The organism is Streptomyces sp. CC224B (genome assembly GCF_030010595.1).
Classification (GTDB): domain Bacteria; phylum Actinomycetota; class Actinomycetes; order Streptomycetales; family Streptomycetaceae; genus Streptomyces; species Streptomyces longispororuber.
In genome coordinates, this window is record NZ_JASCXL010000055.1 from 1 (window position 1) to 57671 (window position 57671).

At 72.1% G+C, this 57671-nt stretch carries 49 protein-coding genes and 1 pseudogene (1 of these 50 running past the window's edge); 14 read left to right on the forward strand and 36 right to left on the reverse strand.

Going from position 1 to position 57671, the window contains the following annotated elements:
• Positions 1-23 precede the first annotated feature (23 nt).
• Complete coding sequence (locus QK440_RS21960; RefSeq protein ID WP_349239307.1) at positions 24-1844, forward strand: SpoIIE family protein phosphatase; 1821 nt, start codon at positions 24-26, stop codon at positions 1842-1844.
• A gap of 172 nt (positions 1845-2016) precedes the next feature.
• On the opposite strand, the gene QK440_RS21965 is transcribed toward QK440_RS21960, so the two are convergent.
• On the reverse strand, positions 2017-4539 hold the full coding sequence (locus QK440_RS21965) for a transglycosylase domain-containing protein (RefSeq protein ID WP_282794879.1): 2523 nt from the start codon (positions 4537-4539) through the stop codon (positions 2017-2019).
• A 374-nt stretch (positions 4540-4913) separates the two neighbouring features.
• On the opposite strand from QK440_RS21965, the gene QK440_RS21970 reads away from it, so the two are divergent.
• From QK440_RS21970 to QK440_RS21980, 3 genes are read left to right on the forward strand one after another with little or no spacing between them, the layout of a single operon-like run.
• Positions 4914-5441 (forward strand): PadR family transcriptional regulator, encoded by a 528-nt coding sequence (locus tag QK440_RS21970; protein WP_190137214.1) that lies wholly within the window; start codon positions 4914-4916, stop codon positions 5439-5441.
• Positions 5438-6124, forward strand: coding sequence for an ABC transporter ATP-binding protein (locus tag QK440_RS21975; RefSeq protein WP_282794880.1), 687 nt, complete (start codon positions 5438-5440; stop codon positions 6122-6124). The genes QK440_RS21970 and QK440_RS21975 overlap by 4 nt, the downstream gene beginning before the upstream one ends.
• Positions 6121-8571, forward strand: a complete 2451-nt coding sequence (locus QK440_RS21980; RefSeq protein WP_282794881.1) for an FtsX-like permease family protein — start codon at positions 6121-6123, stop codon at positions 8569-8571. Before QK440_RS21975 ends, QK440_RS21980 begins: the two co-directional genes overlap by 4 nt.
• Positions 8572-8786: 215 nt before the next feature.
• Here the strand turns inward: QK440_RS21980 and QK440_RS21985 are convergent, their stop codons facing one another.
• Positions 8787-9725, reverse strand: a complete 939-nt coding sequence (locus QK440_RS21985) for a LysR substrate-binding domain-containing protein (protein WP_282794882.1) — start codon at positions 9723-9725, stop codon at positions 8787-8789.
• Positions 9726-9854: 129 nt separating this feature from the next.
• On the opposite strand from QK440_RS21985, the gene QK440_RS21990 reads away from it, so the two are divergent.
• Positions 9855-10409 (forward strand): peroxiredoxin, encoded by a 555-nt coding sequence (locus tag QK440_RS21990; RefSeq protein ID WP_190137218.1) that lies wholly within the window; start codon positions 9855-9857, stop codon positions 10407-10409.
• A gap of 2 nt (positions 10410-10411) precedes the next feature.
• Positions 10412-10942: an alkyl hydroperoxide reductase gene (locus QK440_RS21995; RefSeq protein WP_190137219.1), complete on the forward strand. Its 531-nt coding sequence runs from the start codon at positions 10412-10414 to the stop codon at positions 10940-10942.
• Positions 10943-12295: 1353 nt separating this feature from the next.
• Here the strand turns inward: QK440_RS21995 and QK440_RS22000 are convergent.
• The 4 genes from QK440_RS22000 to QK440_RS22015 form a co-directional block, all read right to left on the reverse strand.
• Positions 12296-13549, reverse strand: coding sequence for an AI-2E family transporter (locus QK440_RS22000; RefSeq protein ID WP_282794919.1), 1254 nt, complete (start codon positions 13547-13549; stop codon positions 12296-12298).
• Positions 13550-14299: 750 nt separating this feature from the next.
• Positions 14300-15058, reverse strand: a complete 759-nt coding sequence (locus QK440_RS22005; RefSeq protein WP_282794920.1) for a transglycosylase SLT domain-containing protein — start codon at positions 15056-15058, stop codon at positions 14300-14302.
• Positions 15059-15547: 489 nt separating this feature from the next.
• On the reverse strand, positions 15548-16870 hold the full coding sequence (locus QK440_RS22010) for a PhoH family protein (RefSeq protein ID WP_282794883.1): 1323 nt from the start codon (positions 16868-16870) through the stop codon (positions 15548-15550).
• A gap of 297 nt (positions 16871-17167) precedes the next feature.
• Entirely contained in the window at positions 17168-17929 is a 762-nt protein-coding gene (locus QK440_RS22015; protein WP_282794884.1) for an isoprenyl transferase, read from the reverse strand.
• A gap of 491 nt (positions 17930-18420) precedes the next feature.
• Here QK440_RS22015 and mgrA point away from each other — a divergent pair, with 491 nt between their 5' ends.
• On the forward strand, positions 18421-19458 hold the full coding sequence (gene mgrA / locus QK440_RS22020; RefSeq protein WP_282794885.1) for an L-glyceraldehyde 3-phosphate reductase: 1038 nt from the start codon (positions 18421-18423) through the stop codon (positions 19456-19458).
• Between the two features lie 1021 nt (positions 19459-20479).
• Here mgrA and QK440_RS22025 read toward each other — a convergent pair.
• The 12 genes from QK440_RS22025 to QK440_RS22080 all read right to left on the reverse strand — a co-directional run bounded on the left by QK440_RS22025 (position 20480) and on the right by QK440_RS22080 (position 35507).
• Positions 20480-20854 carry a helix-turn-helix domain-containing protein gene (locus tag QK440_RS22025; protein ID WP_282794886.1) on the reverse strand — a complete coding sequence of 125 codons (375 nt, stop codon included), beginning with the start codon at positions 20852-20854 and terminating at the stop codon, positions 20480-20482.
• A 122-nt stretch (positions 20855-20976) separates the two neighbouring features.
• On the reverse strand, positions 20977-21765 hold the full coding sequence (locus QK440_RS22030; RefSeq protein ID WP_282794887.1) for a methyltransferase domain-containing protein: 789 nt from the start codon (positions 21763-21765) through the stop codon (positions 20977-20979).
• A gap of 12 nt (positions 21766-21777) precedes the next feature.
• The gene (locus QK440_RS22035) at positions 21778-23364 is read right to left on the reverse strand and encodes a DUF6177 family protein (RefSeq protein ID WP_282794888.1); all 1587 of its coding nucleotides are present in this window, start codon (positions 23362-23364) and stop codon (positions 21778-21780) included.
• The gene (eccCa, locus tag QK440_RS22040; protein WP_282794889.1) at positions 23361-27377 is read right to left on the reverse strand and encodes a type VII secretion protein EccCa; all 4017 of its coding nucleotides are present in this window, start codon (positions 27375-27377) and stop codon (positions 23361-23363) included. The genes QK440_RS22035 and eccCa overlap by 4 nt, the downstream gene beginning before the upstream one ends.
• 27 nt (positions 27378-27404) lie before the next feature.
• On the reverse strand, positions 27405-28577 hold the full coding sequence (locus QK440_RS22045; protein ID WP_282794890.1) for a type VII secretion protein: 1173 nt from the start codon (positions 28575-28577) through the stop codon (positions 27405-27407).
• 502 nt (positions 28578-29079) lie between these two features.
• Complete coding sequence (eccD, locus tag QK440_RS22050; RefSeq protein WP_282794891.1) at positions 29080-30402, reverse strand: type VII secretion integral membrane protein EccD; 1323 nt, start codon at positions 30400-30402, stop codon at positions 29080-29082.
• Between the two features lie 52 nt (positions 30403-30454).
• Positions 30455-30748 (reverse strand): hypothetical protein, encoded by a 294-nt coding sequence (locus tag QK440_RS22055; RefSeq protein WP_282794892.1) that lies wholly within the window; start codon positions 30746-30748, stop codon positions 30455-30457.
• Between the two features lie 29 nt (positions 30749-30777).
• Positions 30778-31794, reverse strand: coding sequence for a hypothetical protein (locus tag QK440_RS22060; protein ID WP_282794893.1), 1017 nt, complete (start codon positions 31792-31794; stop codon positions 30778-30780).
• Positions 31791-34262, reverse strand: coding sequence for a hypothetical protein (locus QK440_RS22065; RefSeq protein WP_282794894.1), 2472 nt, complete (start codon positions 34260-34262; stop codon positions 31791-31793). Before QK440_RS22065 ends, QK440_RS22060 begins: the two co-directional genes overlap by 4 nt.
• On the reverse strand, positions 34259-34690 hold the full coding sequence (locus tag QK440_RS22070) for a DUF6507 family protein (protein ID WP_282794895.1): 432 nt from the start codon (positions 34688-34690) through the stop codon (positions 34259-34261). Before QK440_RS22070 ends, QK440_RS22065 begins: the two co-directional genes overlap by 4 nt.
• 78 nt (positions 34691-34768) lie before the next feature.
• Positions 34769-35080 carry a pore-forming ESAT-6 family protein gene (locus QK440_RS22075; RefSeq protein ID WP_282794896.1) on the reverse strand — a complete coding sequence of 104 codons (312 nt, stop codon included), beginning with the start codon at positions 35078-35080 and terminating at the stop codon, positions 34769-34771.
• 97 nt (positions 35081-35177) lie between these two features.
• Positions 35178-35507, reverse strand: a complete 330-nt coding sequence (locus QK440_RS22080; protein WP_282794897.1) for a hypothetical protein — start codon at positions 35505-35507, stop codon at positions 35178-35180.
• A gap of 677 nt (positions 35508-36184) precedes the next feature.
• Here QK440_RS22080 and QK440_RS22085 point away from each other — a divergent pair.
• Positions 36185-36646, forward strand: a complete 462-nt coding sequence (locus tag QK440_RS22085) for an N-acetyltransferase (RefSeq protein WP_282794898.1) — start codon at positions 36185-36187, stop codon at positions 36644-36646.
• Here the strand turns inward: QK440_RS22085 and QK440_RS22090 are convergent.
• From QK440_RS22090 to QK440_RS22100, 3 genes are all read right to left on the reverse strand, one after another.
• The gene (locus QK440_RS22090; protein WP_282794899.1) at positions 36643-36948 is read right to left on the reverse strand and encodes a pentapeptide repeat-containing protein; all 306 of its coding nucleotides are present in this window, start codon (positions 36946-36948) and stop codon (positions 36643-36645) included. The two genes, QK440_RS22085 and QK440_RS22090, sit on opposite strands and share 4 nt — an antisense overlap.
• Before the next feature lie 53 nt (positions 36949-37001).
• Positions 37002-37604 carry a GNAT family N-acetyltransferase gene (locus QK440_RS22095; RefSeq protein ID WP_282794921.1) on the reverse strand — a complete coding sequence of 201 codons (603 nt, stop codon included), beginning with the start codon at positions 37602-37604 and terminating at the stop codon, positions 37002-37004.
• Between the two features lie 169 nt (positions 37605-37773).
• The gene (locus tag QK440_RS22100; RefSeq protein WP_282794900.1) at positions 37774-38304 is read right to left on the reverse strand and encodes an ATP-binding protein; all 531 of its coding nucleotides are present in this window, start codon (positions 38302-38304) and stop codon (positions 37774-37776) included.
• 275 nt (positions 38305-38579) lie between these two features.
• Here QK440_RS22100 and QK440_RS22105 point away from each other — a divergent pair, with 275 nt between their 5' ends.
• Positions 38580-39431 (forward strand): helix-turn-helix transcriptional regulator, encoded by an 852-nt coding sequence (locus QK440_RS22105; RefSeq protein WP_282794901.1) that lies wholly within the window; start codon positions 38580-38582, stop codon positions 39429-39431.
• Between the two features lie 13 nt (positions 39432-39444).
• A complete protein-coding gene (locus QK440_RS22110; RefSeq protein ID WP_190137247.1) occupies positions 39445-39636 on the forward strand; it encodes a hypothetical protein in 192 nt (63 codons plus the stop codon).
• A gap of 20 nt (positions 39637-39656) precedes the next feature.
• Here the strand turns inward: QK440_RS22110 and QK440_RS22115 are convergent, their stop codons facing one another.
• The 5 genes and pseudogenes from QK440_RS22115 to QK440_RS22130 all read right to left on the reverse strand — a co-directional run bounded on the left by QK440_RS22115 (position 39657) and on the right by QK440_RS22130 (position 41821).
• On the reverse strand, positions 39657-40301 hold the full coding sequence (locus QK440_RS22115; RefSeq protein ID WP_282794902.1) for an OmpA family protein: 645 nt from the start codon (positions 40299-40301) through the stop codon (positions 39657-39659).
• Between the two features lies 1 nt (position 40302).
• Positions 40303-40923 (reverse strand): hypothetical protein, encoded by a 621-nt coding sequence (locus QK440_RS22120; RefSeq protein ID WP_282794903.1) that lies wholly within the window; start codon positions 40921-40923, stop codon positions 40303-40305.
• Positions 40924-40958: 35 nt separating this feature from the next.
• Complete coding sequence (locus QK440_RS41425) at positions 40959-41318, reverse strand: hypothetical protein (RefSeq protein WP_349239308.1); 360 nt, start codon at positions 41316-41318, stop codon at positions 40959-40961.
• A gap of 96 nt (positions 41319-41414) precedes the next feature.
• A pseudogene (locus QK440_RS41430) lies at positions 41415-41597 on the reverse strand (pilus assembly protein TadG-related protein); the annotation flags it as partial.
• Entirely contained in the window at positions 41594-41821 is a 228-nt protein-coding gene (locus tag QK440_RS22130; protein ID WP_282794925.1) for a hypothetical protein, read from the reverse strand. The pseudogene QK440_RS41430 and the gene QK440_RS22130, both read right to left, overlap by 4 nt.
• Before the next feature lie 498 nt (positions 41822-42319).
• On the opposite strand from QK440_RS22130, the gene QK440_RS22135 reads away from it, so the two are divergent.
• Positions 42320-42892 (forward strand): GNAT family N-acetyltransferase, encoded by a 573-nt coding sequence (locus tag QK440_RS22135; protein ID WP_282794904.1) that lies wholly within the window; start codon positions 42320-42322, stop codon positions 42890-42892.
• Positions 42893-42896: 4 nt separating this feature from the next.
• Here QK440_RS22135 and QK440_RS22140 read toward each other — a convergent pair whose 3' ends face one another.
• The 8 genes from QK440_RS22140 to QK440_RS22175 form a co-directional block, all read right to left on the reverse strand.
• Positions 42897-43787 carry a DUF5936 domain-containing protein gene (locus QK440_RS22140; RefSeq protein WP_282794905.1) on the reverse strand — a complete coding sequence of 297 codons (891 nt, stop codon included), beginning with the start codon at positions 43785-43787 and terminating at the stop codon, positions 42897-42899.
• Between the two features lie 47 nt (positions 43788-43834).
• The gene (locus tag QK440_RS22145; protein WP_282794906.1) at positions 43835-44782 is read right to left on the reverse strand and encodes a type II secretion system F family protein; all 948 of its coding nucleotides are present in this window, start codon (positions 44780-44782) and stop codon (positions 43835-43837) included.
• A 232-nt stretch (positions 44783-45014) separates the two neighbouring features.
• Complete coding sequence (locus tag QK440_RS22150) at positions 45015-46355, reverse strand: CpaF family protein (RefSeq protein WP_282794907.1); 1341 nt, start codon at positions 46353-46355, stop codon at positions 45015-45017.
• Positions 46356-46505: 150 nt separating this feature from the next.
• Positions 46506-46838: a TadE/TadG family type IV pilus assembly protein gene (locus tag QK440_RS22155; RefSeq protein ID WP_282794923.1), complete on the reverse strand. Its 333-nt coding sequence runs from the start codon at positions 46836-46838 to the stop codon at positions 46506-46508.
• Positions 46839-47209: 371 nt separating this feature from the next.
• Complete coding sequence (locus tag QK440_RS22160) at positions 47210-48832, reverse strand: P-loop NTPase (RefSeq protein WP_282794908.1); 1623 nt, start codon at positions 48830-48832, stop codon at positions 47210-47212.
• Positions 48833-49290: 458 nt separating this feature from the next.
• Entirely contained in the window at positions 49291-50004 is a 714-nt protein-coding gene (gene cpaB / locus QK440_RS22165; protein WP_282794909.1) for a Flp pilus assembly protein CpaB, read from the reverse strand.
• 101 nt (positions 50005-50105) lie between these two features.
• Positions 50106-51008 (reverse strand): hypothetical protein, encoded by a 903-nt coding sequence (locus QK440_RS22170; RefSeq protein ID WP_282794910.1) that lies wholly within the window; start codon positions 51006-51008, stop codon positions 50106-50108.
• 365 nt (positions 51009-51373) lie between these two features.
• Positions 51374-51853 (reverse strand): hypothetical protein, encoded by a 480-nt coding sequence (locus QK440_RS22175; RefSeq protein WP_282794911.1) that lies wholly within the window; start codon positions 51851-51853, stop codon positions 51374-51376.
• 345 nt (positions 51854-52198) lie between these two features.
• Between QK440_RS22175 and QK440_RS22180 the strand changes: the two genes are divergently transcribed.
• Positions 52199-53260 (forward strand): chitinase, encoded by a 1062-nt coding sequence (locus QK440_RS22180; RefSeq protein WP_349239306.1) that lies wholly within the window; start codon positions 52199-52201, stop codon positions 53258-53260.
• A gap of 139 nt (positions 53261-53399) precedes the next feature.
• Here QK440_RS22180 and QK440_RS22185 read toward each other — a convergent pair whose 3' ends face one another.
• A complete protein-coding gene (locus tag QK440_RS22185) occupies positions 53400-54860 on the reverse strand; it encodes an Nramp family divalent metal transporter (protein WP_282794912.1) in 1461 nt (486 codons plus the stop codon).
• 292 nt (positions 54861-55152) lie between these two features.
• On the opposite strand from QK440_RS22185, the gene QK440_RS22190 reads away from it, so the two are divergent.
• A complete protein-coding gene (locus QK440_RS22190) occupies positions 55153-56508 on the forward strand; it encodes a M14 family metallopeptidase (RefSeq protein WP_282794913.1) in 1356 nt (451 codons plus the stop codon).
• Between the two features lie 345 nt (positions 56509-56853).
• Positions 56854-57165 carry a hypothetical protein gene (locus QK440_RS22195; RefSeq protein ID WP_282794914.1) on the forward strand — a complete coding sequence of 104 codons (312 nt, stop codon included), beginning with the start codon at positions 56854-56856 and terminating at the stop codon, positions 57163-57165.
• Positions 57166-57334: 169 nt separating this feature from the next.
• On the opposite strand, the gene QK440_RS22200 is transcribed toward QK440_RS22195, so the two are convergent.
• On the reverse strand, positions 57335-57671 hold the 3' end of the coding sequence (locus tag QK440_RS22200) for a gluconate:H+ symporter (RefSeq protein ID WP_282794915.1). 1169 nt of this gene lie beyond the right edge of the window; only the last 337 of its 1506 coding nucleotides appear in the window; its start codon lies off the right edge, out of view — the gene reads right to left on this strand; its stop codon occupies positions 57335-57337.

Sequence of the window (57671 nt, forward strand, 5' to 3'; positions counted from 1 at the left end):
CTGCTCGGCCCGTCGTCGGCGTCATCCGCGCCTGGCGGTGGCGCCGCCGTCCGGCCCCGGCCGGGGCCGGTGGGGGGGCGCCGGCGCGCGCGGGGGGCGCGGGGCGGGGCCGGGGGCCGGGCCGGCCGCGGCCGCCGGGCCCGGCCGCGATGCGGCGCGACGGCGACCGGCTGCGGTTCGTGGGCGCCGCGACGCGGCGCATCGCCCGCGGCATCGACCTCGACGAGATCGTGATGGGGCTGTGCCGGGCCACGGTCCCGACGTTCTCGGACGCGATCCTGGTCTATCTGCGCGACCCGCTGCCGGTGGGCGACGAGCGCCCGGTCGGGCCGCTGCTGCTGCGCCTGCGGCGGACCGACCGCATCCCCGAGGACCACGACACCGACGGCGGCACGCTGCCCGCGCTCCAGGTGCAGTCCGACCTGGCGACGGCCTCCGAGCTGTGCGAGGTCCGCGTCAACAGCGCCCTCGACCACGTGCTGCGCGGCGTCCGGCCGGTGTTCGCGGACTCCGCGGTGGCGCTCGGCGCGCTGCCGGAGCTGCTCGGCTCGGGCCGCACGGTCCCGGGCGGGCAGCGGGCGATCCTGGCGCCGCTGCGGGGGCGGCGCCGGGTGATCGGCGCGGCGGTCTTCCTGCGCCGCCCGGACCGGCACCCCTTCGAGGCCGACGACCTGCTTGTGGCGGCCCAGCTCGCCACGCACAGCGCGCTCGGCATCGACAAGGCCGTCCTGTACGGCCGCGAGGCGTACATCGCCGACGAGTTGCAGCGCACGATGCTCCCCGAGACCCTGCCGCGCGCCACCGGCGTGCGGCTCGCCTCGCGCTACCTCCCGGCCGCCGAGACCGCCCGCGTCGGCGGCGACTGGTACGACGCGATCCCGCTGCCCGGCAGCCGGGTCGCCCTCGTCGTCGGCGACGTCATGGGCCACTCGATGACGTCCGCGGCGATCATGGGCCAGCTCCGCACGACCGCGCAGACCCTCGCCGGGCTCGACCTGCCGCCGCAGGAGGTCCTGCACCACCTCGACGAGCAGGCCCAGCGGCTCGGCTCGGACCGCATGGCGACCTGCCTGTACGCGGTCTACGACCCGGTCTCGCACCGCATCACCATCGCCAACGCGGGCCACCCGCCGCCCGTCCTGCTGCACCTAGGCGGGCGCGCGGAGGTGCTGCGCGTGCCCCCGGGCGCGCCCATCGGCGTGGGCGGCGTGGACTTCGAGGCCGTCGAGCTGGACGCCCCGGCGGGCGCGACGCTGCTGCTGTACACCGACGGGCTCGTGGAGTCCCGGCTGCGGGACGTGTGGACCGGCATAGAGCAGCTCCGCGAGCGGCTCGCCGCCACCGCCCAGCTCACCGGGCCCGACCACCCGCCGCCCCTGGAGGCGCTCTGCGACGAGGTGCTCGACATGCTCGGGCCCGGCGACCGCGACGACGACATCGCCCTGCTCGCCGCCCGCTTCGACGGCATCGCGCCCAGCGACGTGGCGTACTGGTTCCTGGAACCGGAGGACGCCACGCCGTCGCGCGCCCGCCGCCTGGCCCGCTCCGCCCTGGAGCGGTGGGGCCTGACGGACCTGAACGACGCCGTGGAGCTGCTGGTCAGCGAGGTCGTCACGAACGCGGTGCGGTACGCCACGCGCCCGATCACGCTGCGGCTGCTCCGCACCGACGTGCTGCGCTGCGAGGTCGGCGACGACGTGCCGCAGCTGCCGCGGCTGCGGCAGGCGCGGGCCACGGACGAGGGTGGCCGCGGCCTCTACCTGGTCAACAGGCTGGCGCGGCGCTGGGGCGCCACCCGGCTGAGCACGGGCAAGGTGGTCTGGTTCGAGCTGAACCAGAGCTGAGCCGGGGCTGGACCGGAGCTGAGCCGGGCGGGCCCCGCACAGTCTCGTACGCTCCGGTCCCGTACGGCTTGGCCCGTTCCCGCCCGGTCCCATCCGCTTCCGTACGCGACAAACGCCCGGAACCAGTGGTTCCGGGCGTTGCCGCGTGTCCGTCCGGTGCCTCGGGCGGGCCCTATTCGTCGGACCTGCCCGACCGGTCCGCCCGCCGGTCCTCGGGGTCGTCGGGCGTGCCCCCGGTGGACGGCGGGGTCGTCGTCGGGGTCGTCGGCGGCTGCGTCGTCGGGGTGGTGGGCGTCGTGGGCGGCCGCGTCGTCGGGGTCGTCGGCGGCTTCGTCGAGGGCGGCCGGGTCGTCGGCGGCTTGCTGCTCGGCTTGTCCTCGTCCTCCTCCGGCTCGGTCGGCCGCAGGGTCGGCGTCGGCGGGGCCTGGGTGGTCGGCTCCGGCGGCGGCGCGACGGCCGCGCCCATGTCGGTGTCGAGGTCGAACCTGGTGCGCGAGCCGGTCGCGTCGAAGGTGTACGCCGCCCAGACCTCGGCCGGGAAGCTGCCGCCGTCGACGCGCGGCTTGCCGCCCGCGCCCCGCATGGAGACCTGGGTGCCGCGCTTGACCTTGCCCTCGTCCTTGGGCTGCTCGCCGAACAGGCCGACCGCGGTGACCAGCTTCGGCGTGTAGCCGACGAACCAGGCCGACTTGTTGTCGTCGGACGTACCGGTCTTGCCCGCCACCTGCTGGCCGTCGCGGGTGGGCGCGTCGCGCACGGACTTCCGGGCGGTGCCGTCGTCGACCACGCCGGTGAGCACGGAGGTCACGGAGTCCGCGGCGCCCCGCTTGATCACCTGGTCGCCGATCGCCCCGGGCAGCTCGACGGTGCGGTCCTTGTGCTCGACGGACTTCACGAGCCGCGGGGTGACCAGCTTGCCGTGGTTGTCGAGCGTCGCGTACACCCCGGCCATCTCCAGGGGGCTCGCGCCCATCGTGCCGAGGGTCTGCGCGGGCACAGCGGGCAGGCCCTTGGTGCTCATGCCCAGCTTGCCCGCGGTCTCCAGGACCTTGTCCATCTTCACGTCCACGCCCATCTGCGCGAACACGGAGTTGATGGACTTGTTCATCGCGGTCTGCACGGTGACCGGCCCGTAGGAGCGGTCGTCCTCGTTCGGCGGCGCGAAGGCGATGTCGCTGCCCTTGACGGGGCGCTCGCTGCGGCCGCTGTAGACGGTGTTCGCCGTGATCGGCGTGCCGTCCTGGGTGGTGGCGCCCTCCTCCAGGGCGGCGGCGAGTATCAGCGGCTTGAAGGTGGAGGCGGGCTGGTAGTCGGTGCGGGTCGCGTTGTTCCGGTAGTGCTTGAGGTAGTCGCTGCCGCCGTACATCGCGACGACCGCGCCGGTCTTCGGGTCCACGGACACCGCGCCCGCCTGCACGCGCGCGTCGGCCTTGCTCTTCTTCGGGTCGAGGCGGTCGTTGAGCTTCCGGTCGACGGCCTTCTCGAGCTGGCGCTGCTTCTTGCGGTCGATGTTCAGCGTGATGGTGTACCCGCCGAGCTTGAGCTGCGCCTCGGCCTCGGACTTGGTGTAGCCCTGCCGCATGAGCTGCCGCTGGACGATCTCGTTGCCGAACTGGACGAGGTAGCCCGTCTGCCCCTTCATGCCGGGCGCGGCCTTCGGCGGGTCCGGGTAGGGGAACTTCAGGCCGTCGCGCTCGCCCTTGTCCAGCCAGTCCTCCTCGACCATGTTGTCCAGGACGTAGTTCCAGCGCTCCTTGACCAGCTTCTTGCCGGTGTCGGAGGCGGTGGCCCAGTCGTAGGAGCTCGGCGCCTGGAGGAGCGCGGCGAGGTAGGCGCCCTGCGCGACGTTCAGCTTCGCGGCGTCGACGCCGTAGTACGCCTGGGCGGCGGCCTGGATGCCGTAGGCGCCGCGGCCGTAGTAGCTGGTGTTGATGTAGCCCGCGAGGATGTCGTCCTTGCTCTTCTCGCGGTCCACCTTCAGCGAGATGACCAGTTCCTTGAGCTTGCGCGAGACGGTCTGTTCCTGCGACAGGTAGTAGTTCTTGACGTACTGCTGGGTGATCGTCGAGCCGCCCTGCTTGCCCTTGCCGGACAGGGTGTTGAGCACGCCGCGCGCGGTGCCCTTGAAGTCGATGCCGGTGTCCTTGTAGAAGGACTTGTTCTCGGCGGCGACGAACGTGCGCTGCACACCCTTGGGGATCTCGTCCAGGTCGACGATCTCGCGGTTGACGTCGCCGTCGCGGTAGAAGACCGTGCCGTCGCTGTACTTGAAGATGTTGCTCTGCTTCTTCGCCAGGGCGTTGCCCTTGGGGATGTCCACCACCAGGTAGAGGACGACGAAGCCGAGCACGGCGAGCAGGATGACGCCGAAGAAGTAGCCGAGGAGCTTCTTCCAGGTGAAGAAGCGGCGGATGCCGGTGGGCTTGGGTTTGCCGCCGCGGGTGCGCTTGCCCGGACGGCCACCGGAGCCGGAGCCACCCGCCCCGCCGGAGCCGGAGCCGGACCCGGACTCGCCGGGGCCGGTGCCCGCCGGGCCGTCCGCCGCGGGGCCCGTACCGGCGCCGGTGCGCGTGCCGGTGTCCGGAGTGCCGGCGTCGACGGGGGTGCCGGCGGCCGGAGTGCCGCCGGACGGGCGGCCGCGCGCTGCCCGGCGCGCACCGCGCTGCCGCGCTTTTCGCTCTTCCGCTCGGCCCATGACTGTGGTCGCTCCGCTCTTCTCGTCGTCGCTTCTCGTCGTCGCTTCTCGTCGCTCCGCGTCGTCCGCCCGGCGAGGGCTCGGCACCGGTTCGCCGGCTCCTCGCCCCCGTGCGGCCCACGCGTCCCGCACGTCCCATACAGGACAGGTCAGCTCATGAAGCTAACACCGCACCGAATGACAGAAGACGCCCGATACGGTCTTTTCCGGACGTGACAATGAGCACCCACCGCGAGGGAACCCTTACCACTCCACCGGAATCGACTCCCCCGAAGCGCGGACGGTTGCCTCCCGTTTCCGCCGGAGTGCTCCCTTCCACACCTACACACTCGACGTATACACCGCACGTATACGTGGTGTGTATAGTGCTCCGCATGTCCATCGGTCACACGCTCCTCGGGCTGCTCGAGTCCGGACCGCGCCACGGTTACGACCTCAAGCGCGCCTTCGACGAGAAGTTCGGGCACGACAAGCCACTGCACTACGGGCAGGTCTACTCGACCATGTCCCGCCTGCTGAAGAACGGCCTCGTGGAGGTCGACGGGATCGAGGCGGGCGAGGGTCCCGAGCGCAAGCGGTACGCCATCACCGAGGCGGGCATCACCGATGTCCAGCGGTGGCTCGCGACGCCGGAGAAGCCCGAGCCGTACCTCCAGTCCACCCTCTACACCAAGGTGGTCCTCGCGCTGCTCACGCACCGCGACGCCGCCGACATCCTCGACACGCAGCGCTCGGAGCACCTGCGCATGATGCGCATCCTGACCGACCGCAAGCGCAAGGGCGACCTCGCCGACCAGTTGATCTGCGACCACGCCCTGTTCCACCTGGAGGCGGACCTGCGCTGGCTGGAGCTGACCTCCGCCCGGCTCGGCCGGCTCGCCAAGGAGGTACTGCCCGCATGACCCCCGCCGGCTCCCTGCTCTCCGCCCACGGGCTGCGCAAGGCCTACGGGCCCACGACCGCGCTCGACGGCGCCGAGTTCTCCATCCACCCGGGCGAGGTCGTCGCCGTGATGGGCCCCTCCGGCTCCGGCAAGTCCACGCTCCTGCACTGCCTGGCCGGGATCGTGCGCCCTGACGCGGGCGAAATCTCGTACAACGGACAGGAATTGACGGGTATGACGGACACCGCGCTCAGCGCGCTGCGGCGCAGCGAGTTCGGCTTCGTCTTCCAGTTCGGCCAGCTCGTGCCGGAGCTCACCTGCGTCGAGAACGTGGCCCTGCCGCTGCGGCTGAACGGCGCCCGGCGCAAGGACGCCGAGCGCACCGCCCTGACCTGGCTGGAGCGCCTGGAGGTCGACGACGTGCGCGGCAAGCGCCCCGGCGAGGTCTCCGGCGGCCAGGGGCAGCGCGTCGCCGTGGCCCGCGCGCTGGCCACGAGCCCGCGCGTGGTCTTCGCCGACGAGCCGACCGGCGCGCTCGACTCGCTCAACGGCGAGCGCGTCATGGAGCTGCTCACCGACGCCGCCCGCAGCGCCAACGCCGCCGTCGTCCTCGTGACGCACGAGACCCGCGTGGCGGCGTACTCCGACCGCGAGATCGTCGTCCGCGACGGCAGGTCGCGGGACATGGAGCGCGTCGTATGAGCCTGACCCCGACGCGCTCGACTCCCCCGGGGACGGGGCGGTCGAGCCCCGCCTCCCCGGGCCGCTCCGCGGGCCCGACCGGTGCCCGCGCCTGGGCGCGCGACCTGGCCATGGGGCTGCGCTTCGCGGTCGGCGGCGGCCGCGAGGGGTGGATCCGCACGCTTCTCACCGCGGTCGGCGTGGGCCTCGGCGTGGCGCTGCTGCTCGGCGCCGCGTCGGTGCCGGAGCTGATGCATCACCGCGACGCCCGCTCCACCGCGCGGACGCCGCTCGGCGAGATGAGCGGCGAGAAGGTCGAGCGCTCCGACTCGACGGTCCTGATCGTCAACGCGGGCACCGACTTCCGCGACTCGGAGATCAGCGGCCGCGTGGTCCGCGCCGACGGCGGCCACCCGGTCCTGCCGCCCGGCCTCGACGCGCTGCCGCGCCCCGGCGAGCTGGTCGTCTCCCCCGCGCTGCGGGAGCTGATGGACAGCTCCGACGGCAAGCTCCTCAAGGAGCGCTTCAGCCAGTACCGCCTCACGGGCACCATCGGTGACGCGGGCCTGATGCGCCCCAACGAGCTCTTCTACTACCTCGGCTCCGACACCCTCACCAAGAGCGACGGCGCCTTCCGCACCGGCGCCTTCGGCTACAAGGTCAGCGAGGATCCCCTCGACCCGCTCCTGGTCGTCCTCGTCGTCCTGATCTGCGTCGTCCTGCTGACGCCGGTACTGATCTTCATCGGTACGGCGGTCCGCTTCGGCGGGGAGCGGCGCGACCAGCGGCTCGCCGCGCTGCGCCTGGTGGGCGCGGACCGGCGGGCGGTGCGCCGCATCGCGGCGGGCGAGGCGCTGTGCGGGGCACTGCTCGGGCTCCTCGCGGGCGCCGGTTTCTTCCTCGCCGCGCGCCAGCTGCTGGGCGTCGTCGACCTCTGGCAGATCAACGCCTTCCCCTCGGACATGGTGCCGCTGCCGGGGCTCGCCGCGCTGATCCTGCTCGCCGTGCCGGTCTCGTCGGTGCTGGTCACCCTGGTGTCGCTGCGCGCGGTCGCCATCGAGCCGCTGGGCGTGGTGCGCAGCTCCTCCCCGCGCGGGCGCCGCCTGTGGTGGCGGCTGCTGCTCCCGGTCACCGGCCTGCTCATCCTGCTCGGCCAGAACCGCCTGACCTCGTCGGCCACCTCCGACGACGTACACGTCTACACCATCGCGGTCGGCGCGACCCTCGCCCTGGTGGGCCTCGCGACGCTGCTCCCCTGGCTGGTGGAGGCGGCCGTGCGGCGGCTGCGCGGCGGCCCGGTGCCCTGGCAGCTCGCCACCCGCCGCCTGCAGATGAACAGCGGTACGGCGGCCCGCGCGGTCAGCGGCATCACGGTCGCGGTGGCGGGCGCGGTGGCCCTGCAGATGCTGTTCGCGTCCATGCACGACGACTTCAACACCACCACGGACCAGGACCCGCACCGCGCCCAGCTCAGCGTGTACGCGCAGAAGGGCAGCGGCCCGCTCGCCCAGCGCATGATCGACGACTTCCGCGCCACCAAGGGCGTCAAGGGCGTCATCGGCACGGTCTCGGCGTACGTCGTGAAGCCCGGGAAGCTGGGCAAGGGCGAGGAGCTGCGGCCGACCACCGAGCTGTCGGTCGGGACCTGCACCACGCTGCGCGAGCTGGCGCACGTCGGCCGGTGCGCGGACGGTGACACGTTCGTCGTGCACGCGGGCGACGCGGAGCAGGACGCGTGGGTCGACCGGACGGCGCGCCCCGGCAAGCGCATCGACCTCAACTACGACAGTTGGGGCGACTCCACGACCAAGGGGCACGGCGCGCACGTGCCGTGGACGCTGCCGAAGTCGACCCGCGTGGTGCAGGCCAGGCCCGACCCGGTCGGCGACAAGTACAACGGCATCCTCGCGACGCCGGGCGCCGTCGACGTGGAGCGCATGGCCGACGCGCAGACCCGCGCCATGGTCCAGATCGACCCCGGCGTGGCGGACGCGGAGGAGTACGTGCGCAACACCGCGGCCCGCATGGACCCGCTGGTCCGCGTGAACACCATCCGCATGATCGAGCGCGACAAGCAGTACGCCTCCGTGCAGCGGGGCCTCCAGGCCGGGGCCATGGCGACGATGACGCTGATCGCCGCGTCCATGCTGGTGTCGATGCTGGAGCAACTGCGTGAGCGCAAGCGCCTGCTGGCGGCCCTGACCGCCTTCGGCACCCGGCGTACGTCGATGGCCTGGTCGGTCCTGTGGCAGACGGCGATCCCGGTGGCCCTCGGCCTGGCCCTCGCGGTCGTGGGCGGCCTGGCCCTGGGCACGGTGATGTGCCGCATGGTGAACAAGTCGGTCACGGACTGGCTGGTCTTCCTCCCGCTCACCGCCGCGGGCGCGGCCCTGGTGGCGGTGGTGACCCTGCTGAGCCTGCCACCCCTGTGGCGCATGATGCGCCCGGACGGCTTGCGCACGGAGTAGCCCCCACCGAGAGCAGGGGCGGGAACCTCAGGTCTCCCGCCCCTGTCCTCTGCTGTCCTCCGCCCCCTCGCGGGGCGCCCCGAAGGGGCGCGGGGAACTGCGCGACGAGCCACGACAGCGCAGCAGACGGCGACGACACAACCCCCCCGCGGCGGGCAGCCGCGAAGCCCCGGCCCAGCCAGGCGCAGCCAGGCGCAGCCGGGCCGCGGCAGCGGCTAGAGAACCCGCACGGGCAGCGGCCGCAAGGCCTCCCGCAGGGCCCGGGCCAACTCCTCGTACTCCGCGGCCCGCGCAGCCCCCGCCCGCATGGCGAAGGCCACCCGCCGGCTCGGCGCGGGATCGGCGAAGTACCCGGTGAGCAACTGACTGCTGCGGCTCGTCTCCACCCGCACAGCGGTCCGCGGCAGCAGCGTCACCCCCAGCCCCCCGGCCACGAGCTGCACGAGCGTCGAGAGCCCCGCGGCGGTCGTGGTGACCGGCGCGTCGTCCCGGCCCGCCTCCCGGCAGACGTCGAGGGCCTGGTCCCGCAGGCAGTGCCCCTCGTCGAGCAGCAGCAGGTTCAGCTCGCGCAGGGCCTCGCGCGGAATGCCCTCGCGCCCGCCGAGCCAGTGGTCGAGCGGGGTGACGAGCACGAAGTCCTCGTCGAAGAGGGGCAGTTCCGTGATGCCCGGCACCCCGAGCGGTACGGCGAGCAGCAGCAGGTCGAGCCGCCCGGCGGCCAACCCCTCAAGGAGCGAGGAGGTCTGCTCCTCGTGCACCTGGAGGTCCAGGTCCGGGTACTTCTCGTGGACCAGGGTCAGCACCGCCGGCAGCAGGTACGGCGCCACGGTCGGGATCACGCCGAGCCGCAGCGCCCCGGTGAACGGCGCCTTCACCGCGTCGGCCTCCTCCAAAAGCGCCTCGACCTCGTCGAGGACCGCCTTGGCGCGCACGGCGAGCCGCTCCCCCGCCGGGGAGAGCAGCACCTTGCGCGTGGTGCGCTCCAGGAGCTGGACACCGAGTGCCTCCTCCAGCGCGGAGACGGCACCGGACAGCGCGGGCTGACTCATCCCGATTGCTGCCGCCGCGTCCCGGAAGTGCAGATGTTCGGCGACGGCGGCGAAGGCACGGAGCTGTGCGAGGCTGGGCTGCTTGCCCCTGTTTACGGCAGGCACTGATAACTACCTCCAATCAACACGACCGAGTGTAGCTATTTCCCTAATCAATGCACTCTGTGCCACGATCGTCAGTAGTCCAACCCCGTGGAACCCCTTACCGGGTTCCGATCGCTGCAAGGAGAGCGCGTGCTCACTGTCGGTGACAAGTTCCCCGAGTTCGACCTGACCGCCTGCGTCTCGCTGGAGAAGGGCAAGGAGTTCGAGCAGATCAACCACAAGACCTACGAGGGTAAGTGGAAGATCGTTTTCGCGTGGCCCAAGGACTTCACCTTCGTGTGCCCGACCGAGATCGCCGCCTTCGGCAAGCTGAACGACGAGTTCGCTGACCGCGACGCCCAGATCCTCGGCTTCTCCGGCGACTCCGAGTTCGTGCACCACGCCTGGCGCAAGGACCACCCGGACCTGACCGACCTGCCCTTCCCGATGCTGGCCGACTCCAAGCACGAGCTGATGCGTGCGCTCGGCATCGAGGGCGAGGACGGCTTCGCGCAGCGCGCCGTCTTCATCGTGGACCAGAACAACGAGATCCAGTTCACCATGGTGACCGCCGGCTCCGTCGGCCGTAACCCGAAGGAGGTCCTCCGGGTCCTCGACGCCCTCCAGACGGACGAGCTCTGCCCGTGCAACTGGAGCAAGGGCGAGGAGACCCTGGACCCGGTCGCGCTGCTGGCCGGTGAGTGAGCATGGCCCTCGATGAACTGAAGGCCGCCGTCCCGGACTACGCCAAGGACCTGAAGCTGAACCTCGGCTCGGTCATCGGCAACTCCGAGCTGCCCAAGCAGCAGCTCTGGGGCACGGTGCTCGCCTGCGCGATCGCCTCGCGCTCCGCGCAGGTGCTGCGTGAGCTGGAGCCCGAGGCGAAGGCGAACCTCTCGCCGGAGGCGTACACCGCGGCCAAGTCCGCGGCCGCCATCATGGCGATGAACAACGTCTTCTACCGCACGCGCCACCTGCTCTCCGACCCGGAGTACGGGACGATGCGCGCGGGCCTGCGGATGAACGTCATCGGCAACCCCGGTGTCGAGAAGGTCGACTTCGAGCTGTGGTCGCTCGCGGTCTCCGCGATCAACGGCTGCGGGATGTGCCTCGACTCGCACGAGCAGGTGCTCCGCAAGGCCGGTGTCGACCGCGACACCATCCAGGAGGCCTTCAAGATCGCTTCGGTGATCCAGGCCGTCGGCGTCACCCTGGAGACGGAGTCCCACCTGGCCTGACGGCCACGTACCTCCCCCCTCCCCCAGGGCCCTGCTCCCCGCGAGCGGGGCCCTGGGTTTTTCGGTACGGGGCGGGGCTGCGGCTCCGTTCACCCGTGCCCTCCCACCCACCCGTACCACCCCGGCGACCACGCCCGACCCCGACCTGGCGGCTCGCAGGTGAGCGGTCCCCCGCCCGCCGCTCCGCGGCGAATACCTCCCACCCGCCCACCCGTACAACCCCAGCGACCTGGGCAGCCCCGACCTGGCGGCTTGCGGGTGGGTCGTCGGCTGCTCCGCTTGTCCGTCCCGGTGAATAGCACAGGCGAAGGCTGCAAGCCCGCCCGGCGATCGAGGACAAGCCGCGCAGCGGCCGTGGAAGGACGGGCGGCGGGGAAGCGGGCTCCGGCGACCATGCAAGGACCGGCCGCAGGCAGGCGAGAACATCGAGCCCGTACCGGCGAGCCGCGCAGCGGTGAGTGAGGGGCAGGCGGGTGGCACCCATGAATGGCTGCGAACAGACGAGGACTTTGAGCCCGGCCGACGGGCGCGGAGCAGCCGTGGAAGGGCGGGTGGGGGTGGATCCGGCTTTGGTGACTGGCCCGGACCGGTCGTGGACAGGCGGAGGCATCGAGCCCGAGCTGCGTTGAGGGCGATGCGCGCAGCGGCGATGGAGAGGGGTGGACAGGGATCCACGCTTCGGTACTCGCCCAAGACCAGTCGCGGGCGAGCAAGAACTTTGAGCCCGTCCGGCGATTGAGGACAAGCCGCGAAGCGGCCGTGGAGGAACGGGTGACGGGGAGGCGAACTCCGACGACCGTCCAAGCACCGGCCGCGTGGGCAAGGCGAAGCATCGGGCCCGTCCGGCGAGCCGCGCAACGGTGAGTGAGGGGGCTCCGGCACCCGTCGCCCAGGAACGGGTTGCGCGCGGGCGGGGGTTTTGAGCCTGTCCGGCGATTGAGGACGAGGCGCGGAGCGGCCGTGAAAGGGCGGGTGGGTGGGAGGCACGCTGCGGCAGCCGCCCAGGAACGGTTGTGAGCAAGCAGGAGATTTGAGCCCGTCCGGCGATTCAGGACGAGGCGCGGAGCGGCCGTGAAAGGGCCGGTGGGTGGGAGGCACGCTCCGGCACCCGCCCAGGAACGGTTGCGGGCAAGCAGGGGATTTGAGCCCGTCCGGCGATTGAGGACGAGGCGCGGAGCGGCCGTGGGAGGGCGGGTGGGTGGGGATGGGGCTTCGGCGGGCGGCCTGGGCCGGGCGTGGGCAGGCGGTGGCACCCAGCCCGGCCGGAAGCCGAGGCGCGCAGCGGCCGTGCGGGGGCGGGTGGGTGAGGCGGACTCGGGGGGCGGGTGGGTGGGAGGCGGGCTTTGAGGGGGGTCAGGCGTCTTGGGGTGGGGGGTCCGCTACTGCTTCGGCCTGGCGCAGAGCCATCTCGCGGGAGTATGCCCGCAGATAGCCCACCACCGTGTTGGTCACCGCGACCAGCGGCACGGCCACCACGGCCCCGCCGATGCCCGCCACCATGCCGCCCGCGGCCACGGAGAGCACCACCGCCAGCGGGTGCACCTGCACCGCCCGGCCCAGGATGAAGGGCTGCAGGATGTGCCCCTCGATCTGCTGCACCGCGAGCACCACGATGAGCGCCATCACCGCCGTGAACACACCCTGCGTCACCAGCGCGACCACGACCGCGAGCGCCCCGGACACCACCGCGCCCACCAGCGGGATGAACGCGAACAGGAAGATGAAGACGGCCAGCGGCACGGCCATGGGCACGCCGAGGAAGTAGATCCCGAGCCCGATGAAGACCGCGTCGATGAGGGCCACTATCACCGTGCCCCGCACGTACGCGGTGAGCGTCTTCCACGCCCGCGGCCCCGCCCCCGCGACGCCCGGCCGCGCCGCGGCGGGCACGAGCTTGAGGCACCACTTCCAGATGCGCGGCCCGTCGTACAGCAGGAAGAGCGTGGAGAACATCGCCAGCAGGATGCCCGTCAGCGTCTCCATGATGACGGTGACGCCTTCGAGGCTCGCGGAGGTGATCTCCTCGGAGTTCGCGCCCACCGCCTCGCGCAGGCTCTTCGCGATGTCGTTGATCTGGGACTCGGTGACGTGGAAGGGGCTGTTGAGCAGCCACTTGCGCAGGTCCTCGATGCCGTCCTGGACCTGGTTGGAGAGCGTGTCGACGTTCTCCATGACCTGCCAGACCACGAACCAGCCCACCAGGCCCATGATCACGAAGCCGAGTACGGCGGTGACCATCGTGGCGAGCCCGCGCGGCAGGCCGAGCCGGGAGAGCCGGGCCACGGTCGGCTGGAGCAGGGCGGTGATGAGCAGCGCGGCCACGAACGCGAACACGACGAGCTGCACCGCGCTGATGACCCTCATCAGGACCCAGACGGTGCCCGCGAGCACGAGCAGTCGCCACCCGGCCTCGGCGGCGACCCGCATGCCCCACGGCACGGCGGCCACCGGGTCGGGGCGCGCCGCTATGGCGGGGGCGTAGGTGGGCGGCGCGGGCACCTGGCCCGCGGCGGCGCCGGCCTCCCCGTCCACGTCCTCCGTACCGGAGTCGTCGCCCGCGCGCGCGTCCGCGGCGTGCCGGACCAGGTCGGCGTACCGCTTGCGCAGCGACAGCTTGGGGCCGGCCGGCCGCCCCCTGACGGGACCGGCGTCCACCGCGGTGCCGGACACCCCGGACACATCGGGCACCCCGGACACACCGGACGCGCCGGATGCCGTTCCCGTACCGGGCACGGCGCCGCCGGCGGATGTGTCGGCAGCTCCGTCGGCGGACGCACCGGCGGACGCGCCGGTGGTTCCGTCCGTGTGCGCGCCCGCGTTCACGCCCGCGCGCCCGCCCGCGTCGGTGACTGCGGAGGCGGAGGAGGCGTCAGGGACGGTGGAGGCGTCGGCGGCGGCGTCCTCCGGAGCACCGGGAGCGGAGCCGGGCGTGGAGCCGGGCGCGGCGGTCGCGGTCGGCGGCGGCTCGTCGGACGGTACGTTTCTGCCGGTACTGGTGCCAGTGCCGGTACTGGTACTGGCACTGGTACCGGTGCTGCCGAGGCTCTCGGTGGTGCCGGGCCTCTCGGTGCCGTCGGGGCCGTCAGGGCCCGTCGGGGCGCCGGGCGCCGCCGGTTCCGGTGCGGGGGTGTCGGGGCCGTCCTGGGCGCGGCCCGCGCCGAGCCGCTCCCCCAGCCTGGTCAGGCCGGTGCCGACACGGCGGCGCCACCCTGGAACTCGCGACATGATCCCGTCCTCTTCCCCGTGTTTCCCCGCCGTGGCCCCGGCCGACCGCCCGGGGCGTCCGCACCGACCGTACACGGGCGAAGCCCCCCACCGTAGGACGGTGGGGGGCCGCAGGCGGTTGAGCGCGAACGCTCAGTACCAGTGGTTGGCCTGCCAGAAGTTCCATGCTCCGCACGGGCTGCCGTAGCGGTCGTTCATGTAGTTGAGGCCCCACTTGATCTGGGTGGCCGGGTTGGTGCGCCAGTCGGCACCGGCCGAGGCCATCTTGGAGCCGGGCAGCGCCTGGACGAGACCGTACGCGCCGGAGGAGGCGTTGGTGGCGCGGTAGTTCCAGGTGGACTCGTGGTTCACGATGTTGCTGAAGCACTGGAACTGGCCCGCGGGGACCATCTGCCGTGCCATCGCCTGGACCTGGGACACCGTGTAGGAGCCCTGCGGGGCGAAGTCGGAGGCGTCGCGGGTGGAAGAACGGCTCGCCTTGTTCTCGAGGCGCTCCTTCTTCTCCTTCTCCTTCTTCTCCGCGGCCTCCTTGGCGGCGGCCTTCCTGTCCGCCTCCGCCTGCTTCGCCGCCTTCTGCTTGGCGACGGCGTTCTTGGCGGCCTGGACGCGGGCGGCCTCGGCGGCGGACGTCTTCGCGGCCGAGTCGGCGGCCATCGCCTGGGCGTCGGCCTGCTGCGCCACGGAGGTGGTCTGCACCTGGGCCTGTTCGCCCGACGGGATGTCCGCGAGGAGGGTCGCGTCGCTCGCTGTCGCCTCGAGGTCGTTCGAGTTCGAGGACTCGGTGTTGCCCGAAGCGACACCCACGACGGCGCCGACAGTGGTGACCGCGGTGGCCGACGCCACTGCGAGTCCCCGGACCGAGATCCGGCTCACACGGTTTCCTTCCAGCATCGTCCGCATAGGTGACCTCGCGGACGCAATCGTGCCCCTGACGCTGGCCTCCGTTTGCTGCTCGGTCACGGGAGGCGCGGGCCCGGTGGACAACTCCCGTGTCGGGAGCGCCGCGTGGTGCTTCGGGCGGCATACGGCGACCACTATGAAGTTCTGTTGTTCCGTACCGCTGGGGGTACAGGAGTGCCGTATGCGGGGCCTGACAGGACCCAGACTCTGCCGTAGCGAGACGCCGCGAGGCAATTCCGCGTTGCGTGTGAAAGCTCACATCCCGTTTGTCCCAGGAGTTTTACGGAAACCCAGACGCGCGGGGCAGTAGCCCCACTAGGCTCGCTCGCTTCACCGGCCGCGGGCAACCGCCCCCGCCACAGCGGTGTTTGGGTACGGCCCTCCCCACCCACGGAAAAACCCCCCGACCCGGGCGGGATCGGGGGATTTCCTGCTGGTCCGGACGAGAGCGGGTGTTCCGGCCACTCCGGGCGGACGGGGTCAGATCTGGCTGTCCTCCAGCATCTCCGTCACCAGGGCCGCGATCTGCGACCGCTCCGAGCGGGTGAGCGTGACGTGGGCGAAGAGCGGATGCCCCTTCAGTTTCTCGATGACGGCGACCACACCGTCGTACCGGCCGACTCTGAGGTTGTCGCGCTGGGCGACGTCGTGGGTCAGGACCACGCGGGAGTTCGCGCCGACCCGGGACAGCACGGTCAGCAGGACGTTCCGCTCCAGGGACTGGGCCTCGTCCACGATGACGAACGCGTCGTGCAGGGAGCGGCCGCGGATGTGCGTGAGCGGCAGCACCTCCAGCATGCCGCGCGCCGACACCTCCTCGATGACCTCCTTGCTCGCGACCGAGCCGAGCGTGTCGAAGACGGCCTGCGCCCAGGGCCCCATCTTCTCGGCCTCGGTGCCGGGCAGGTAGCCGAGCTCCTGACCGCCCACCGCGTACAGCGGCCGGAAGACCATCACCTTCTGGTGCTGGCGCCGCTCCAAAACGGCCTCCAGGCCCGCGCACAGGGCGAGCGCCGACTTGCCGGTGCCGGCCCGGCCGCCCATGGAGACGATGCCGACGTCCGGGTCGAGGAGCAGGTCGAGGGCGACGCGCTGCTCGGCGCTGCGGCCCTTGAGCCCGAAGGCCTCGCGGTCGCCGCGGACCAGCCGGACGCTGCCCTCGGCCGTGACCCGGCCGAGGGCCTTGCCGCGCTCGGACTGGATGGTGAGGCCGGTGTGCACGGGCAGGTCGGCCACGTCGGGGACGTACAGCGTCTCCGTCTCGTAGAGGAGGTCCACCTGCTCGGCCGAGAGGGGCAGTTCGGCCATGCCCGTCCAGCCGGAGGAGTCCGTGATGGCGAGCTCCGCGCGGTACTCCTCGGCGAGGAGGCCCACGGAGGACGCCTTGATCCGCAGCGGCAGGTCCTTCGAGACGACGGTGACGTCGTAGCCCTCGGCCTGGAGGTTGCGGGCCACGGCGAGGATCCGCGAGTCGTTGTCGCCCAGGCGGTACCCCGCGGGGAGCACGCCGGGGTCGGAGTGGTTGAGCTCGACGCGCAGCGTTCCGCCGAGGCCGCCGATCGGGATGGGCGCGTCCAGGCGCCCGTGCCGGATCCGGCAGTCGTCCAGCAGGCGCAGGGCCTGCCGGGCGAAATAGCCGAGTTCGGGGTGGTGGCGCTTGGCCTCCAGCTCCGTCACGACGACGATCGGCAGCACCACTTCGTGCTCGTCGAAACGCGAGAGCGCGTTCGGGTCGGCGAGCAGGACGCTGGTGTCGAGTACATAGGTGCGCCGGCCTTGCTGGCGCTTCGTGCTGGTCACCACGGAAGGACGTACCCCCTCGGATGAGGTCGTCGGGGAGCGACGGAGGGAACTGGGCCGGTCTGCGGCCCCCGCGCGGGCCGGAGACCGGCCCTCCGTGTCGTCCGCGCTCACCGCGCGGTCGTCCTGGCGCAAAGGGCCTCCCGGGCGGACGGCCCCGTGCCGTCCGCTGAGATACGGCGCCCGTGACTCGGGCGCCGACCTGGAAGGTTCATTCCCTCGAAGAAGCACAGCCATGCCAGGGCATATGACGGCGCGTTCGTTAACTCCCGGTTACCGGAGCCCCGTTCCGTCCGTACGTCATCCGCCGTAACGGCGGTGGCGCGCCGCGTAATCGCGCAGCGCACGCAGGAAGTCCACCTTCCGGAAGGCGGGCCAGAAGACTTCGCAGAAGTAGTACTCGGAGTGAGCGGACTGCCAGAGCATGAAGCCCGAGAGGCGCTGTTCGCCGCTCGTGCGGATCACCAGGTCGGGGTCGGGCTGGCCGCTGGTGTAGAGGTGCTTGGAGATCTGCTCGACGTCGACGCTGTCGGCGATCTCCTCGATGGGCGTGCCACGCTCGGCGTGGTCGAGGAGCAGGGAGCGGACGGCGTCGGCGATCTCCTGCCTTCCGCCGTAGCCGACGGCCACGTTGACCAGTATTCCCTGGTTGGTGTCGGTGGCCTGCTCGGCCTCCTTCAGGACGCGCTGGGTGCTGGCCGGGAGCAGGTCGAGGGTGCCGACGTGGTGCACGCGCCAGCGGCCGTCGGCGGCGAGGCTGCGGACCGTCCCCTCGATGATGCCGACGAGCGGGACGAGTTCCTCGTCGGGCCGGTCGAGGTTGTCCGTGGAGAGCATCCACAGCGTGACGACCTCGACGTCGGTCTCGGCGCACCAGCCGAGGAACTCCTCGATCTTGTAGGCGCCGGCCTGGTGGCCCTGCGCGGTGGTGCCCCCGGAGGCCTTCGCCCAGCGACGGTTGCCGTCGAGGATGACGCCGATGTGCTTGGGCACCTGCGCGTGGTCGAGGCGGCCTTCCACCCGGTGTGCGTACAGCCGGTACACCAGGTCGCGCAAGCTCACGAGATTCCACCTCTCACGAAAGTTGGCCGCTGCCCCGATGGGCCGACCGGCCGGGGTGCGGGGGCGGACGGCAGCCCCTGAGGCGGAAAGGGTACCGCTGTGCGGACGGGCTTCCGGCCCGGGTGCCGCCCCGGCCGGAACAAAGCAGGACACGGGGCGCGCCCGGCACTTGGCGCCGACGCGGAGGACGAGCAGGTGGGGGCCTTGGCGGAGGGAGTTCCGGAGCGTGCGGCGCGTGCGGACGGCACGCGGGTTCCAGCCCGCCCGGCGCGTGCGGATGAGCACCCAGCCCGCCCCCGGCGTCCGAGGACGAGCCCGCGGCACGACGCTTTCAGCCCGTCCGGCGTTTGAGGACGAGCGCGCAGCGCGATGCTCTCAGCCCGTCCGGCGTTTGAGGACGAGGCCGAAGGCCGGTGAGGGGCAGGTGGGCGGGAGGGAGGGAAGGGCAACAGTGAGCCCCGCAGCCGCACACCGTGCCGTAGCGTCGTCCCATGAACGACATCTCCGCGTACCGCGCCGCGCCCGACCGCTACGACACGATGGAGTACCGCCGCTCCGGCAGGAGCGGCCTGCGGCTGCCGGCCGTCTCGCTCGGCCTGTGGCACAACTTCGGCGACGACCGCACCCTCGACTCCCAGCGGGCGATCCTGCGCCGCGCCTTCGACCTGGGCGTCACCCACTTCGACCTGGCGAACAACTACGGCCCGCCGCCCGGCAGCGCGGAGCTGAACTTCGGCAAGCTCTTCGCCCAGGACTTCGCCCCCTACCGCGACGAGCTGGTCGTCTCGACCAAGGCGGGCTACCTCATGCACCCCGGCCCGTACGGCGAGTGGGGCTCGCGCAAGTACCTGCTGTCCTCGCTGGACGCGTCCCTCACGCGCATGGGCCTGGACCACGTCGACATCTTCTACTCGCACCGCTTCGACCCGGAGACCCCGCTGGAGGAGACCATGGGCGCGCTCGCGTCCGCGGTCCAGCAGGGCAAGGCGCTGTACGTCGGCGTCTCCTCGTACAACAGCGAGCAGACCGCCGAGGCGGCCCGGCTGCTGCGCGAGATGGGCGTGCGTCCCCTCATCCACCAGCCGTCGTACTCGATGATCAACCGCTGGACCGAGGAGGACGGCCTCCTCGACACGCTGGAGGCGGAGGGCATGGGCTGCATCTCCTTCGTCCCGCTCGCCCAGGGCCTGCTCACGAACAAGTACCTCAAGGGCATCCCGGAGGGCTCGCGCGCGACCCAGGGCAAGTCGCTGGACCCCGACCTCCTGAACGACGAGGTCGTACGCCGTCTCAATGGCTTGAACGACATCGCGTCCCGGCGCGGGCAGTCGCTCGCGCAACTGGCGCTGAACTGGGTACTGCGTGACGAGCGCATGACGTCCGCCCTCATCGGCGCCTCCAGCGTGCGGCAGCTCGAGGAGAACGTGGCGGCCCTGTCCGGACCGAAGCTCACGGAGGTGGAGCTGGCGGAGATCGACACGTTCGCGGTGTCGACGCCGGGGACGAACATCTGGGCCGGCAGGAGCTGAGGCCACCGGCCCGGGTGGCTCGCACCGGGGCGCGGGGCCGTGCGGCGGGCGCGCGGAGGGCTCCGCGGCGGCGCGCGAGGGACTCCTCGCCGGGCGCGCGGGGCCCCTTCGGCCGGGCGCGCGGGGCCCCTTCGGCCGGGCGCGCGGGGGAAAAGAAAACGGGCCGGTCCGTGGGGGGGGGAGACGGACCGGCCCGAGGGGGGGTTTCCACCATAACCCTTCGTAAGTGCTTCGCGGTGCATCGGCGTGCCACAACTACTCTCCGAGACCATCCGGCGACCGCCCGGCCCCGGCGGATTGCCGGTTTCCGGCCCGGACGGCGGTTTCCGGTCCTCGGAAGCGATAGCTCCAAAGGGGTGACGCGGGGGCGTGGCGCGCGCTTGACGTACTGAGCGCAGCCGGGCGCCCTCGGGCACCGCCGGGCGCCGTCGGGGAGCGCGGCCGGACAGAGACCCCTCCGGGGCGAGGCGCCCTCTCCTGCGGACGTCCGCCGTCCACAGGCTGGGGATGGCGGGGTACGCCGTCGGCGTGGCGGAGCGGCTGGCAGGCCTGATGGCAGACGTGGAGCAGACCTGATGGCGGCCCTGGAGGGGATGCGGACGGGACGCGCACCGGCACGGCACCGGGCGCCGGGCCCCAGGCACCGGCACCGTCGGGAGCGCGCCGAGGCGTGCGCCTGGTGGTGGACCTGAGCGAACGCGACCGGGACCGCACGTAGGAGTACGGTGCGGCGCCGGCGCCCGGGCGGGGCGCGCACGAGGCCGCGCAGCCCCCTCCACTGCGCGGCGCCGCCCGCGCAGCTTTGCGCCCGCGAATTAGCGTTGGTCTGAACTTACCGCGCATCCCCTGGCGGAATCGAGCCACTGCCCGCACCGGTCGATAACAATGTTGAATCGACGCGGAGATGACGGGTGAAGTCGCCCCTGATTGCCCGAATTGCCCGCACGGGCACGGGGCTTCACCTCGGCGGGCCGTGCCGCCTCGGGGGCTCACCCGCGAGCGCCCGAGCCACCACGCCACCTCAGGCGATGCGCGCGGCCGCCGCGGCGGCCTTGGCCTCCTGGTTGGCCACGAGGCGGGCCATGTGCTCGTCGCCCCAGAGGCCGAGCGGTTCCAGGGCCTTGTTCAGGGACTGGCCGAGGTCGGTGAGGGAGTACTCGACCTTCGGCGGCACCTCGCGGTAGACCTCGCGGTGCACGATGCCGTCCGCCTCCATCTCGCGGAGCTGCTGGATCAGCATCTTCTCGCTGACGCCCGGCACGTGCCGCCGCAGCTCCCCGAAGCGCAGCGTGCCGCCCGCGTGCAGCGCCCACAGGATCATGGGCTTCCACTTGCCGCCGACGACGTCCACGGCCGCGTCCAGACCGCAGGCGTACGGTCCCTTGCCCTTCGCCATGTGCCAACTCCTCGTCTGCGTACGGCGTCCGCGCCGCCCGTTGGCGCCGCGGGTCCGCCTCACTCACCGGATCGACAGTACAGCCGTACGGCAGAGGGGAGCGCCGTGCGCGGGCGCGGGGGTCACCGCTTGCGGGCGTCGAAGAGGTGCCGGGTGCTGTGGGCCACGAACGGCCCGTCGTGCAGGATGCGTTCGTGCAGGGCGCGCAGCGGCTCGCGGTAGGCGTCCACGGTGAAGCCGGGCACGATCCAGACCACCTTGCGCAGGAAGTGGACGACGGCCCCGATGTCGAAGAACTCCATACGCAGCCGCTCGGCGCGCAGCGACACCACCTCCAGCCCGGCGTCCTCGGCCGCGGCCCGCTCCGCCTCGGGGTCGCGGGCGTTCCGGACGTCCTCGGGCTGCTCGCCCAGGAAGTACTCGGTCAGCTCGAACACGCTGGCGGGACCCACGTGCTGGGCGAAGTACGTCCCGCCGGGCCGCAGCACCCGGGCGATCTCGTCGAATTGCGGGGTCACGGGGTGCCTGCTCGTCACGAGGTCGAACGCGCCGTCCGCGAACGGCAGCGGCGCGTCCTCGGGCACGACCACGACGACGGCGCCGCGCGGGTGCAGCAGGGCCGTCGCCTTGGCGGCGTTCGGCGGCCACCCCTCCGTGGCGGCGGCGACCGGCGGCAGCGCGGGCGCCGACGCGAGCACCTCCCCGCCCCCGGTCTGCACGTCCAGCGACGCCGAGGCCCGCCCGAGCCGCTCCCCCATGGCCCGCGCGTACCCCCACGAGGGCCGCGCCTCGGTGGCCCGCCCCTCGAACCAGGAGAAGTCCCAGCCTTCGGTGGGGGCGGCTTCGGCTTCGGTGACGAGGTCGTCGAAGGTGCGGGGGCCGGTGGGGGCGCTGTTGTCAGAGGTGCTCATGACGTGATGCTCTCAAGGGCGCGCCCGGTCTGCCCGGAATGACGTACGCGCCGCTTCGAGGTGCCGGACGAGCCGGTCGACGTGGGTCCAGGCGGCGGGGTCCGTGCCGTCGCCGAAGCGGTAGTGGAGCGCGGGCGCGCTCACCGGCCCGAGCGCGGTGGGGCGGTGCGGCAGGGGCGGGTTCCCGGCGTGGGCGCGGCCGACCGCGCGTACGTCGGCGGCGCCCAGGGTGAAGGAGACGGGCACGGGCGGGTGCTCCAGATGGGCGGGGACCGTGAGGTCGGGGCGGGCCCGGTGCAGGGTGACGAGCATGGTGCTCAGTCCGTGCCCGGCCACGAGGGCCTCGGCGAGCGGCTCGACGGCGTCCAGGGGTACGGGCGTGCCGGCGGCGAGGCCGAGGTCGAAGGTGACCTCCTGGGCGACGCCGGTGCTGGTGCGCAGGACGCGCAGGGTGGCGAGCGCGGGCCGGTCCGGGTGCCCGACGGCGAGCAGATGGCTCGGGGCCGGGGCGCGGTCACGGGCCAGGGCGGTCAACTGGCGTGGCGACCAGGGCAGGTTGATGGGCTCGGCGGTGCCCCAGCCCGCGGGGGCGGCGCCGGTGAGGTGGTGCCAGGCGGCCTCCAGGCCGCGGCCGAGGACGAGGCCGGCGTCGGGGGCGTGCTGGGTGCGGAAGGCGAGGGTGAGCCGGTGCCCCGCGGGCGGCTCCGGCGGCGCGAAGGCGTCCGCCACGGCCGATCCGCCGTCCTCCGTGCGGGCGGGTGAGAAGGTGCCGTCCCGCCAGTGCAGCACGACACCGGTCAGACCGTCGTAGTAGCCGTGGTCCGGGTCCTGCACCACCCAGCGGTTGGGCGGACCGGTCAGGGCGGTGCGCAGGGGCAGGCTCAGGCGCGCGTGCGCCGGCGTGACGATGTGCAGGGCACGCCCGGAGGCGGCCGTGGCGCGCAGGACGTCGGAGAGCCACGCGGTGAGGGCGATGACGGGCCGGTCGGCGAGGACGACGGCGGTGGAGTCGGTGAGGACGTCGACGGCGGGCAGCGCGGCGTCGGACCCGCCGGCCGTGGGGGGTCCGGAGGCCGTGGCGGGTCCGGGAGCCGTGCCCGAGGCGCCGCGCGTCTCGGAGACCGCGGAGCCGCCGCCGTCCCCGCGGTCGCTGCCGACCGTGCCGTCGTTGCCGTCGCCGGAGTCGCCGGAATCGCCGCCGTCGCCGGAGTCGTCCGGCACCGGGACGACCCGGACCGTCGTACCGGCCCCCTGCGGCCATGTGGTGCCGCCGAGGAGCAGCGTGAGGCGGCCGCAGAACGATCCGGCGAGGGCCTCGGCCTCCGGCAGGGCGGTGGAGGCGCGGGCCTCCGTCCACCAGAACGGCACGTCGGGGGCGGGGAACCCCGGGCCGAGGAGGCGCTGGGCCTCGCCCGGGGTGTGGACGACGACGGGCGCCTCGACCGAGACGAGGGGCCGGCCCCCGGGGCTCCGCACCTGGATGACGGCGTCGTCGGCGGCGGTCGTCACGCCGAGGTCGGGGCCGCCCGCGTGCAGGCCCGCGACCAGGGCCGCCGAGTCGGGCATGGCGGGGGTGAGGGCGATGACGTCCTTGGTCACGGTGTCTGGGTCCCGTCGGGTTCGGGGGCGAGGGCGGTCTGGATGATCCGGTGGCGCCGGCCGCGGCGGGACAGGGTGCCCCGGCCGGGGGGCTGGGCGGACGGGTAGAGGCCGGGGAGGAGCTGGCCCTCACTGCGGTCGCCGGTCATGAGCAGGGTCGTGGTGCCGGTCTCGCGCAGGGCGGTCAGGAACGGCTCGTACAGGGCGCGCGAGGCACCCGCGACGCGGCGGGTGACGACGAAGTGCAGGCCGATGTCCTGGGCGGAGGAGACGTAGGGCAGGAAGGGGGCGAGGGGCTGCTGGCCCGCGGCGGTGAGGATGTCGTAGTCGTCCACGAGGATGACGATGCGGGGGCCGGTGAAGGCGGGCTCGCCCGGGTCGGCGGCGTCGGGGTCGGCGGACTCCGGCAGCCGCTTCTCCAGCTCGCCCGCGATGCCGGTGGCGAGCGCGGCAGCGAGCTTGGCGTTGTGGGCGTAGCCGCCGCGGTACGGCTCGGGGATGTGGCCGCGCAGCCCGCGGCGCGGGTCGAAGACGCCGAAGACCAGGTCCTCGTCGCCGTACCGGTCGATGAGCTGGGCGGCGACGAGCTTGAGCAGGTTGGTCTTGCCGCACTCGTTGTCGCCGAGGACGAGCAGGTGCTGGTCGCCCGCGAAGAGATCGAGGTGGACGGGGGCGAGAGCGTCCTGGTCGACGCCCAGCGCGATGCGGTGCGGCTCGGCGGCCGCGCCGGGCAGCCTGTCGGCGGGCAGCCGCACGGGCAGCACCCGGACGGGCGGGGCGACCTCTCCGTGCCAGGTGGCGGCGACCGTGCGGGCGGCCTCCTCCAGGGCCGCGCCCAGGTCGCCGGTCTCCGGGCGGCCGTCGGTGCGGGGCAGCGCGGTGTGGGCGAAGAGCTTGCCGTCGGTCAGCACCCGGCCGGGCGCGTCCGCGGTGAAGGTCTCGGCGAGCTTGCGGTCGACGGTGGAGTCGGAGGGGTCGTTCAGGCGCAACTCGACGCGGGTGCCGAAGAGGGACTGGGTGGCGATGCGCACGTCGTTCCAGCGCAGCATGCCCGCGACGACGTGGATGCCGTAGCCGCCGCCCCGCTTGAGCAGGTCGGCGATGGCGTCGTCGAGCTCCGTGAACTCCTCGCGCAGCGCGCCGAACCCGTCCACGAGCAGGACCAGGTCGGTGGCGCCGAGCTCCGGGAGCTCGCCCTGGGCGCGCAGGCTCCGCAGCCGGTCGAGGGAGTCGATGCCGTGCTCGCGGAACACCTCCTCGCGCAGGGCGAGCTGGGCCGTCAGCTCGGCCACGGTGCGGGCGAGGCGCTCGTGGTCGGCGCGGGAGGCGACGCCGCCCACGTGGGGCAGCCCGGCGAGGGCGGTGAGGCCGCCGCCGACGAGGTCGAGGCCGTACACGGCGACCTCTTCGGGGGTGTGGGTGAGCGCCAGCGCGAGGGTCAGCGTGCGCAGCAGCGTGGTCTTGCCGGACTGGGGCCCGCCGATGACGGCGGCGTGCCCGCCCGCCACGGTCAGGTCCAGGGTCCACAAACCCTGCCACTGCTTGGCCGGGTCGTCGAGGACGCCGAGCGGGACGCGCAGGTGGCCCTGGCCGCGGCTCAGGTGCAGGCCGCGCCCGGACACGCGCAGCGGCCCGGCCGCCGCGTCGAGGGTGAGGGCGTCGGGCAGCGGCGGCAGCCAGATGCGGCGCACGGGCGGGGCGGCGGTGGCGAGCCGCTCCACCATGGTGGACAGCACGGTGGGCCCGGTCTCGCGCTCGCGCGCGGGGCCCTGCTCGCCGGGTCCGGCGTCGTCCCGTACCGCGGTGTTGTAGGCCGGGTAGGGGTGGACGAGCGGCCGGGTGCCGGTGTCGTGGTCCGGTACGGCGGGGCCGGGGAGCGCCCCGGAGACGTATCCGGCCTTGAACCGCGTGTACGTGGACGTGTCCACCTTCAGGTAGCCGAAGCCGGGCAGCGGCGGGAGCTCGAAGGCGTCCGCCGTGTCCAGGACCGTACGGGACTCGTCGGCGGAGAACGTGCGCAGGCCGAGGCGGTACGACAGATAGGTCTCCAGGCCCCGCAGCTTGCCGCTCTCGATGCGCTGGCTGGACAGCAGCAGGTGCACGCCGATGGACCGGCCGATCCGTCCGATGGACAGGAACAGGTCGATGAAGTCGGGCTTGGCGGTGATGAGTTCGCCGAACTCGTCGATGACGACGAACAGGTGCGGCAGCGGTTCGAGGCCGCGGCCGGGCTCCTTGGCGCGCAGCGCGGCGTAGTGCCCGATGTCGGCGACGTCGCCCGCGTCCTTGAGCACCTGCTGGCGGCGGGTGATCTCGCCGGCGAGGCTGGTGTGGACGCGCTCGACGAGGTCGGCCTGGTTCTCCAGGTTGGTGATGACCCCGGCGACGTGCGGCAGCGCGGTGAAGGGCGCGAAGGTGGCGCCGCCCTTGTAGTCGACGAGGACGAGGGCCAGGTCTTCCGGCGGGTGCGTGGCGGTGAGCGCGAGGACGAGGGTGCGCAGGAGTTCGCTCTTGCCGGACCCGGTGGCGCCCACGCACAGGCCGTGCGGGCCCATGCCGAGCTCCGCGGACTCCTTCAGGTCGAGCAGGACGGGCTCGTGGCGGTCGTCGAGGCCGATGGGGACGCGCAGGAAGTCGCGTTCCCCCCGGGGCGCCCACAGGTCGGCCGGGTCCAGTGCGGCCGGGTCGCCGACGCCGAGGAGCTCGGGGAAGCCGACCGGGCCGGACACCGGTGTGCCCTCGGCGGCCGACTCCGCGGTGAGCCGCAGCGGCGCCAGCATGCGGGCCAGGCCCTCGGCGCCCTCGGCGCTCACCGTGTCGGCGAGGCCGTGGGCCGCGGGGGCTCCGGGGGTCCGCAGGTCCTCCACGGTGAGGTGCTCCCCGTCGACGGTGATGCGGACGCTCACCTCGTCGGGCTCGTGGATGCGCTCCTGGAGCAGGTGGACCACGGTGACGCCCATGTCCGCGAGCCCGACGGCGGCGTCCGGGCGGGGCAGTTCGGCGGCGTTCTCGCCGTAGGCGTCGCTGACGACCAGCATGCGGTCGGTCATGCGCAGGGCCCGCCGGTCGGACAGGCCGCGCCGCACCTCGGCGGCGTAGGCGGCACGGCGGCGCAGGTCGCCCGCGCACAGGCGGGCGAGGTGAGCGAGGTCGGGGGCGATGCGCCGGGCGGCGACCGGCTCGTCGTACGCGTCCGCGCCGGGGTCGTCGGTCAGGGTGTGCGGCAGCCACTTGACCCACTCCCAGCCGTCGAGCTGCTCACCGGGGACACCGAGGGCGAGTGCCACGTCGTCGGGCGCGTGCGCGACGGCCGTCTGCACGAGCAGCGCGCGGGCGACGCGCAGCACGCCCTCCCGGTCGCCGACGACGCTCACGTTGCCCGCCCTGTCCAGCGGCACGGTCAGCGGGAAGTCCGGCGCGACGGCGAAGCGGGCCTGGAGGGCGCGGGCCTCGTTGAGCATGAACGGGTCGGGCGGGGTGAGCACGCCGCCGACGCCGTGCTGCGCGATCTCGACCTCCTGGACGGGGACGTCGCCGGTGCCGACGCGCACGTGCAGGAAGTCGCTGTCCGCGCGCCGCCGCTCCCACAGCCGCGCCGGGTCGCGTACGAGGTCGTACAGGGCTCCTGGCGGCGGGTTGAGGACGCGGGCGCGGTCCCTGGTCTCCTTCTCCCGCGCGCCGAGTTCGTGGCGCTGCTCCTCCACGTACTCCAGGTAGCGCTCGCGCTGCGTGCGCCGGGTGCGCTGGGCCTTGCCGCGCTGCGACAGGAACAGGGCGACGGCGGCGAGCAGCGCGAAGACGAGGACGACCGCGCCGAGCGCGGCGAACTGGCTGGAGCGGATCACGGTCATCATCACGACCGAGCCCATGACGCCGGCCATCGGCAGCAGCGCGGTGGCGGCGTTGCCGAGCTTGCCCTCGGGCAGGTTCGGCGGCGGTTCGACGGTGTGCCGGCCGGCGGCCGGCAGGGGCCTGGTGGTGCGGGCCGGGCGGTGCACGAGGCGGTGGGTCATCGCGGGCTCTCCTGGGTCACCGGTGCCTCACCGCACCCGTACCGCGCGCCGCATCACCTCGGCGGCCAGGCGCGTGACGGAGGCGCGGGTGGCCTCGGCGAGCCGCTCGGTGCGGATCGGGCCGCCGGCCGCGAGGTGGCGGTCGTAGGCGAGGGGGACGACGGTGACGCCGGTCTCGCGCAGGTGCGCGGCGGCGGACTTCGTGTGCAGGGTCATGTCCGGGGAGTGGGCGGTGAGCGCGACGACGGTGGTGGCGAGCGCGGAGTGCGGCAGTCGGCCGAGCCAGTCCAGGACCAGGCGGGTGCCGTTGACGCCCTCGGCGGTCATCGGCGCGACCACGACCCGCGCGTGCGCGGTGTCCATCGCGGTACGGGCCACGTCGCCGGGGAGCGTCTCGCAGTCCACCACGGTCACCGCGAAGTAGCGGCGCAGCGCGAGGGTGACGGTCCGGTACGTCGGTACGTCGAGCGGCGCGCCGACCCGCCCCTGGCTCGCGGGCAGCAGCCAGCCGCCGCCGCTGACGGGCACCAGGTACCCGGTGACGTCGGTGAGCCGCATGGCCGGGTTCAGGATGCGGGCGAGGTCGCCGCAGGCCCAGCGCACGGTCTCGGCGCCCAGGCGCACCGGCAGCGTGCCGAGCGCGGCGTCGGCCTCCAGGGTGAGCACCGGGTCGTGCCGGTAGTGGGTGAAGGTACGGCCGAGCAGCGCGGACACGGTGGTCTTGCCGACGCCCCCGCGGATGGAGGTCACGGCGACGACCCGGCCGGTGGTGACGGGCTGCTGCACCTCCTGGGCGAGCCGGGCCCCGTCGTCGACGTCCCGGGAGGCGGACCCGGCCAGCTTGCGCAGCGTACGGCCGGTGCGGCGCAGGGCGGTGTCGCCGTGGGCGGGGGTGCCGAGGGCCAGGGCGAGGCGGGGGTCGAGGGTGGGGGTGGGAGGTGGGGGCGGGCTGGGGGGTTGGGCTGGAGCCCTGCCGGGGGCCTGGGCCGGGGTCCTGCCGGGAGGTGGGGTCGGGCCGTGGGCCTCGGTCAGGGACCTGCTGACGGCTGGGGCCTTGCCGGGGGCCGGGGTGGGTGCCGCCGGGAGGGGGGCCTGGGGGCCGGTTTGCGGAGGCGGGGGCGGGGATGCCGCGTGGTCACGGCGGCCCTCGGGAGCGGCGCCGTCCCGGCCGCCCCCGGGGGTTGCGGAGGCTTGCGGCACGGGAGTCGCCCGTATGGAGGTGCCCGCGGGCGACGGGGTCGCCGGGGCCGGGGTCGAGGAAGAGGGGCTCGTCGCAGAAGGACTCGCGGACAGCCGGCCCGCGGAGGCCGGATGGGCGGGCAGGGGATCGGTGGCGGCCGGGCTCACCCCGGCCGAACCGGCGGACGCCGAGCCCACCGAAGGCGAGCCGGCCGAAGCCGAGCCAGTGGCAGCGGCAGTCGCGCCGGCCGCAGTCGAAGCGGCCCCCGTCGTACCGGCCGCAGTCGAACCGGCCCCACTCGTACCGGCCACAGTCGAAGCGGTCCCGGTCGTACCGGCCACAGTCGAAGCGGTCCCGGTCGAACCGGCCGCAGTCGAACCGGCTGACGCCGGACCCGCCGCAGTCGTACCCGGCGACGCGGGGCCCTCCGCAGGCGGAGCGCCCGTAGTCAACTCCCGCAGCACGTCGCGCTGCCAGTCCCAGCCCTGTGTCCTGTCCGTTGCCATGCCGCGCACCCCCACCTCACGCGAAGGTGTCGAGCAGACGCCCGTACACACCGAACACACCGAGCAGCAGCGGTACGAGCGCGATCACGCCCACCGACTCCAGTACGTCGCCGAACCGCCGCAGCCGTACCCGCACGTGCTCGGCGGGACGGACGGCGAGGACGAGCAGAGGAGTGAGGGCCAGGACGACGAGCAGCGCGAGCGGCCCGGCCGCGCCCTCCCGCTCCAGCCATACCCACACCAGCCGCACCACCACGGCGGAGGCGCCGATGAGCAGCGCGACGACCTCGGCGATCAGGGGGAAGGCACGGGCCCGCAGGGCGAGTACCAGCGCGGTGGCCACGGCGAGCAGCACGGTCCACGCCGACACGTCGCGTACGACGAGCACGCCGGCCACGGCGGCGGACGCGGCGAGGACGAGGGTGGCGAGGGCGAGTCCGCGGTGGGTGGCGGCAAGCGCGGTACGGACCTGGTAGCGGCTCACCGACACCCCTCCCGACCGCCGGTCGTCGAGGCCCGCCAGGCCGGAGGCCGTCAACGCGAGCCGCGGCAGCACGCCGAGGGCCACCACGCACACCACGGCGAGCACCGCGCCGACACGCGCGAGGTCATCGCCCTGCGTCGCGAGGGCGACCTCCCACACGGCGGTGGCCCCGGCGAGCGCTGCGGCGCCCACCAGCCCGCCACGCCCGAGCGGCGTGACGAGGCCGAGCAGAGCCGACGCGACGGCGAGGGCCAGGGCGACTCCGGCGAGCCGCCCCGCACCACCCCAGCCGTTGGCGTCGGCGGCCGTCCAGGCACCGAGTACGCCCAGGGCGCCGGCGGCGCTGATCAGCCCCGCCGCGAGGGCGACGTGCCGCGCGCGCCCGAGCAGAGCACCCACGACCGCGGCGAGGGCGGCCACGGCGAGGAGCCCCGCCCCCACCCGGGAGGCGGCGAACTCGCTCCGGGCCAGCACACCCGCGAGCAGCGCCCACCCGACGAGTGCGCCCCCGCACACGACACTGCGGGCGCGCGGCCCCCAGCGCCAAGCCCGTACGTCGAGGTCGCCGGCGGCCTCGTCGGTGACGTCGTGCACCACGGGCGCCGAGGGCGCGTCCTCGACGCGCACGAGCCGCAGCACGGCCCCGTCGGCGACCCCGGACGTCTCCAAGGTGCTGTCGAGTGCGAGCGCGGACCCGTCGGCCGTCACCAGATGCCGGAGCTCGGGCCGCTCCCCCGCCTGGTCGTCAAGGAGCCGCATCACCTCGGGCAGCAACACCCCGACGGGCTCCTGAGAGGGCAGTACGAGATCGACTCGCCGCCGCTCCCCCACCAAGGTCACCCGACTCAACGCCACACGACCTCGGCTACGGCTCAATGCCCCCGCAGATATCACAAGTTCGAACCTATCACCGAGAAGAAGGACCCACGGAGGGCGTTTCAGACACACCGGACGCCGGAGAACGGGTCACACCACCGGAAACCCCGGGCTTCTCCTTCATCACCCTCTCGGAAACAAAGGACCACCCCACGCACCCCGCACACAACACGGCAGCGATCACCACCCCACCGAACACCTTCCCCAACCGCTCGTCCCACCCCCGCCGCTGCCGCGCACCCCCGAAAACAACGGCATCCCGAAGCCGCCGCCGCCGAACGGAAACAGACTCCAGCAACTGGCTGTCGTAGTCCTGCGCTGCCATCAACAGGTCCCGTCACACTGCACGGTTCGTCACTCGCGCCCGGAAAGGTCTTGGACTTCTTCCAGGGTTTTTGCGTGGCGCAAAGCACCGGTTACGGTACTGATAGCTGCCGTGTCGCCGACGTCGGATGCCGGCACACGCATCGCCTGCGACGGGGACAACCCTCGCGCTTTAGCCTTGCTCAGCCGGAGCAGCCAATGTTCGGCGATCTCACACGCCAGGTCACCAGCTGGCGTGTACGGTTCAAAGCCAGCAGCGTCGTCACTATCGGCCGCCCACACGAATCCGACAAGCTTTCCATCAGCCGTCACTTCCATGTAGTCGACCTGTCCTTGCGTTTCTGCCGAGAACTGTGGAAGGTCCATCGGCAGCAGAGCCCGCAACCGATCGGTTCGCCGCGGGATCTCGAACATGTACCAGGAATCGAGCAAGTCCGGATCCTCGTCCGGGAGGTCCTTGAATCCGGAGACCGTTGGAACACCGAAGGAGGTGGCATCTCCGGGAACGACGTCGACCCCTAGAACACTCGTGATTTCCCTCAGCGCAGCGGTCAACCGCGGAGCGTTGGCCGCTTGGATGTCAGGCTGTTTGTGGCCCCGCAAATCATGACTCATCCAGGCATCAGCGAAGGTGTGCAGCGACACGGTCCCTGCACCACTGGCCCAGGTGTCGACCGAGATCAGAAACATCTTCTCGACGTCGACCGTCCTTTCAGCACGCAGGATGGTCCCTGGAACAGAAAGGTCGATCGTCAGCAGTGCGGCGTGTTCCACATGCCCCGTGGAGTCCAGCACCCGGAGTAGCTCACGGCCTACGTCGGCACCTCGTGCAGTGACGTCGACACCCGTCCGCGTGAGGTCGATGCTCCCGCCGTCCTCGGCCCGGATAGTGACGTCTGCGCGGGCAACGCCTCCGGCGACACCCACCGCGATCAAGGACCTCCACACCATGAGGGATTCTCTTACGCAATGAGCCGAAAGCTCTTCACCGGAGCCGTCGTCCCTGGTTTCCCAGAACCAGCCGCCGACGGGATGTGTCGTAATCACAGAACACCTCGTGGATCAACCTTGGCGCCCGGCGGGATCACGATCGTCCCGTCCTCGAGCCGGAGTACGAACAGCACGCCACGCCCCTTTTCACTCTTCAGCGGGTGCTCTCCCTTGTGCACTTGCAGCAGTTCGTCAGGGATCCCCCGACTCATCCAATCCGCTACAGTGCCCTGCCCGTCCACCAGCATGATCTTGGTGTCCGCGTGCGAACTGGACAACTGCCTCAGATAGTCCGCCTTGGCGATCTGCTCAAAGGGGCCTTTGTTGCTGTTCAGACGCTTCATCTGGTAGCCCCAGATCTTCCCTTCCTCATCCACCACCCGAACGTCAAGATCTGCCTTCGCCGACGAGTTCTTCACTTCGAACACAATGTCCCGCAGCCCAGCACGGTGCAAATCGTCCGCGAACCGAATCTGGTCGATTGCGCGGATGTATTGACCGTCGACACCCGATCCGAGGCTGGACACCACCTCCCTGAAACCAGCTGAGTGGGAAAATTTCCCGGAAGTGATTACTTCAGCAACATCGCGCCCATAAGGGTGTTCCGCCAGGCGGCTGATCCCCTTCTCGAGCACCTTCGGCTTCATGGTGTTTCTCGGGATCCCGCGGATTGCTTCTCTGAGTCGCTGTTCTGCCTCGCCCCCCAGCTCCAGAGGGCCTTCCGCTCGGGGGCCTGGCGTGTGCTCGGACGCACCACCCATGTCATGCGGCACGCCTGAGTTCCCGGCACTTCCCTGCCCGTGTGCGGTGGGGCCGTCAGCGTGTACATCTCCGCTTTGACTCGATGCTCCGCCGTGATGGGCTCCGTCAGCTCCGTGGTGTGCGTTTGCCGCGTTGGCCTCCGGAGGGGCCGAAGAACCGTCCCGGGGCGGAAGCGGCCCTCCGGGATCATGGTGAGCAGACGGCCCACGTCCCAGGTCGTGCGCTCCGCCACCGTACGGGTGAGGGCCTACGCCATCAGAGGCGTGGCGAGCGGTGTCGCCTCGCCCCAAGTCATCACCGACCTGTCCGGGGGTACCGCGTGCTCCGTCAGTCGCATGCGCCCCGACGAGGACAGGTTGCCGCTCCGGAGCCCGCAGGGCAGGCGGTGTCTCGCGCTTGCCGCCCTCGGCACGGTCCGCGGCAGACAGTTCTCGCTGCCCCGCCCCCTCCTTCTGCATGTCGCCCAGGACCCTGCCGTGCTCGTCGACAATGGCCCCGTCCCGCGTCATGTAGAGGGTGTTGCCCTTGCTGTCGGCGTACACCCGCGCGTCATCCGGTACGGCCGCCGGCCGCGGGTGCGCGTTCGCGCCTTCGTCCACCAAGCGGTAGGAGCCGTCGGCAACGCCGAGTGAGCCCCCTGTCCGGGCCTGTCGCAGTGGCGCCAGCAGGTCCCCCACCTTGGACACCGTGAACGTGACGCCCTTCGCCGCGTACGTGAACGGGTCCACCGCCCGGCCGACCTTACCGACGGCCGAGATCGTCTTCGCCGCCGCGCCGGCCTTCGCGGCGGAACCCGCGCCGCGGGTGGCGGCGATGGAGAGCGCGTTGAAGCCCACCAGACCGCCGGCCCGCGCCGGGTTCTTGCTCCACTGGTCGTACGCGATCAGGCCCTTCCCCGTCTCGACCACCGCTCGCCGGGAGTCCCGCAGCCAGCCAGGCAGTTGCTCGTCCTTGGCCATCCAGAAGACGCTGGCGGCAGGTCCCAGGGAGAGGGTCACGCCGACGCTGAGCTTGGCCAGATTGGTCCACGCCTCCCCGGCCGCGCCCCAGCCGTCCCCGCCGAACAGCGTCTTCAGCGCCTTGCCCGTACCGATGACGCCGTCCACGAAGAAGCCCTTGCCGACCTCCTTCGCCTGGTGGGTGAACCACTCGATGCCGTCGTAGTCACGCTCGGCCTTGGCGCCCCAGGGCAACTCCTCGGCCTGGTCGAGGACCTCGTCGGTGAAGCCGTACGTCCCGCAGCTCTGCTCACCGTTGCCGCTCGGCTCCAGCTTGATGCCGTCGACCAGCGCGGTGATCTTGTTGTGGCAATCCCGCTCGGCCTTGTGGAAGGCCTGCGTCGCCGCATTGACCTCGTCTATCAGCCGGTTGTTGTGCTTGACCTTGTCGTCGTCCTTGCGCCAGTCGTCGTCGGTGGAGACCTCGTCGATGTAGAAGGCGCTGGCCTCGATCTGCAGTTGCTTGAGCTTCTCCACGAGCGGCCGCACGTCACCGGCGTAATCGCTCAGCGCCTGCGCGACCTTCTCCAAGTCGTCGGCGAACGCGTCCGTCTTCGTCTGCACCGGCTTGGTCGAGGCGAACAACTGCTCCGCCTCCGGTGCCTCGTAGAAAGCCGAGAGCCCCTGGAATTCGGAGTGGACGTCACCACCCGCGTCCCGGAACTGCGACGCCTCGCGCCGCAGTTCCGACACGTCCCGCTCCAACTGGTCCAGGTCGCCGGTGAACTGCAGAATGCCATTGGGGTCGATGACCTTCTCGCTCACCGGCCACCGCCCGCATCGCCCTTACCACCGCCGTTGACGCCGGGCATGTCGGGCACGATCCCCTTGATCGCGTCCCGGTGCTTGCTCGCGGCCATCTCCAGGTCGCCGTCGATGTACGCCTGTGTCGCCGCACGCGCACCGAGCAGGGAACTCGCGGACCGCCGTGAGATGTACTTGAGGTCCTCCGACCACTGCCGGGCGAACACACTCAGCGCGGAGGCCACCGGCCCCTGGACACCGCCCTTGCCGTGCTTGTCGGGCTTGCCGTCCCCCTCGTGGCCGCCCTCGGCGATCGTGCCCGCCGAAGCGGCCGCGCTCGGCAGCGTCTTCTCCATCTTCTGGCCGGCCTTGGCCATGCGCTCAGCCGCCTCGCCCGACTTCCGCAGTACGCCGCCGACTCCACCGGGCTTGATGTCCCAAGCCGTCACCACACGCCCCCTAGATCCCCGTCATCCACGCTCTCCGGCGACGGCGCGGTACCCCGCGCCACCGCTCTCGTCCCGGCCTCAGCCGATGTTGTTGACCGCCGCGCGCGCCTTCGACAGCGTCGTCTGCGCCGTGCCGTCATTCTCCTCCAGCGTCGAACGCACCAGCCGGATGATCTCGCGGACCTCGTTCGCCGCCTTGTTCCAGCGGACTTCCTTGCCGTGGTACTCGTCCGAGACCCCGTCGGCCTGGTAGTCGGCCATCGCGGCCTTCACCGCGCGGTCGCGGTCACCGAGGACCCGCTCCAACTGGCCGATGATGATGTGCAAACTGCCCTGCACGTCGGCGGATGCGCCGGTGTCGTACGAACGCCGGTCCTGGTTGCCAGCCATGACTGAGAACTCCCCGTGAGCGATGGAATGAATGGTTGGGCCGCGCCGGTTCCCGTGGCACCAGCGGCTTTACGACAGAGGCGGCGGCTCCAGGCCGTCAGCCGGAGAAGCGCGCCGCCTGGAAGTTCGCCGCGCCCATGTTGCGCTGCGCGTTGTCCGACTGCTCCTGCGTACCCGTCGCGAACGCCTCGTCCATCCCCGCCTGACCACCGAGGATCGACTGGAGCGACCCGTTCAGCGCCGCCGTGATCTCGTCCGCCCGCAGCTTGAACGAGTCGAACGTCGCCTTGCCCGCGCCGTTGAACTTCCCCTCCAACGGCTCCGCCGCCGACACCAGCGCCCGGATCAACGCGCCCAGGTCATCACTCGACCCCGACGTCTGCTTCCCCAGCACGGCAAGCGTCGTCTCACCCATGTCGAACTTCACGAACCCACCCCCGCTTCGGCTTCCGATCCCTCGTGGCGTCACGTCGGCCTCTCGCCCCGCTCACGCCACGTAGCTCATCGAACATACTCTCCCATGCAGCGTTGCAGGCGCAACGAAGTTGCGTGGCCGCTGGCGTGATTCGGCCATCAGGAAGCGCCGTCCGACCGGAGCCCCGGAGACCTCGGTGCCATGAAGCCGATCGGTGCACCGGGCTTCGAGCGTCACCGGCGAGTGGCCCTTGTCCGCCTCCCATCCGGCAGCGGTGGGGGTCGCCGCATCTCTCTTCGGGCCGGCCGCGGAGCATTCCTGCTCTGCACCTCTGGATGCAGGGGCGCCCGTCCGCGTCTTGCCACGCACCACGCTCAACGACTTCGAAGCCTCTGATCACCGCTTTTGGATACGCAGCGGGGCGGCTCCCGGCCAGCTCGGCGAGGCTTGCAGGATCGGCCGGGCCTTCAGGACTCTCGACCGGAATTCTGAACGCACCGATCGGCCCTCCAGGGGCCTGTGAGCGGATGCCAATGCCCACCTGCGTCGGGTTCGTCACCAGACAGGTCGCTAGTCGCGACGAGTCTGTGCGCAGGCGCATGGTGTGCACGTGCGATCGGCAGTCACCCTCGTACCGATCACCGGGTCCGTGAGGATCTGCCCTCGCTGGTCAGGCCTAGTCTGTCGGCATGGATCATCTTCCTTTCGTGCCAGACGACTTCACCGTGCCTCTCGGTCTCGTCGGTGACGGGTTTCGGCTGGAGCCGCTTGGGCCGCGGCACAATGAAGCCGATCACGCCGCCTGGACCTCGAGCATCGCGTACATCCGGTCCACGGCGGACTTCCGGGAGCGGTCCTGGCCGTCGGTCGAGGGTATGAGCCTCGCCGACAACCTGCGTGACCTCGAGGAGCACGCGGCCGACTTCGCCGCGCGGCGGGGTTTTACGTACACCGTGCTGTCGGAGGCGGAGGGGGACGTCGTCGGGTGTCTGTACATCTATCCGGGGCATGACGAGCCGCAGGTTGCCGTCGTGCGGTCCTGGGTGCGTGCGGATCGCCGGGAGCTGGACGGGGTCGTGCGTACGGCCGTTGCCGCCTGGCTGGAGGCGGAGTGGCCCTTCGCGGTTGTTCGGTATCGGTCAGGGGTTTAGAGCCTGGACGTTCGCTCCTCGGTCGGTGAGCCAGGTCGCCAGGTCCGTGCCGGTGAGGCGGTGTCGTGCGTCGGCCCCGTCAGGTCCGCCTCGTCCAGTACGGCGCCCTCCAGGTGTGCGCGGTACAGGTCCGTGTCGATGAGCCTCGCCCCCCGGAGGTCGGCTTCGCAGACGAGGCCCAGGGCGGTGTCCGCGCCGGAGAGGTCGGTGGCCGACAGGTCCAGGCGGACGACGTCCAGGTAGGTGTCGGTTCCGTCCGCCCAGGCTCTGAGGGCCGCGGCGGCCCAGGGGGCGGTGGGCATCCGACCAACCGTCCTCCCGCCTTCCTCCCGGGCGCCGTGCCGCACGTCGTCGGTCAAGGCGTGCGGCGGATCATGCACCACGTGCGCGGGCCGCCCCCGGGGAGGGGGACGTCCGCGGTGACCTCGAAGCCGAGGCGCTCGTAGAAGCGGACGTTGCGTTCGTCGGAGGTCTCCAGGAACGCCGGTACGCCGTCGCGCTCCGCCGCCTCCATGCCGGGGCGCAGCACCGCCCGGCCCAGCCCGCCGCCCTGGCGGGCCGGGTCGACACCCACCGTGCCGAGGAACCACACCGGCTCCGTCGGGCGGTGAGGGCTCAGGGCCGCCTCGCACTCCTCGTACGCGTGCAGGCGGTCGCCGGCCAGCTCCGCGAAGAGCGGGGCGAGTTCGGCGAAGACCGCGCCCGCGTCCGCGGTCTCGGGCGTGGTCCACGCCGCCACCGCGTCGCCGCCGTCGGCCACCCAGACCCGGCCGTGCTCCAGGCCTATGCGCGTCAGGAACAGCTCCTGGAGCCGCTCCACCCGGCGTATGTGGTCGTCCGCCGCCACCGTGTGCCTCGTCCAGGCGTAGTCCGCGAAGGCCCTGCCGAGGGTGCGGACCGCTCGCGGGACGTCCTCGGCGGTCGCGGGGCGGACCTCGGGCGCGGAGTTCGGTGCCACCGGGGCGGTCGCCGTGGCGGTGGTGGTGGTCGTGGTGTCGACGTCGTGCTCGGACACGGATGCTCCTATCGTTCTCGTACACCCGTCCAACGATCAGGGCGTCCGCCTTGTCCCCGCTTCCCGAAGGAACCTCCCGGTCGAGGCTTGCGCCCCGGTGCCGCGCGCCCCCTCAGGCGCTGGTGCGCCGGTTGGCCGGCACGCCGTACGCACGCGCCCCCTCCCGGGGCAGTACCGCCCACATCCGCGCCCCGCCCCCAGGCTCCCGCGCGTCCCCGAACCCCCAGTCCCCGGCGCAGGCGCCCACCACGCACGCCATCAGGGTCAGCGACGCCCGGCGGCGCTCGTCGCAGATCTCGGCGAGCCGCGGGTTCGTGTGCCGCGGGTGGCCGTCGTAGAGCAGCACGCGCAGGGCGCCGCCCCGGTAGCGCAGGCACAGGTACACCTCCCCGTCGGGGGTGAAGCGACATGCGCACAGCGCCAGTTCGGCCACCACCTGGAGCGCGGCGTCGGCCACGTCGCCCAGGCCGTGGGCCGTGAGCACGGTGGCCGCCGTACGCCGCGCGACGGCTGGACTCGTGGCCGCCGCGGGGAGCGTGAGGCTGTACGCGAGGTCGTCCGGGGTCGGGCCGGAACCCGCCCCGAACACGAGCACGTCGTCGACCTGGCGGTCGGGGCAGGCGTTCACTACGGCCAAGGGCATGGCCAACCTCCGGTGTGGGAGTGGGTGAGGCGAGCGGGCCCGTGCGCCGGTCGTGCGCCCCTCTGTCACCGGGCCGCCCGCCCCGTGAGGGACGTCCTGGGCACGGTGACGGTGTGCGCTTCCGGCTGCGCCGAGCGTGAGCGGTACGTCACCGACGGTAGAGGTGCCGGAGTCACAGTGTCCACCCCTTCGGAGATAATTACCCCCACTGCGAGTCGTCCAATAGGCCGCTCACACGGCAGACTTGGGCGCACCCAGCCATGAGAAGGGGCGGTATGCCGACCAGAAGCACACCGACAGAGCGGCAGAAGCGGCTCGGCGCCGAGTTGCGTCGCATGCGTACCGCTGCGGGTGTCACGACGGAGTACGCCGCGGGGCTCCTCGGCATCGACAGGACGCGGCTGTCCAACATGGAGTCGGGCATCCGCCCCGTATCCGCCGACCGCATCCGGACGCTGGCCTGCAACTACGCCTGTGCGGACGGCCGGTACGTCGCCGCGCTCACCGCCATGGCCGAGAACAAGGAGCGCGGCTGGTGGGAGAAGCACCGGGGCACCCTGCCGTCGGGGCTCCTGGACATCGCCGAGCTGGAGTGGCACGCGGCGCGCGTGCGGACCTCACAGGTGCTGCACGTGCCGGGGCTGCTCCAGACCGAGGGCTACGCGCGCGCCGTCTTCGACGCCGTGCTGCCCCCGCTGACGCGACTCGAGGTCGAGCTGCGCGTCGCGCACCGCAGGGAACGGCAGCAGGTCCTCACGCGCCCGGACCCCCTCGCGTACGTGGCGTACGTGCATGAGGTCGCGCTGCGCATGCCGTTCGGCGGGGTCGCGGTGACGCGCGAGCAACTGGGGTACCTCGCCGCCGTGTCGGAGCGCGAGAACGTCGGGGTGCGCGTCATACCGACCAGCGTCGGTGCGTTTCCCGGGGCCGGGCACGCCCTGCTGTACGCGGAGGGGGTCGTGCCGCAGCTCGACACGGTGCAACTGGACTCCGCCCACGGGCCGGAATTCACACATGCCGAGGCACAACTGACGAAGTACCGTGCACATCTCGACTGGTGGGACGGCGCCGCGCTGTCGCCCGCCGGGTCACGCGACCTCATCCGCAAGATCGCCCGTGAACTCTGAGGAGACGCACGCCATGGCCGACATCACCTGGGAAGAGCCCTTCTGCGGTGAAGGGAACAATTGCTTCCGTATAGGCACCGACCCCCAAGGCAACGCCTACATCGCCGTCGCCGGGGCCGAGGACGCGTACCTCACCGACTCCCGCGAAGCGCTGCGCGCCCTCATCCGCGACATCAAGGCCGGCAAGGCCGACCACCTGCTCTGACGGGTCCGCCCGGGGTTCCGTCAGGAGCCCCCAGCCACCGTGCCGCCGTCGACACCCCCGCGCGGGAACGACACCTCCACCCGGCGGTTCTTCTTCCGCCCCTCCTCCGAGCCGTTGTCCGCGATCGGGTAGTCCTCGCTGTAGCCGCGTACGGCGTACGTGACCTCCGGGCCGAGGAAGCCCGCCAGCGCGTCGTGGACGGCTTCGGCGCGGCTCTTGGAGAGCTTTCGGCCGTGCTCGTAGGTGCCGAGGTTGTCCGTGAAGCCGAACACGCGGATGTTCGTGGCCTTCTGCGCCTTCGCCTCCTCCGCGATCGCCTCGATGCGGGCGGCGGCCTCGGGGTTGAGCTTCGCGCTGTCCTTGGGGAAGAGGACCTCCGCCTGGAGCGCGAACTTCACGTCCGTGTTGGTGTCCTCCCGGCGCTCCTCGCCGCCGAGGTCCTCGACGACGGACTTGATGTCGAGGACCTTGGCCGGGGCGAGGGTCGCGCCGTCGGCGAGCTTCAGGCCGGGGCTGTTGGAGTCGACCTCGGGGGGGCGGGAGGTGGTGGTGCCGCCGGGGGGTGTGCTGGGGGCGTCGTCCGCCCGGGCCGGGGCGGGGGCGAGGAGGAGGGCCGCGGTGAGGGTGGCGGTGGTGGCGAACGCGCGGTTGCGAGCGCGGGGCATGTCACTCGCTCCCGGAGAGTTCGATGGGTGCCGGCGGCATCGCCCCGACCTGGAACGTCACCTTGGTGGTCGACTCCGGCGGCGCCGGGAACTGGGCGTACCACTCACTCGTCTGCCCCGGCTTCACACCGCCCGTGAACTTGGTGCAGAGGCAGCGTCCCTCGGTGTCGCGGAGCACGAGATAGCGCTTCTTGCCCTTCTCGTCGACAAGGTTGGCGCCTGCCACGGAGGAGCCGTTCTTGTTCAACTCGCGCTCTTCGCCGCGCCAGTTAGCGGCCGCGAAGAACCGGTTGCCGTTGTTCGTGACCGACCCGGAAACCGTGACGAAGCCACCTTCGTCGCGCACCGCCGACTTCACCGTCAGGGTGATGCTCTCCTCGCCCTTGACCTCGGCCAGCACGTCGTCGGCGGGCTGTTCCTGGCCCTCCTGGCCGTCTTCCTCGTCCTGGCCACCGCCTTGGTCCTGGGTCGAGGAGGCACCGGAGGACGAGTTCTCCTTCTTGGACTTGTCGTCGTCGCCGCCGTCGCCGCCACCGCAACCGGCCACCGTGAGGACCAGCCCAGTAGTGATCGCCACCGCGGTCATTGCCCGGCGGGTCTTCGTGGTGCGCCGAAGCTTCATTTCTACGGCTTCCTTATCTTCCCTCGGAACACTTGTCACTTAGCGAGGTGTACGGAGAACAGGACGGAGGGGTCCGGCAGATCGTCCGGGTCGAAGTCCTCGGGGTCGATCTCGATGGGGTCCTCCTGACCGTCACAGGTGAACTCCACAACGTCACCCGGGTCGATCGGGGCCTCGGCGTCACACCGGGGCTTGATGACGGCGGTGGCCTCGGCCTTCGCGTGCTGCGACTCCGTACCCGGGATGATCGAGTCACCGACGGTGTAGTTGGTGGTCACGCCCACCGCGTAACCCGGGTAGCCGTCGACCTCCGTACTCCCGGCATCGTCGACCGCGGAGTCGTTCTCCGCGGCCAGCGCCTCGGCCGCCTCACGGGCCCCCTCGGCCGTGAACATGTCGCCATCGAGCCAATCGAGCCACTCGTCCCCCTCACCGGTCCCGATCGCCGTACCGAGCCCTTCGGCCAACTCGTCCCGGATCGCCTGCGCCCCCGCCAACGCGGCGGCGTCCGCGGCCGACTGGGCGCCGTTTCGCGCGGAGGCGGCCTGAGCGAACGCGAAGAACGCGAGGGCGGCGAAGAGCAGGATGGCGGTCAGCCAGATGTAGAGAGGGAGCGTCTGCCCCGCGTCAGCGTGGCTCCGGACGCTCCGCAGACGGCGGACACGGCGACTCAGCCACCGATGACGTCGGACACGGCGTCCTGGATGGCACCCGAGATCTGCCCGTCGAGTCCGAGGCCGTCGATGAGGACGAAGATCCCGGCAATCAGGATCATCAACCCCGCGTACTCCACGAATCCCGCCCCGCGGTCCCGCTCCCTGCCCCGGATCCGGCTCATCCGGGAAGCCACGCCCAGCGTCCACGTCACCCACGCCCCCAGCACGCGTTCCTTCAGCACGACGGACGACCTTCCTCTCCCACCCGGTACCCCTTCGGACACCGGTGCCCTTACCGTGACCGACGCCACTGTCGCCAGGGGCAAGGTACGCCACCACACGTGCACCGGCAGAGACTCTGCGCAACCAACGCCCACCCGTACGGGCAAGTTGGCGAGTTCCCTTCCCTCTCAGCAAGGTCACCATGCACCACCGACGGACCGATGAACCGACAGCCGAACGTGCCTTCGGTGACTGTCCCACATCGGTTGCAGCCGCTACCGCGTTTCCCGTACTTCCGAGCCCCGTACCCTTGGCGGGGCACAGCCCCGGGTACGAGGGAACCAGAGCCGCCGAAACGGGAGTTGACGCGGAAGTTGACAGGGGAGGCTGTCGTCCGCCGGGTGCGGGCGGGGCCGGTGCGGTGGTCGTGGAGAGGGGGGCCGCGTGGGGCGGGAGAGCTTTTCTGTGGCGGCAGCCGGGGCGGGGCGCCGGGGCCGGGGCCGTCCGGCGGGCACCCCGTGATCACCTGGCGGCGCGTCACCGAAGCCGACTTCCCCCTGCTGCGGGAGTGGCTTGCCCGGCCGCACGTCGCGCGGTGGTGGCAGCAGGACACCTCCCCGGAGGGGATCGCGCGGGACTTCGGTCCGGCGGCGCGCGGCGAGGAGCCGTTCGAGGACCTGCTGGTGCTCCTAGACGGCACCCCGGTCGCGCTGGTGCAGCGGAGCCGCTTCGCGGACTGCCCGGAGTACGCCGCCGAGCTGGCCGCCCAGGTCGCGCTGCCGGACGGGGCCGTCACCATCGACTACCTGATCGGCGACGCCGCCCTGACCGGGCAGGGCCTCGGCCCCCGGATCGTACGGACCCTCGTGGCGGCCACGTGGACGGACCACCCGGGCGCCACCGCGGTCGTCGTACCGGTCAACGTCGCCAACCGCCCGTCCTGGCGCGCCCTGGAGAAGGCCGGCCTGCGCCGCGTCGGCACCGCCGACCTGGATCCGGACAACCCGGCCGACGAGCGGGCCCACTACGTCTACCGCGCGGACCGGCCGGGCGGGCCCGTCGGCCGGGAGGGAGCCGCGGGCCCCGCCTGAGCCCTCAGTCCCCCAGGATCGAGCCGAAGTCCGAGCCCGAGCCCAGGAACATCCCCGCGGCGATCAGGATCATCGTCGCCGGAAGCATGAACACCAGCGTGACCATCGTGGCCTTGGGGATGGTCTTGGCGGCGCGGCGGCGGGAGTTCTGGGCGTCCGTGCGGCGCATGTCGGTGGCGAGCTGGATGAGGGTCTCCGCGATGGGCGAGCCGAGTTCCTCACCCTGCTGGAGGGCGGAGACGAACTGGGCCACCTGCTCGGAGGAGTTGCGGCGCCGCAGCTCGTCGAAGGCCTGGCGGCGGCTGACGCCCATGTCCATCTGGCGCAGGGTGATGCGCAGCTCGTCCGCCCACGGCCCCTCGTACTTCTCGGCCACGCGGTCCAGCGCCTGGCGGAAGCCGAGCCCGGCCGAGACGACGACGGCGAGGACGTCCAGGAAGTCGGGGAGCGTACGGTCGATGACCTCGCGGCGTTCGCGGACGGCCTGCCAGATGAGGGCGTCGGCGGCCACCGCGCCGAAGACGAGGGTCATCGCCCCGAAGACGGGCTGGCCGTTGGTGAGGAAGACCAGGCCCAGGACCACGCCGAAGGCGCCGTAGACCGCGCGGCGCGCCGCGTAGCGGTCGACGGTCAGGCCGCCGGGGTTGCCGGCCATGTCGATCCTGCGGCGCTTCGCCGCCACCCGCTTGGGGCCCATCATGCGCAGCACCAGCGGCGCGAAGCGCATCCCCAGGCGGTCCACCGCGCCGCCCGCCGCCGAGACGCGCGTCGCCCCGACCTCCAGGGCGACGGCCAGGTCGGGCGGCAGCTTCGCCTCCGCCCGGTACATGCGCAGCCCGAGCAGGCCCCCGGCCACGGCCAGGCCCGTCAGCAGCGCGAGCAGCAGTTCCAGCACCGCGTCCGCCCCTCCCCTCGTAGACCTTCGTAGACCTTCGTAGACCTTCAGACCTCGATCTTGCCCAGCCGTCTGATGACGAAGAACCCCACCGCGTAGAGGCCCAGGGAGATCAGGATCAGGGTCTGGCCCAGGGGCGAGCCCGTCACGCGTTCCAGGGCGCCCTCGTTCGAGGAGTTGATCAGGAGCAGCGAGCCCAGGCCGAGGAGCGGCACCGTGAAGGCCGTGGCGTGGACCTCGGAGAGCATCGTGCGGACCTCGCGCCGGGTCTCCTTGCGGTCCTCCAGGGTCTGGGTGAGGTTGCGCAGGGAGTTCACCACCGAGCCGCCCGCCTTGTTGGAGAGGACCAGCGTCGTCACGAGCACTATCAGCTCCCGGGACGGCAGGCGCTGGGCCAGTTCCTCCAGTGTGTCGTCGATGGAGCGGCCCAGGGCGAGCTGGTGCGCGACGTGGGAGAGCTCCTCGCCCGCGGGCGCCTCCAGCTCCTCGGCGGCCATCGCGAGGGAGGTGCGCAGGGCCAGGCCCGCGGCGGTCGCGTTGGCGAGGATGCGGGCCACGTCGGGGAGCTGGTTGATGAAGGCCTCGATGCGCTTCTGGCGCTGCCAGTTGAGGAAGATGACCGCGCTCCAGACGGCCACGACGCCCGCGATCGGGCCGAAGAACGGGGCCAGGGACGCCGCCGCTGTCAGCCACAGCGCCGCCACCACCGCCATGACGTACGTGAAGAACTCGCCGGGCGTCAGGTCCAGACCCGTGGCCGAGAGGCGCAACTGGAGCTCGCGGCCCAGGCGGGTGCGGCGCAGCCGGCGGTCGACCGCCGTGAAGCGGCGCCGGCGGGCGCCTCCCTCCCCGGCCCCGGACCCGCCCTCGGCGGACAGCCGGTCCACGAGCTCCTGGCGCTGCGCGCGCCCGGACGCGTACGTGTGGACTCCCGCGACGGCCAGGGTGCCGGTGAGGAGCGTGGCGCCCAGGGCGAGCAGCGTGGGGTTGTTCATCGGTGTCCTCGGGTGTCCTCGGGGTCCTCGTGGTCCTCGTGCCTGCTCGGGCCGTGCGGGTGGTGGGGCGCCGCTTCAGGGTCCTGCCGGTGGTGGGGTGCCGCTCCGGGGTCCTGCCGGTGGTGGGGTGCCGCTGCGGAGTCCTGCCGGTGGTCGGGCGCCCCTCCGGGGCCCTGCCGGTGGTCGGGCGCCGCTCCGGGGCCGGTGCGCGTGTCCTCGGGGCCTGGGGTCCTCACCCGATCGCCTCGCGCGTGTCGAGTACGTCGACGGCCTCGGCCACCCCGTACGCGGGCGGCACCGGCTCCCCCGCCACGTACAGCCGCTCGGCGACGGGGCGGGGCAGCGGCAGGTGTTCGAAGTAGCCGTGGACGATCCGGTCGGGGCCGACCGGGTGCGGGACGAAGCGGGTCACGGGCGCGATGCGGAACTGCTGGCGGCCGTGGGAGACGAGCAGGACGATCTCCGCGACCTTGCGGGAGCCGTCGGCGTGGCGGGCCAGCTGGACCACCACGTCCACGGCCGAGTTGATCTGGTCGCGCAGGGCCTCGAAGGGGACCTGGACCTCGGACATGGAGCCCAGGGTCTGGAGCCGGGTCAGCGCGTCCTCCGCGGTGTTCGCGTGCACGGTGGCGAGGGAGCCGTCGTGGCCCGTGGACATGGCCTGGAGCATGTCGAGGGTCTCGCCGCCGCGGACCTCGCCGACGATGATGCGGTCGGGGCGCATGCGCAGCGAGTTCCTGACCAGGTCGCGGATGGTTATCTGGCCCTTGCCCTCGACGTTCGGAGGGCGGGACTCCAGGCGGATGACGTGGTCCTGCTGGAGCTGGAGCTCGGCGGAGTCCTCGATGGTGATGATGCGCTCGTGGGCCGGGAGGAGGCCCGAGAGGGCGTTGAGGAGCGTGGTCTTCCCGGAGCCGGTGCCGCCGCTGACGATGATGTTGAAGCGGGCCCGGACGAACGCCGCGAGCAGCATCAGCATGTGCTCGTCGAGCGAGCCGAGGCCGATCAGCTCCTGGAGCGTGTACGCGCGCGGGAAGCGGCGGATGGTGAGGGTCGCGCCCGTGAGGGCCAGCGGCGGGATGATGACGTTGACGCGCTCGCCGGTGGGCAGCCGCGCGTCGACCATGGGGTTCGACTCGTCGACGCGGCGGTTGACCGTCGAGACGATGCGTTCGATCGTCTGCATCAACTGGTCCTCGGACGCGAAGCGCAGGGGGAGCTGTTCGACGCGGCCCGCCCGCTCCACGAAGATCGATTCGGGGCCGTTGACCATGATCTCCGTGATGGAGGCGTCGGCGAGGAGTGGTTCGAGCACGCCGAGGCCGAGCGCCTCGTCGACGACGCGGCGGATCAGGTGGGCGCGCTCGGCCGCGGAGAGGACCGGGCCCTCGCGGCTGATGATGTGGCCGAGCACCCGCTCCAGGCGGACCCGGCGGTCGGCGGTCGTCAGGGACGACATCTCCGCCAGGTCGATCTCTTCGAGGAGCTTCGCGCGGTACGTCGCCACGAGGCCGTCGTCGCGGCTGGGCGCGGCGGCCTCGACGGGGGACGCGATGCGGGAGCGCAGGCTCATGCGTCAGCCGCCTCCTGTTCCATGGTCGTGGGGGCACTGGGGTTGTCGGGGTCGGCGAGGCCGTCAGGGCCACCGGGGCCACCGGGGCCGCCGGGGCCACCGGGGCCACCGGGGTCGCTGGAGTCGCTGGAGTCGCTGGAGTCGTCGGGATCATCGTTCGGCGTCGTCGGGGTCGTCGTTGGGCATGGTCACGGTCTTCTCGACCTGCCAGTCCGTGCCGACGAAGGGCAGGAGGGTGGGAACCTGGACGGTGACCGTGGCGGTGGTGGTGTCGCCACCGCCTCCGACGGCCACGTCCGCGTCCAGGTCGGCGTCCATCGCAGCGTGGCCCGCCGCCTCGCCGCTGCCGCCCTGGGACGCGACCCGGGCCGCCGCGCGGGCACCGGAGCCCGCCGGGCTCGCGGCGTACCCGACGAGGCCGAGCTGGATGGCGGCGAGGCCGACGAGCAGGAGGATCGGCAGGAAGCCGGCTAACTCCAGGATGGAGACGCCTCGGTCGCCGAAGGCGCGGCGGGGGCGCGCGGGGTGCGGGCGCGCGGGGCGCGGCTGCGTAGGGCGCGGCGGTGCGGCGGGCTCGGAGCCGCTGCCGGGGCGCCCGTTCACCGGGCGCGCGCCCACCGCTCGCCCGGCGCGAGGGGCGGCGCCCGCCCCGGCCCGGGCTTCCGGCTCCGCTCCGGCGGGCAGGCCCGCACAGCGGAGCCGGGCGCGGCGAAGACCCCACGGGTGCCACCCGGGCCGCACGCGGCGAAGGCCACGGCCGGGCCGCACGCGGCGGAGCGCGCACCGGGCGGACCACCGGAACCGGACGCGGCGGTGAACGCGGCGTAAGGCGGCAGCAGAGCGTCGCGGCACGGTCATGGAGCCTCACCACCCTCCATGTCCTCCATCGCCGCCCCCGCCTCCGCGCGCACCGACCAGCCCGTCGTGACGCCGGGGAAGAACACGGGCACCTCGACGTCCACCCGGGCCTTCATCACGTCGCCGTCGGCCGCGCACGCGACCTCGGCGTCCTGCCACGCGCCGGGCAGGTGCTCCTTCGCCGCCGCGTCGCAGGCCCCCGTACCGCCGGACACCGTCGCCACCGCGGCCGCCCGCGCCGCCTCGTCGGCCGCGTTGCCCGCCAGCGAGTACGAGTAGCCGTACAGCGCGCACTGCCAGAGGATGCCGATCACGGCGAGCAGCAGCGGGAACATGCCCGCGAACTCCAGGGTGACCGCGCCCCGGTCCGACTTCGCGGCGCGCCGCAGCCCGCGGCCGCCCTTGCGCCCGGCGCCGGGCTCCGCCTCGACCAGGCCCAGTTCCCCGGCGAGCCCCCACAGGGCCTGCTTGACCGTGGACTTGGCGTCGAGGTCGTGCAGGCGGCCCGCGTCGACGGCGGTGTGCAGCTCCTTGGGCGCGTCCGGCACGGTCGTACGGGCGCCGCGCGTGCCGGTGACGCGGGCGACGAGGGAGGGCTGGATCTCGGTGCCGCGCGTGAGCCGGTTGACGACGGTGACCGTCTCCTCGGCCTTGCGGATCTGGAGCCGGTCCCAGAGGCGGACCATGCGCTTGGCGGCGCGTACGGCCACGACGTCGGGGGTCAGCAGGAGGACGGCCTGGTCGGCCAGTTCCACCACGGCGGCGCTCGCGGTCGTGACGTACGTACCGCAGTCGACGACGACCACGTCGTACCGGCCGCGCAGCGCGTTGACCGTCTGCCGGGCGACGCGCTCGGTGATCTCCTCGGCACGCTCGCCCTCGGCCGGGGCGAGCAGGAGGCCGACGCCGGTCTCGTGGGCGTAGACGGCGTCCTGGACGACGCGCGGGGTGAGGTCGCTGATCGCGGCGAGGTCGGCGACGGAGCGGCGGAACTGCACGTCGAGGTACGAGGCGACGTCGCCGGACTGGAGGTCCAGGTCGAGCAGCGCGGCGCTGCGGCCCGAGGCCTGCGCGGCGAGGGCGAGCTGCACGGCGGTGAGGGTGGTGCCGACGCCGCCCTTCGCGCCGGTCACGGCGACGACCCGGCCCCCGCCGGCGGAGGCCGCGCCGGGGGTGCCGCCGTACAGCTCGACGGCGCCCGAGCCCAGGTGCCGCCGCATGCCCGCCGCCCAGCCCGCGGCGGCCTGGACGCGCTCGGCGAGGGCGTCGTAGGCCGGCGGGTAGGTGACGATGCCGCGGGCGCCGCTGTCCATGGCGGCGGTCAGCAGGGCGGGGCTGGAGTCGGCGGTGACGAGGACGACGCTCACGGCGGGGAAGCGCAGGACGAGGTCGCGGATGAGGTCGAGGGCCGGGACAGGGCCGATGCGCTCGTGCACGAGGACGACCTCGGGCAGCTCGTCGAGGGACTCGGCGGCGAGCTGCGCGAGGGTGTCGAGGAGCGCGGTGGAGTCGGTGACGGGCGCGGCCGGTTCGGCGTCCGGGAGCTGCGCGGCGAGACCGGTCAGGGCCCGGGCGGCGTCCGGGTCGCCGACGGCGGGGAGGATGCGGACGGTCGTCATGGGCGGCCTCCCTGACGCGGTGACGGGCATCGGACCGCACGGACCGCGCGGGGCGGGTGGGGTAGGCGGCGGCGGTCCGGGCGTGGTGGGCGGTGGGGGCCCTGGCCAGGGCCCGACGCGCGGAGACGGCCCGCACGCGGCGAACGGCCGAGGCCTGCGTACGGCGGATGGCCGGGCCCCGCGTACGGCGGACGACGACGGCCCGGACGCGGACGCGGACGCGGTGTCACCGTCAGGCCCGGCGGACGGTGACGACGCGCACCCGGCGGACGGAGGTGGCGCGCACCCTGCGGACGGAGGTGGCGCGCACCCTGCGGACGGAGGCGGCACTCCGCGCAGCACGGGCGGCACTCCGCGCAGCGCGGCCGGAGGCGGCACCCCGCACCCGGCGGACGGCGGCGACGCCCCGCGCGCGGTGACCGGGTGCGGCCGAAGGGACCGTTCATCTGGCGGCTCCCCTACTTGTCCTCGTCGAGGGTGTACGTACGGTCGCCGCGCGGGATGTCCGTGTCGCCGCCCCGGCCCACCAGGGCGAGCCGGACGTGCGAGGCGAACGACTCCGCGTACGCGACGCGCTGGGCGTCCCGCGTGTCGAGGGCGAACGTGATGGGCACGGCCTCGTCGGCGCGGCGGCGGCCGCGGTCGTCGTCGCGGTCGCGGTCGAGGGCGGTCAGCTTGCCGACGTCGATGACCTTGGCCCCCTCCACGATGACCTTCGACTGGTCCTTGCCGCCGTCGTTCTCGGCCTTGAAGGTGGCGTAGATGTTGACGGTCGACCCGGGGGTGATCTTCCCGGCGACGCCGGTGGCAGCATCGATCATGATGGCGATCTCCTGCTGGCCGGGTTCGAGGCGGGGCCGTTCCACGATCATGTCGCTCTGCAGCAGGGAGCCCTTCTGGAGCCGCGTGACGGCAATCTTCCCGCGTATCTCCCTCAGATCGGTGACGGCGTTGTCCGACAGCCACCGCTCGGGCATCTCGACCTTCTTGAACTGGCCGGGCTCCAGCTCCTTGTAGGGCGCAATGTCCGTCTTCAGCTCGTACGCCTCGGTCTCCGGCCCGACCTTCGAGTTCACGTCGCGGATCACCGAGAGGACGCCCGCGAAGGCTCCGATCGCGCACAGGACCGACAGGACCATCAGGATGACACCGCGGCGCTGGCGTGCGTTCATGGGCCGGACTACCTACCTCGTTCGTTCGTACGGCGAGTGCGTGTGGCTACGGCGGTGAGCGGGGCGGCGCGTGAGCCGGTGGGGCCCGGGCGGAAGGGGGCCTAGGTGGCGCCGCGGGGGAGCAGCGCCCGCGCCCCGGAGGTCACCTCGGGGGCGGCGACGACCCGTTCGGACGGCGGGAGCAGCGGCGCGGCGCAGAACGCGCAGCGGTCGCCGATGAGTTCGAGGCCGCACCAGTGGCAGTCCTCCCTCCGTACGGAGGACACGAGCTGGTAGAGCACGGAGATGTCCGGGATGGCCGCGGCGAACTCGACGAGCCTGCCGGTGGCCCACCACCGTGCGGCCTCGCCGGAGAGCCGCGCCTCGGTGACGGCCTGCGCCTGCCAGGCGGGCGCCAGGGTCTCCGTCACCCACCCGGCCTGGAGCTGCCCGGCGGCGTACGTGAGCTGCGTGGCGAACCCGGGCCCGGACGGCACGGCGCCCCCGCCCACCTTCACCAGCTCGGGGGTGGGCGCGGCCAGCACGGCGAACTGGCTGCCCGGCACCCAGGACTTGGCGTGCGACCGCAGGGTCACGGGCACGCGGTCCAGCTTGGCGACGGAGCCGAGGACGGCGCCGGCGTAGATGTAGTGGCTGAGCAGCCGGGCGGCGGAGGCGAGCACGCCCGGACTGAAGTCGCAGATGGACAGCTGCCGCAACTGCAGGGCGAGTACGGAAAGCCCGAGCGGCGGCAGCTCGCTCCGGATCAGCGCGATCCGGTCGCTCTCGAGGACGGCCCGCACGGCGTGCAGCCGGTGCCGTACGGCCTCCGGCAGGGACGCGGGGCACAGCACGATCACGTACCCGTGGTACTCGACGAGCTGGTGCGCCTCGGTGATCGCCTGGTCCAGGGAGTACGACTTGGGCGACTTCACGGCGCTCTGCAGCACGGCGGCGGACGGGGTATGGCGATCGGGCGAAGGCAGCACCAGCTCGGAGCTGGTGACGGCTATCGCGGTCGGCATGCGCGCACCTCCGGCTCCCGAGTCCCACACTCCCGTCGGCACGCCCACGTCCACGTGCGCTCCTCCTGCGGAGCACCATATCCACGCGGAGCCCGGCCTAACACCCAACTTCCCACTGTTCACTCACGGGTTGACGAGATCGCTGCGGCGCCGCGTTGCTCGCGCGCCCTCTGGCCTGAAGAAGCCGTTCTCCTGCACGGCGCCGCCGTGGGTACGAGCTGCGAAGCCGCAGGTGGCCGCAGCGAGGCCTACAACCCTGCACCACACCGCCTGCGGCCCGACCACTCCGCCGGAGGCCCACCAGAGGTGCCTGGCGGTCCCCCATACACTCTCGGGCTGCCCTTGCAGAGAAGGCGGCAGTGAGGTCAATCTGACCGAACAAGGCCAGGAAGATCGACCAGGTACCGATTGTTCCGCAGTTCTCCGTGCGCAGAATGCAGCACCGAAAGGGCAGCATGAAGCGCCCGCGTCGGCATTTCATCGAAGTCACGCAAAGAGACTCGCGATGATTTTTCCGAGAAACTGTAGGTCATCTCCACGGTACCATCGCGTCGCACCGTCGTAATCGCATCCTGGGTCTGCGACGACTCCACAAACGCCGCACCCGATGATGCAGTCTCCCGATGCATCTGCACAATCATCAGGACAAAGTCGATGACGGGCAGGCCAGGCGTTCTGAGATGGATTTCATTCTCCCCGTCATCGAGAGCTACATCGACGTGGAAGCAGCGAAAGGTCAAATCGTCGGCGGTCAGCGCGCGAGCAGATCGACCCGAGAGACCGTCGGGCTTCCAGGAGGGATCGTCAACTCGGGGAGTGAACCTGAATTTCATCATCTTCGCCACCTAGTACATGAATTTTGGCATTACAGTGACGAAGTTACCTACACCGTCAACGACAATCCTCATGCCATTTTGCCCCATCGCCCCAACCTCGACATCCCCGAAGTCTTGACCGATGTAATGCCCACCTCGGGGGTCGGACCGTGTTACTTTCCTCGGCCGGACTTGCCTGCTTGTGGGCGCCCGGGACGCTTCGTCTTCCGCCACGCCGTCTCACGCAAGGTCACCGCGCACACCCCCTTGACATCCGTATTGGTCTGGACCAGCTTGGACGACCAAGCGGTGGCCGCCGTCCCCCTCCCGGCCCTTCGCGGGCCCCTCCCCCACATCCCCCCACCGGAGGCAGAAGTGGACCGCGCACGCACTCAGGTACGCAGAAGGACGAGGACCAGCGCCCTCACGGGGCTCGTGGCCGCGCTCGGGCTCGCGGTCGCGGGGCTCGCCACGGGCGGGGCCGGGACCGCCGACGCGCGAGACGCCGGCGCGGCGGGTTCCCAGGGCAGTGGGGTCGCACAGACGCGGGCCGTGCCCAAGCACGCCGTCACCGGCTACTGGCAGAACTTCAACAACGGCGCGACCGTGCAGCGGCTCAGCCAGGTGCAGAACCAGTACGACATCATCGCCGTGGCCTTCGCGGACGCCACCGGGCAGCCGGGGCAGGTGACGTTCAACCTCGACTCCGCCGGGCTCGGCGGGTACACCGTCGCCCAGTTCAAGGCCGACATCAAGGCCAAGCAGGCGGCCGGGAAGTCGGTGATCATCTCGGTCGGGGGCGAGCGCGGGACCGTCTCCGTGAACAGCCCCACCGCCGCAGCCAATTTCGCGAACTCCGTGTACGCGCTGATGCGCGAGTACGGCTTCGACGGCGTCGACATCGACCTGGAGAACGGGCTCAACGCCACCTACATGACGCAGGCCCTGCGCTCCCTCTCGCAGAAGGCCGGGCCCGGGCTCGTCCTCACCATGGCCCCGCAGACCATCGACATGCAGTCCCCGTCCAACGCGTACTTCAGGACCGCGCTGAACGTGAAGGACATCCTCACCGTCGTCAACATGCAGTACTACAACAGCGGCTCCATGCTCGGCTGCGACGGGAAGGTGTACTCGCAGGGGTCCGTGGACTTCCTGACCGCCCTCGCCTGCGTCCAGCTGGAGAACGGGCTCGCCCCCTCGCAGGTCGGGATCGGTACGCCCGCCTCGCCGCGCGGCGCCGGGTCGGGGTACGTCTCGCCCACCGTCGTGAAGAACGCCCTGGACTGCCTGGCCCGCGGCACCAACTGCGGCTCCTTCAAGCCGTCCAGGACCTACCCGGGCATCCGCGGCGCGATGACCTGGTCGACCAACTGGGACGCCCTGAACGGGAACGCCTGGTCCAACGCCGTGGGGCCGCACGTCCACGCACTGCCGTAGGCCCGTCGGCACGGTCCCGTCCGTCGGTACGGTCCCGTCCGTCGGCCCGGTCCCGCCGCCGGTCGGCCCCGTCCCGTCCGGCGTCCGTCCGAGCAGCGCCGCCGCTCCCCCGGCGGCGCTGCCGCGCCTCACCCTCCGGTCAGAAGAAGCTGCTCCAGTCCTGGTCCGTGATCTGCTTGACGCACAGCACCAGGAACAGCACGCCCGCGATCACCAGCATGCCGTTGCTGATCCAGCCGTTGCGCCACTGCGCGGGCGTACGGGAGGAGTTCAGCAGCCAGATCAGGGTCAGCGCGAGGAACGGCATGAAGGCCGCGCCGAGTACGCCGTAGATGATGATCAGGCGGAACGGCTGGCCCTCGAAGAGCAGGATCATCGGGGGGAAGGTCAGCCAGAGGAGGTAGGCGCGGAAGGGCAGCGAGCGCTCGCGGGCGCCGGAGGCCACCTCCTCGCCGGACCGGCCCGCCGCGCCCTCGCCCGCCGCGCCGGCCGCGGGCGTGGACGGCCCGTCCGCCACGGGCGTCGGTGCCCGGTCCGCCGCGGGCACGGCCCGGCCCTCGGCCGCACGAGGGCCGTCCCCGGTGGCCGGGGCCGCGCCGTCGCCCCGTACAGCGGGCTTGCGGTAGTGCTCGACGAAGTCCGCGAACATCAGGCTCACGCCGTGCCACACCCCGATCAGCGACGTGAAGGACGTCGCGAAGAACCCGATCAGGAACAGCTTGGCCGTCGCCGTGCCGTACTCCTTCTCCAGGATGTCGCCGAGCTGGACCAGCCCCTTGTCGCCGCTGGCGATGGCGACGTTCGCGGAGTGCAGCATCTCCGCGCCGACGAAGAGCATCGCCACGACGAAGACGCCGGTGGTGACGTACGCGACGCGGTTGTCCAGGCGCATCACCTTCATCCAGCCCGGGTGCGTCCAGCCCTTGGCGTTGACCCAGTAGCCGTACGCGGCCAGCGTGATCGTGCCGCCGACGCCGCCGATGAGGCCGAGGGTGTTGAGGACCGAGTCCTTCTCGTCGGGCAGGACGGGGAGCAGGCCCGCGAAGGCGTCGGGGAGGTTCGGGGTGACGCGGATCGCCAGGTACACGGTGACCACGAACATGACGCCGACCAGGACCGTCATGACCTTCTCGAACACCGCGTACTTGTTGAACCAGACGAAGACGAGGCCCACGACGCCGGTGCACATCGCCCACCACTTCAGCCCCATCACATCGGGGAACAGGGCCTGGAGCGGCAGCCCCGACGACGACATCGCTGCGGCGCCGTACGCGAAGCCCCACACCACGACGTAGACGACGAAGAACCACGTCGTCCAGCGGCCGAGGCTCGCCCAGCCGTCGAAGAGCGTGCGCCCGGTCGACAGGTGCCAGCGGCCCGCCGCCTCGGCGAGGGAGATCTTGACGACGCAGCCGATGACGGCGGCCCACAGGAGCGTGTAACCGAAGTTGCTGCCCGCGATCAGCGTGGCGACCAGGTCACCGGCGCCGACGCCGGTCGCGGCGACGACGATGCCGGGACCGATGTACTTCCAACTGGACTTCCGGGGCACGGAGGCGACGTCCCCGGCTGTGCTGGGTCCACCCTTGGTTTCGGCCATGCGATCAAGAAAGCGTATGGGTGGGTGGCGCACAAGGGGTCGTGCGCGGGGTGCGTGCGGGGCGCGCGGGTGGCGCGGGGCGCCGGTGCAGGTCGGGAGCGGGTCCGTAGCGGATCGGGGGGCGGGACGGGAGGCGGGTCGGGGGGTGGGGTGGAGTGCGGGAGTCGACTCAAAGCTGTATTGACCAGAACATGCCATCCCCTGACCATGGGCTAGCTCACCGGCACACCGACCGGTTCACCGCACCACATGCGTCGCAGTGCACCACCCCCCCACCCCCACAGGAGCATTCATGCGACTTCGCATACGCGGAAAGAGATCAGCGGCCATCGCCGCCGTGCTCGCCCTCGCGGTCGCCGCGCCCATCAGCGCCGACGCGACCGACTCCGCCTCCCCGTCGGCCAGGAAGGCCGCGGCCGCCACCGCGGCCGACGAGGACGTCCGGCAGTACTCCATCCCCGGGCCGTCGACGCCCGCCGCGCGGACGGCGATCGCGGCGACCGGCGTGTCCGTCGACGAGGCCGGCGAGCACGCCGTCGTCGTCACCGCGGACGCCGCCCAGGCCGCGCGGCTGCGGGCGCTCGGGTACACGCTCAAGGCGCTGCCCAAGCCACCGGCGCGCACGGACGGCGAGCGCGCCCGCGTACGGGACTTCCCGCCCGCCGACTCGCGCTACCACAACTACGCGGAGATGAACGCGGAGATCAACCAGCGCCTCCAGCAGTACCCGAACCTCATGAGCAGGCGTGTGATCGGCAAGTCGTACCAGGGCCGGGACATCGTCGCCATCAAGATCAGCGACAACGTCGGCACGGACGAGAACGAGCCCGAGGTCCTCTTCACCCACCACCAGCACGCGCGTGAGCACCTCACCGTGGAGATGGCCCTCTACCTGCTGCGCGAGCTGGGCGCCGGCTACGGCAGCGACGCGCGCGTCACCAAGATGGTCAACGAGCGCGAGATCTGGATCGTGCCGGACCTCAACCCGGACGGCGGCGAGTACGACATCGCCTCCGGCTCCTACCGGAGCTGGCGCAAGAACCGCCAGCCGAACTCCGGTTCCACGGCCGTCGGTACGGACATGAACCGCAACTGGAACTACCGGTGGGGCTGCTGCGGCGGCTCCTCCTCCAGCCCCGGTTCGGAGACCTACCGCGGGCCGCGCGCCGAGTCCGCGCCCGAGGTGAAGGTCGTGGCCGACTTCGTGCGCAGCCGGGTCGTCGGCGGCAAGCAGCAGATCAAGGCGGGCATCGACTTCCACACGTACAGCGAGCTGGTCCTGTGGCCGTACGGCTACACGTACGCCGACACGGCCCCCGGCCTGACCCAGGACGACCGCGACGCCTTCGCCACCGTGGGCCGCAAGATGGCCGCGAGCAACGGCTACACGCCCGAGCAGTCCAGCGACCTCTACATCACGGACGGCTCGATCGACGACTGGCTGTGGGGTGACCAGAAGATCTTCGGCTACACCTTCGAGATGTACCCGTCCTCCGCGGGCGGCGGCGGCTTCTACCCGCCCGACGAGGTCATCGAGCGCGAGACGTCCCGCAACCGGGACGCTGTGCTCCAGCTCCTGGAGAACGCGGACTGCATGTACCGGTCGATCGGGAAGGAGCAGCAGTACTGCGCCGGCGGCGGCCGCTGACGGCCCCCACACCGGGCTGACGCCCGACCGACCCGCACCTGACGGCGACCACCCAGCCCGCGACGCCCCAGCACGGCGAGGCCGTTCCCCCACGGAACCCCTCGCCGTGCTCTGCCGCGTCTCATTCCTCCCTCGGCCGCCCGAGTCGCGGCGCCCCGCCGGGCAGCGCCGTGCCGCCGTCACACCGGTACACGTCCCGCCGCGTACCGGCACCGGGCGTGTGCGTGATCACTCGCAGGAAGGGTTTTGCGGGGGTCGCGCATATCCGGGCAGGGGGTGCGCAGTCTCTTCGCGGATGATCCGACGAGCGGATTTCCCGCTCACCGGACAGAGAGGAAGCCCTCTGTGAACGCGATGGATGCGATTACCTCGAAGTTCGATCTGCCCTATGTGTCCGAGGTGATCGAGTTCGCTGACCTGGCAGATCTCGGCCGGCTGCTGCCGGGGACCGCCCGGCAGCGTGCCGCGCTGGCCGCCGCGGGTGTGCTGACCGGCGCCTTGCTGTTCCTGGCGGCGGGTGCCGCCAGGAAGGCCGCCGGGCCCCGGTGCCGCTGCGGCAGCGCCCACGCCCCCGTGCCTCACGTGCTGCACCGGCTGCGCGACCGCCGGGCGCGGTTGCGCGGATGTCCCGTACGGACCGTGGGGACAGGGTGCTGACACGGCGGCGGGCGGCAGGAGGCTGCCGGTAGGCCGTCGCGGGCCGTCGTAGGCCGACGGTGGATCCCAGGTGGATCGCCGGCAGGCCTTCGGGGGTCGTGCGCGGACGGGGGCGCGGGCGGTGTGCCCGGCGCCCCCGTCCGCGTACCGGAGGGCGGAGCGGGGCGGGTCAGACGAAGAGGCTCACCACCGCGGCCACCGCGAAGCCCGCCAGGGACAGGACCGACTCCAGGACCGTCCAGGTCTTCAGGGTGTCGCGCTCGGAGATGCCGAAGTACTTCGCCACGATCCAGAAGCCGCCGTCGTTGACGTGCGAGGCGAAGATCGAGCCCGCCGAGATGGCCATGATGACCAGGGCCGTGAAGGCGTGGGAGTAGTCGCCCTCGGCGAGCAGCGGGGCGACGATGCCCGCGGTGGTGACGATGGCGACGGTCGCCGAGCCCTGGGCCACGCGCAGCACCAGGGAGATGAGGTAGGCGAGGACGATGACGGGCAGGCCGACGTCG

Coding starts and splice junctions, on each gene's coding strand:
- QK440_RS21965 (WP_282794879.1), bottom strand. CDS start 4,539: ATGGGCCGAGCGGAAGAGCGAAAAGCGCGGCAGCGCGGTGCGCGCCGG.
- QK440_RS21970 (WP_190137214.1), top strand. CDS start 4,914: ATGTCCATCGGTCACACGCTCCTCGGGCTGCTCGAGTCCGGACCGCGC.
- QK440_RS21975 (WP_282794880.1), top strand. CDS start 5,438: ATGACCCCCGCCGGCTCCCTGCTCTCCGCCCACGGGCTGCGCAAGGCC.
- QK440_RS21980 (WP_282794881.1), top strand. CDS start 6,121: ATGAGCCTGACCCCGACGCGCTCGACTCCCCCGGGGACGGGGCGGTCG.
- QK440_RS21995 (WP_190137219.1), top strand. CDS start 10,412: ATGGCCCTCGATGAACTGAAGGCCGCCGTCCCGGACTACGCCAAGGAC.
- QK440_RS22005 (WP_282794920.1), bottom strand. CDS start 15,058: ATGCTGGAAGGAAACCGTGTGAGCCGGATCTCGGTCCGGGGACTCGCA.
- mgrA (WP_282794885.1), top strand. CDS start 18,421: ATGAACGACATCTCCGCGTACCGCGCCGCGCCCGACCGCTACGACACG.
- QK440_RS22025 (WP_282794886.1), bottom strand. CDS start 20,854: ATGGCGAAGGGCAAGGGACCGTACGCCTGCGGTCTGGACGCGGCCGTG.
- QK440_RS22030 (WP_282794887.1), bottom strand. CDS start 21,765: ATGAGCACCTCTGACAACAGCGCCCCCACCGGCCCCCGCACCTTCGAC.
- eccCa (WP_282794889.1), bottom strand. CDS start 27,377: ATGACCCACCGCCTCGTGCACCGCCCGGCCCGCACCACCAGGCCCCTG.
- QK440_RS22055 (WP_282794892.1), bottom strand. CDS start 30,748: ATGGCAGCGCAGGACTACGACAGCCAGTTGCTGGAGTCTGTTTCCGTT.
- QK440_RS22075 (WP_282794896.1), bottom strand. CDS start 35,080: ATGGCTGGCAACCAGGACCGGCGTTCGTACGACACCGGCGCATCCGCC.
- QK440_RS22085 (WP_282794898.1), top strand. CDS start 36,185: ATGGATCATCTTCCTTTCGTGCCAGACGACTTCACCGTGCCTCTCGGT.
- QK440_RS22090 (WP_282794899.1), bottom strand. CDS start 36,948: ATGCCCACCGCCCCCTGGGCCGCCGCGGCCCTCAGAGCCTGGGCGGAC.
- QK440_RS22100 (WP_282794900.1), bottom strand. CDS start 38,304: ATGCCCTTGGCCGTAGTGAACGCCTGCCCCGACCGCCAGGTCGACGAC.
- QK440_RS22105 (WP_282794901.1), top strand. CDS start 38,580: ATGCCGACCAGAAGCACACCGACAGAGCGGCAGAAGCGGCTCGGCGCC.
- QK440_RS22110 (WP_190137247.1), top strand. CDS start 39,445: ATGGCCGACATCACCTGGGAAGAGCCCTTCTGCGGTGAAGGGAACAAT.
- QK440_RS22115 (WP_282794902.1), bottom strand. CDS start 40,301: ATGCCCCGCGCTCGCAACCGCGCGTTCGCCACCACCGCCACCCTCACC.
- QK440_RS22120 (WP_282794903.1), bottom strand. CDS start 40,923: ATGAAGCTTCGGCGCACCACGAAGACCCGCCGGGCAATGACCGCGGTG.
- QK440_RS41425 (WP_349239308.1), bottom strand. CDS start 41,318: ATGTTCACGGCCGAGGGGGCCCGTGAGGCGGCCGAGGCGCTGGCCGCG.
- QK440_RS22145 (WP_282794906.1), bottom strand. CDS start 44,782: ATGAACAACCCCACGCTGCTCGCCCTGGGCGCCACGCTCCTCACCGGC.
- QK440_RS22150 (WP_282794907.1), bottom strand. CDS start 46,355: ATGAGCCTGCGCTCCCGCATCGCGTCCCCCGTCGAGGCCGCCGCGCCC.
- QK440_RS22160 (WP_282794908.1), bottom strand. CDS start 48,832: ATGACGACCGTCCGCATCCTCCCCGCCGTCGGCGACCCGGACGCCGCC.
- cpaB (WP_282794909.1), bottom strand. CDS start 50,004: ATGAACGCACGCCAGCGCCGCGGTGTCATCCTGATGGTCCTGTCGGTC.
- QK440_RS22170 (WP_282794910.1), bottom strand. CDS start 51,008: ATGCCGACCGCGATAGCCGTCACCAGCTCCGAGCTGGTGCTGCCTTCG.
- QK440_RS22185 (WP_282794912.1), bottom strand. CDS start 54,860: ATGGCCGAAACCAAGGGTGGACCCAGCACAGCCGGGGACGTCGCCTCC.
- QK440_RS22190 (WP_282794913.1), top strand. CDS start 55,153: ATGCGACTTCGCATACGCGGAAAGAGATCAGCGGCCATCGCCGCCGTG.